This is a genomic window from Corallincola spongiicola, from assembly GCF_004284785.1.
In the GTDB taxonomy this organism is placed as follows: domain Bacteria; phylum Pseudomonadota; class Gammaproteobacteria; order Enterobacterales; family Neiellaceae; genus Corallincola; species Corallincola holothuriorum.
The window spans coordinates 115,344-173,014 of the sequence record NZ_SHLY01000008.1 but is presented as its reverse complement, the minus strand read 5'-3'; the positions used below and the strand labels follow the sequence as shown (position 1 = coordinate 173,014).

The window sequence follows — 57,671 nt, the reverse complement described above, 5'->3', positions numbered from 1 at the left end:
CGGTGCCGGAGGTCAACGACGAAGTTCGCAAAATTGTCGATGACATGTTCGAAACTATGCGAGACGAAAACGGCGTCGGCCTCGCAGCGACACAGGTTAACATCCATAAGCAGATCGTTGTAATGGATGTGTCCGAAAAAAGTGATACACCCCGCGTATTTATCAATCCGGTGATCATTGCCCGCGACGGTATCCAATGCAATGAGGAAGGCTGCCTATCAGTACCAGGCACCTATGCATCGGTCGAGCGCGCAGAAAAAGTCACCGTAGAAGCGTTAGATCGTAACGGCGAAAAATACCAGTTAGAGGCAGAAGGTTTGCTGGCTATCTGTATTCAGCATGAGTTAGATCACCTGCAAGGGAAGCTGTTTGTTGATTATCTGTCGCCCCTAAAGCGGCAGCGAATTAAGAAAAAGCTAGAAAAAGAAGCCAAGCTAGCTGCGCGTTCAGCGTCATAAACAGAGGTCATTGTGTCACGCCCATTAAATATCGTTTTTGCCGGTACCCCTGACTTTGCCGCTCGCCACTTAGCGCGGCTTATCAGCAGTGAGCATCGAGTGGTGGCAGCCTACACTCAGCCAGACCGCCCAGCCGGACGTGGCAAAAAGCTACAAGCTAGCGCCGTCAAGCAGTTAGCGGAAAGCCACCAGATTCCGCTATTTCAACCTAGCAACTTCAAGCAAGCAGAGGATGTTGAACAGCTTAAGGCGCTTAATGCCGATATCATGGTGGTCGTCGCTTACGGTTTACTTCTGCCCAGCTCAGTACTCGACACGCCGAAATTGGGGTGCATTAACGTGCATGGTTCCTTGTTGCCGAAATGGCGTGGCGCGGCGCCGATCCAACGCGCAATCTGGGCTGGAGATCAACAAACCGGTATTACCATTATGCAGATGGATATCGGCTTGGATACGGGTGATATGCTGCATAAAGTGGTTTGCGATATTACCCCCAAGACCACCAGTGCCAGCCTATATGAAACCCTCGCAGAACTAGGTCCAGACGCTTTATTGCAAACACTTGAACGGGTAGCTGATGGCGACATCACCCCAGAGGCGCAAGATGATGCAAGCGCCAGTTACGCAAAAAAGCTCAACAAAGCCGAAGCCAAAATCGACTGGCGACTCCCAGCCTCAGTCATCGATCAGCGCCGTCGCGCATTTACGCCCTGGCCAGGCAGCCAGTTTCATGTGGCTGACGCCATCGTCAAAGTGCATGATATGGAAGTGATCGACAGTGCAACGAATGCCGTTGCCGGCACTATCCTCAGCGCCGACGGTGAAGGGATCATAGTGGCCACCGGGCAGGGACAGATAAAGTTAACCCAGCTGCAGTTACCGGGCAAAAAAGCTCTACCGGCTGCAGATATCCTCAATGCTCGCAAGGCTTGGTTCGAGCCAGGCACCATATTGAGTTCCGATGACAACAGCTAATCCCAATATCCGTGCACTGGCTGCACAAGTCTTATTCCAAGTCGTTGATAAAGGGCAAAGCCTGACGCAGGCGCTGCCACCGCAACAAAGTCGATTACAAGATGGCCGCGACAAAGCTCTGCTACAACAGCTTTGCTACGGCGTTTTGCGGCAGCTACCAACGCTGGAGTTTTTTCTAAATCAACTGCTGGAGAAAAAGCTCACCGGCAAGCTGCGAACCGTTCATTTTCTGTTGATGGTTGGAGTTTACCAACTCATCGCCAGTCGCATTCCTGCGCACGCTGCCGTTGCCGAGACCGTCGCTGCGGCAGTCAAACTGAAGCAGCCTAGGCTAAAAGGATTAGTCAACGCTATTCTGCGTAATTTTCAGCGTCAGCAACAAGCGCTCGAAACTGCGTTAGCCAGCAATGAGACAGCCGATGCGATAAAACACGACCATCCTGGATGGTTACTGAATAGGCTGAAACGAGCTTATCCAGACCAATGGCAGCAGATCGCAAGAGCCAATAATCAAGCCGCGCCGATGTGGCTACGCCCCAATCAAGCTAAAGTGGCGCCACAGGCCTACCAGCAGCTGTTACTTGACGCTGAGATCCCCTGTCAACCAGCGCAACCCCATGGTGCCATCTGCCTAGATAGCGCTGTCGATGTACAAAAACTTCCAGGCTTTAGTGATGGCCTAGTTTCCGTGCAGGACGGTGCACCGCAGTTTGCCGCATCATTGATGGCTGGCCAAGCGGGAGAACAGATACTAGATGCCTGCGCTGCACCGGGCGGAAAAACCGCCCACATCGCTGAAATGGTGCCGGATCTCAAACAACTGGTTGCCGTAGATATTGAAGAAAGCCGTTTAAAACGAGTGCATGAAAACCTTGCCCGTCTCAGTCTAAATGCCACGGTTATTTGTGGTGATGCCGCTAACCCCGATGCATGGTGGAGTGGTGACCAATTTGACCGCATCCTACTTGATGCGCCCTGCTCTGCCACTGGCGTCATCCGCAGACACCCGGATATCAAATGGCTGCGCCGCAACGACGACATCGCCAAGTTAGCTACACTGCAAGCTGAGATCCTTAGCGCAATGTGGAAACTCCTCAAGCCCGGTGGCACGCTACTTTACGCCACCTGCTCCATCTTGCCAGAAGAGAACAGCGAACAGGTTAAACGCTTTTTGCACACCCAAGCAGACGCTGAACTGCTCAACATCAATGATCGAGACAACGTAGACACGCCCGGTTGGCAGATCCTGCCCGGCGAACAGCAGATGGATGGCTTCTATTACGCACTTCTGCGTAAGCAACTGAACTAAACAGCGAAAAAGTGCGGGATAAGGTCAAGCTTATCCTCGCATAAGCCTCTATAATCTCTGCAAAACATGACTAAATTTTACGTCAATGAAGATTATTATTCTGGGTGCAGGGCAAGTAGGGGCCACGCTGGCTGAAAATCTGGTCAGCGAGCGTAACGAGATCACTGTCGTTGATAGAGATGGCGAACGCCTGCGCGAACTCAAGGACAAGCTCGATCTGCAGGTCATTGCCGGTCATGCCCCTCACCCCGATATCATGCGCAATGCGGGCGCTGAAGATGCCGATATGTTAATTGCCGTCACGGATAGTGATGAGATTAATATGATCGCCTGTCAGGTTGCTTTCAGTCTGTTTAATACGCCAACCAAAATCGCCCGGATCCGTTCAGACCAGTACCTGCACCACAAAGCGCAGCTGTTTCACAGCCAGGATATTCCGGTCGACCACTTCATCGCCCCAGAGCAGCTCGTTACTCAATATATCAATCGCTTAGTTAACTATCCCGGCGCTCTACAGGTGATGGAGTTTGCTGAGGGACGCGCCTCATTGGTGGCGGTGAAAGCCTACTATGGTGGCTTATTGGTTGGTCGTGCACTGTCAGCTTTGCGCGAGCATATGCCGAATATTGAAACCCGTGTTGCCGCGATTTTCCGCCAAGGGCGCCCGATTAGACCCCAGGGCACCACAATTATCGAAGCGGATGATGAAGTGTTCTTTATCGCCGATAGCCGCCATATCCGCGCGGTGATGTCGGAGATGCAGAAGCTTGAACGCAGTTACAAGAAGATCATGATCGCCGGTGGGGGCAATATCGGTCTGGGTCTGGCCAGAGCGCTAGAAGAGCGCCATCAAGTCAAATTGATTGAACGCAGCCCCAATCGCGCAACTTATCTTGCCAACGAATTGAGTAAAACCACGGTATTTTGCGGTGACGCATCGGATCAAGAGCTGCTTGGCGAAGAACATATTGAACAAACCGATGTCTTCATCGCCGTCACGAATGATGATGAAGCCAACATCATGTCGGCGATGCTCGCCAAGCGAATGGGTGCAGCCAAAGTAATGGTATTGATCCAGCGCGGCGCATACGTAGACCTGGTACAGGGCGGCGAAATCGATATCGCCATCAGCCCGCAAACCGCAACCATCTCGGCATTGTTATCCCATGTGCGGAAAGCAGACATTGTTAACGTCTATTCATTGCGACACGGTGCTGCCGAAGCGATTGAAGCGATTGCTCACGGCGACAAAAACCAGTCGAAAGTAGTGGGTCGCGCCGTGCGCGACATTAAACTACCGCCGGGCACCACCATAGGCGCAGTCGTGCGAGGAGAAGAGGTGTTAATTGCCCATAAGAGCACGGTCATCGAGTCAAACGACCACGTGATTATGTTCCTGGTCGACAAGAAGTATGTCGGTGAAGTAGAGAAGCTGTTCCAACCCAGCCCGTTCTTTTTCTAGAGCCTGCGGTTAGCAAATGTCTACCATAAACTACCGGCTTATCTGTTTGCTGATAGGCCTGTTTCTCTCAAAACTGACCATGTTGATGGTGATCCCATTGGGGCTATCATTCATCGATCATGACGGGCTCACCTTCCATTATGTGCAATCCGCTGGCGTAACCGCAATTTCAGCCATCGCACTGTTAGCTCTGGGACGAGGCACCCGACGCTCACTCAGCCAGTTAACTATGCGGGTACGAGATATGTTTATGCTCACTACCTTGACTTGGTTGGTAATGACCGCGTTTGCAGCACTTCCGCTGATATTTGTACCCCACACCAGTTACACCGACGCTTTCTTTGAAACCATGTCCGGTGTTACCACCACCGGCAGCACCGTGATGTCAGGGCTGGATGCCTTACCCCGCAGCATCCTAATCTGGCGCTCACTGCTGCAATGGCTCGGCGGCATCGGCTTTATTGTCATGGGTGTAGGTATTTTACCGTTTCTCAATGTTGGCGGAATGCGCCTGTTCCAAACCGAATCATCCGATTGGTCAGATAAACCCGTACCGCAAACCCGCCGCTACACGCAACAACTGCTATGGCTTTATATCGGTTTAACCCTGCTGTGTAGTCTCTGCTACTGGTTGACTGGCATGAGCCTGTTTGAAGCCATTTGTCACGCCATGACCACGCTTTCCACCGGCGGTTTTTCTACCTCTGATTCCTCCATGGCTGAGTTTTCCAGCGCCAGCCACTGGGTAGGCAGCGTGTTTATGCTGTTGGGAGGACTGCCCTTTATTCTGTTTATCTTGATGATCCGACGTCGCAGCCTAAAGATTTGGCGGGATGAACAGGTCAGCGGCTACCTCGCACTGATTGCCGTCACCACACTGATCTTAAGCGTCTGGATGTGGCAAGTTGAACCGGTAGATTATATTGATGCCCTGCGCCTCACGCTGTTTAACATCGTTTCAGTGATCACCACGACAGGGTTTGCTTTAGGGGACTACACCCAATGGGGCAGTTTAGCGGTGGTAATGTTCTTCTTTCTAACCTTTGTCGGTGGTTGCTCCGGCTCCACCGCGGGCGGGCTGAAAATATTCCGCTTTCAAGTCGCCTTTAAGGTGATCTACCAACATATGAAACGCCTGGTACACCCTGCCGGCATATTTCCACGTAGATACAACGACAGAGAAATATCAGATGAGATCATCACTTCGATGATCGTACTGATGCACCTGTTTTTTCTCACTTGGGTGCTACTCTCTTTGGCGCTTGCCATGCTGGGGATTGAACCACTCACCGCTCTCACCGGTGCGCTCACCGCGCTCACCAATGTCGGGCCAGGGCTAGGGGATCAGATTGGTCCATCAGGGAACTTTGCTGACCTACCAGATACGGCAAAATGGCTATTGAGTATCGCGATGTTACTGGGGCGGCTTGAGATCACCACTGCGGCAGTTCTTTTACTGCCAACCTTCTGGCGCAAGTAAGTACTAACCAACCATCTCATCTAGTTGACCAGCAAAGCTATCCACTGCCTGCCAGTCGGTGAACTCAACATCCTGACCAGGATCGGTTGGTCCCTTGGTCATTTTCATAATCAAACGAATGATCGCTTTGTCATACCAGCGATACTTAGAGTAAACGCAAGCACCAGCAAATACCCCTTGCACAGTAGGGTGCCAAGGAGATTTAACGGCAAATTTGCGCATATAGGCGTTAGTCTCCGGAGTGTTCTTATCCGCTTTACGCGCAGTCAAATTCACTCCAAAGAAAGCCGATGGTACGCTGGCCAGCGCATGGTGATGACGTTGAATAAACTGATAAAACAGTTGGCTGAAATGACCATAACGGACCGAAGCACCAATCACGATACCATCATAACCGGCAATAGAAAAAGTGGCAGCCAACTCAGGAATGCTCACCAGCTCCACCTCATGCCCACGGGCCTGTAGTCGCTCCGCCAAACGGTTAGTGATCTTAAACGTTTGTCCTTCACGACTGTGAAACGCCATCAAATAACGCGCCATGAATAATCCTTAAATAGCCAAATTGAATTAGTTACGCCAGAACGCCGGAGTAAAGATCACCAACAGGGTAAAGATCTCAAGACGCCCAAACAACATGGCTATAATCAACACCCACTTGCTGCTATCAGGGATCTCACCATAATGAGATGCCACCTCGCCTAAACCTGGCCCCAGGTTATTCAGACAAGCTGCCACCGCAGAAAATGCGGTGAGGTCATCCATTCCAGTAGCGATCAAAAGCAGCATGCAGAAGATAAATACCAAGGTATAAGCAGAAAAGAAGCCCCAAATCGCTTCAATTACCCGCTCGGAGAGCGGGCGCGAGCCCAGTTTAATACTGATAATCGCTTTCGGGTGTACCAGTCGCTTTAGTTCTCGCATTCCCTGCAGGTGCAGGATCAGCACTCTAACCACCTTCATCCCTCCCCCCGTCGAACCTGCACAACCACCGATAAACGACGCAAATATCAGCAGGATAGGCAGAAAGATCGGCCAATCATGAAAGCCCGTGGTAGCAAAACCAGCAGTGGTGCCCATGGAAACCGCTTGGAATAACGCATGATCCAAAGCCGAATTAGGATTTTCATAAACCTTGCCATGCACCAAGACAAAAAAGCACACCGCCACAATCACTAACTGGAAAAACAGAAAGCCTTTAAACTCAGGATCAGAGAGGTAGTGATAGATAGATTTGGCACGCCACGCCGTGTAATGCAGCGCAAAGTTGGCACCAGAGATAAGCAGAAAAACCACACAAATCAGGTTGATCAGACTGGAATCAAAATGCCCGATGCTGGCGTCATAGGTGGAAAAGCCACCAATAGCGATAGTGGAAAAGCTGTGGCAGATAGCGTCAAACAGGTTCATACCCGCGGCCCAATAGGCTGCAGCACAGGCTAACGTCAAGGAGACATAGATATACCAGAGATGTTTTGCGGTATCGGCGATCCGAGGCGTCATTTTAGAGTCTTTCACCGGCCCAGGCGCTTCAGCACGATAAAGCTGCATACCGCCCACACCAAGGATAGGTAGGATGGCGACGGCCAGCACAATGATCCCCATACCACCTAGCCATTGCAGCTGCTGACGATAGAACAGCACAGCTTTAGGCAAGGTTTCAAGATTGGTCAGAATGGTCGCGCCAGTCGTCGTTAACCCAGAAAATGATTCAAAAAACGCATCGGTATGACTGATCGACGGCGTTTCCGTCAACATCAGTGGCACAGCCCCCACACTGCCTAGCACAGTCCAAAACAGCACCACAATAAGGAAGCCTTCCCGCGCTTTTAGCTCAGCACGAGAATATCGATTTGGAAACCACAGCATAAAACCAATAAACAGGTTAAACAGGAAGGCCAGGAAGAACGGTAAGCCGCCGCCATCTTTAAAAATTAAAGAGACGAGGATCGGTGGCACCATGGTGACACTGAAAAGGCTAATCAACAGCCCGACGATGCGGATAATGGCACGATATTGCATCTACGAGCGCTCAGCCTCCATTGCGTATTGTGGCGAATCAAGCATCTGTTACGGATCTGTTTTTCTTCGAATATGGCGCCAGTGTAGGGCGAAGCAGAGATTATGCAATCTACTGCTTCACAACACAGCGGATTTGTCCGCCAGAGATATTGGTCAATTGCATTTGCAGCCCAGCGCTATGACGCTCAGGCACCGACACAGTAAACAACACATCATCGGCAAAAACTGAATCCAACAACTCAGCCTCAAACTGCTGTAGCAGCTGCTCAACACGCCCCGTTAAATCGTAACTTAACCGCAGCAACAATTGCTGTTCCGGTTCAACCGCCAACCACTGCCCCTGCTGCATTGCCAATTGCGCGGTACCACCATACGCACGTACCAAGCCACCTGTTCCCAGCTTGATACCACCGGAGTAGCGCACCACGGCGATACAGATCTGACCAACGCCAGCCCCTTGCAGTACCGCTAATATGGGGCGCCCGGCGGTGCCGCTCGGCTCACCATCGTCACTGAAACCTAAACAATGACTATCATCCGGAGCCCCCGCAATAAACGCGGAACACACGTGCCTAGCTTGGGGATGCAGCGCTCGCACCGACTCAATGTAGGCCTTGGCCGCTTGTGGCGACGCCACCCTGGCTGCAAGCGCAATAAATCGACTGCGTTTAATCTCCTGCTCGGCTGAGGCTGGCGCGGTCAACACCCGATAAGTAGCCATTAACGGTTACGCCAAGCCCAGATCCCGGGTCATATTCTCGGTACGATCTTGCAACACAATCAGGTTGTCTTCGATGCGAATACCACCATAACGCTTGAACTGTTCCACCTTATCCCAGTTGACGGCTGTACTATGGGCACAATCACGCAGGCTGGCTAACAAACTGTCAATAAAGTAAAGACCGGGCTCAATCGTAAACACCTGACGTGGTTCGACTTTGCGGGTCAAACGCAGAAATGGATGTTGTTTCGGTGCCGGCTGATGAGTCCCGCGTTCATCAGCCATAAAGCCGCCAACATCATGAACCTGCAGACCAAGGAAGTGGCCAAGACCATGGGGGAAAAAGGTTCGCGTCACACCACTTTCAATCATCGCTTCCGGACTCATATCAACAAATTTGAACCGTTGCAGCACCTCAGCAATCAGCAAGTGCATTGCTTTGTGGAGATCGGGGTAAGCGACCCCGGGCTTGAGCTGCTCCATGATCTGATGATGACATACATCCAACGCTGCAATCAGATCAGCAAACTCGTCCTGTTGGAAACTGTAGGTACGGGTAATATCAGCGGCGTAACCATGGAAGTTGGCACCGGCGTCAATCAAAAAGCTATGGTGTTGCGCGGGTTTGCTGCGCTCCAACTGCATATAATGCAAAATTGAAGCGTGCTCATTTAAGGCCACAATATTGCCATAAGGCACATCATTTTCACCATGGCCAGTGGCCTGCAGATAAGCTAACTGGATCTCAAATTCAGAGCCTCCACCATAAAAAGCTGCTTTTGCCGCTTGATGCCCGGCAACAGCGATTTTATTCGCTTCACGCAGCGCCATCAGCTCATAATCGCTTTTATACGCGCGGTGGTAATGCAGGTAATTGATCACCCCTTCCGGGTTAATTTGCCCAAAGCCAAGCACCTGTGCCAGCTCCTGTTGCTCACCAATATAAGCAACTTTACTCAGATCCGATGGCAACCAGTCGGCCGCGGCATCCGCTTTCTCCAGCAGTTGGATGGCAAAGTTGTCAGTCCAGAAATCCTCTGGCGCATCAGGCACCTTATGCCAAAAATCTACCGGCCGATAAAACAACAACTTTGGTTTATCGTCGCCATTGATAATCAGCCAGCAATTGGGGTTATCTATCACTGGCACCCACGCTTTAAAGTGAGGGTTAACTTTAAATGGATAATCCATGTCATCAAGAAACTGGCGCTTGAGCTGACCAGAGTGGATAACGAGATACTCCAATCCTTCTCTCGCTAATAGGTCACGAGTACGGATCTGCAAATTGGCAATATGCTGGGTAAACAGGAGGCTATGTTGTTCGCTCATGGGCTTACATTCCAAATGATGACTGTCATAGCATACACAATTTCTACCTACTATCACGCTCGCCCCACGGCAAAAATAGCCAAGCACAGCGTAAAACCTGCGTCATATTAAGAAACCCAACAGGCTTGCAAAGCAAAAATTAAACAACCGTTTAAAATAACGGTTGAAATCCAGCCAGATCGCGTCCAAACTTAGCCTTTCTGGTATGACCAGTTATTATAATACGCCTACCTTGACGGGCTAGCCCGACGGGAGAAAAGAATGATATATCAAGGCAAAACCCTCTCTGTACGCTACTTGGAAACAGGTATCGCCGAACTACTGCTAGACGCAGAAGGCTCGGTTAATAAATTCGATCAAGCCACACTAGAAGACTTCAATCTGGCACTGGATGCACTTTACGCCAGCAGTGAATTGCAAGGTGTTCTACTCCGCTCTGCCAAAGAAACCTTTATTGTTGGCGCTGACATCACCGAGTTCCTTGCCACCTTTGCCCTGCCGGAGGAGGAACTACGACGCTGGATCAACCACGCCAACCAAATATTTAATCGCTTGGAAGATCTTCCTGTTCCCACCATTAGTGCCATCCGTGGCTTTGCTCTGGGGGGCGGCTGTGAAGCGATCTTGGCCACTGACCTTAGGGTTGCGGACAACAGCGCCAAAATTGGCTTACCAGAGGTGAAGCTCGGCATCATGCCCGGCTTTGGCGGTACCGTGCGTCTGCCACGCTTAATTGGTGCTGATAACGCGATGGAGCTGATCACCACCGGGAAAGACAATCGAGCAGATAAAGCACTCAGTTTAGGCTTGGTCGATGCGGTAGTGGCTCCAGACAAACTCGATGGCGCCGCATTAAACATGCTGAAAAGCGCCATCAATGGCGATATCGATTGGCAAGCACGGCGGCAGCAGAAGTGCTCACCACTGGGGTTAAACCAAATTGAAACCGCCATGTGCTTCACCACCGCAAAAGGGATGGTGGCACAACAAGCAGGTAAACATTATCCAGCCCCGATGATGGCGGTGAAAGCGATCGAAAAGGCAGCAAGCCAAGGCCGGGATGGTGCACTTAATGCCGAAGCAGATGGCTTCATCAAACTAGCGAAAAGTCCGCAAGCAGAAAGCTTGATAGGAATTTTCCTCAATGACCAGTTGGTGAAAGCTAAAGCCAAGCGAGCCGGCAAAACAGCACACAAATTTCAACGTGCCGCGGTGCTCGGTGCGGGTATCATGGGCGGTGGTATCGCCTACCAGTCAGCCTCCAAAGGCACCCCTATTGTGATGAAGGATATTCGTCACGAAGCGTTAGATCTTGGGCTCAATGAAGCAGCTAATCTGCTCGGGAAGCTGGTTTCTCGTGGCCGTATGAACGCAGCAAAAATGGCTGGCGTACTCAACAATATTACCCCCTCCCTTAGCTACGACGCTCTCGCAGATGTCGATGTGGTCGTGGAAGCAGTGGTCGAAAACCCTAAAGTGAAGGCCGCGGTGCTCGCTGAAGTGGAGCAACAGGTGAAAGACAACACCATCCTCACTTCGAACACTTCAACTATCTCTATCGATCTGTTGGCTGCGAGCCTAAAACAACCCAGTAAATTCTGCGGCATGCACTTTTTCAACCCAGTACACAGAATGCCACTGGTGGAAGTTATCCGCGGCAAAGAGACCAGTGACGAAACGGTTGCATCGGTGGTCGCTTGGGCTGCAAAACTAGGGAAATCCCCCATTGTGGTCAATGACTGCCCTGGCTTTTTTGTTAACCGCGTACTGTTCCCCTACTTTGGCGGCTTCGCTAAGTTGCTCAGTGATGGCGCAGATTTCACCCAGATAGACAAAGTCATGGAGAAACAGTTCGGTTGGCCGATGGGCCCCGCCTACCTGCTCGATGTCGTCGGTATCGATACCGCACATCATGCCCAGGCGGTGATGGCAGAAGGCTTCCCTGAGCGGATGGCAAAAACTCAGCGGGATGCCATCGACGTGATGTTTGAACAGCAGCGCTTTGGCCAGAAAAATGGCGTCGGCTTCTATCGCTATGAGAAAGATCGTAAAGGGAAGCTAGCCAAACAACCGGCGGCGGATACGCCCGCACTGTTGGCAGAGGTCTCAGCAAATCCGCAAACATTCAATGATGAAGAGATCATTGCCCGGGTCATGATCCCTATGTGTAATGAAGTGATCCGTTGCCTTGAGGAGGGCATTGTCGCCTCACCGGCAGAAGCGGATATGGCACTGGTTTATGGCTTAGGCTTCCCGCCCTTCCGCGGCGGTGTCTGTCGCTATCTGGATCAGATAGGGCTCGACAGCTTTATTGCGCAAGCAGATGAACTCGCCCACCTTGGTCCCTTGTACCAGGTGACAGATGGACTGCGGCAGATGGCTGCCAACGGCAAACGCTTCTTCGCAGGCTAAGGCAGAGAGGAATTACTCATGAAAAACGCTGTAATTGTTGATTGCATTCGTACCCCGATGGGCCGCTCAAAAGGGGGCGTATTTCGCAACGTACGTGCTGAAGATCTCTCTGCACACCTGATGCAGGGACTTCTGAGCCGCAATCCGAATCTTGATCCCAACGAGATTGAGGATGTTATCTGGGGTTGTGTACAACAGACCCTGGAACAGGGATTTAATATCGCCAAAAACGCCTCTCTGCTGGCCGGGCTGCCACGCAGTGCTGGGGCTGTCACCATCAACCGTTTATGTGGCTCGTCAATGCAAGCACTACATGACGCCACCCGCGCCATAATGACCAATGCCGGTGATGTATTTATCGTCGGCGGTGTTGAGCATATGGGGCATGTCCCCATGAGTCATGGCGTCGACTTTCATCCTGGTCTCAGCCGCTCGGTCGCTAAGGCCGCAGGCATGATGGGATTAACGGCTGAAATGCTGGGACGAATGCACGGCATTAGCCGAGAGCAACAAGATGCCTTTGGTGCCCGCTCCCACCAGCGTGCTCACGCTGCAACTATCGAAGGGCGCTTTGCCAATGAGATCTTAGCCACTGAAGGCCACGATGCTGATGGCACACTGATCCAAGTGAAGCATGACGAGGTGATCCGCCCGGAAACCACGGTGGAGTCTCTGGCGCAACTGCGGCCAGTATTTGACCCTGTCAACGGCACAGTGACCGCAGGCACCTCTTCTGCACTGTCAGATGGCGCATCGGCGATGTTGGTGATGTCAGAAGATCGCGCCAAAGCATTGGGTTTACCTATCCGAGCACGGGTCCGTTCGATGGCAATTGCTGGCTGTGATCCTTCAATCATGGGCTATGGCCCGGTACCGGCAACGCAAAAAGCACTCAAACGTGCTGGTTTGAGCATGGCCGATATCGACTTAGTGGAACTGAATGAAGCCTTCGCGGCACAGTCATTACCATGCGCCAAAGATCTTGGTTTGCTCGATATGGTCGATGACAAGGTGAACCTAAACGGTGGCGCAATCGCCCTAGGTCACCCACTCGGCTGCTCTGGCACCCGAATTTCAACAACGCTACTAAATATTATGGAAGAAAAAGACGCTCAATTAGGTCTCGCCACCATGTGCATCGGTTTAGGTCAGGGGATCGCTACGGTTTTCGAACGCGTTTAACCCTCCTTTTCTCTGCCAAAAATATAAGCGGGTTCAACCTTTATCAATCAGGGCTGGACTCGCTTCACAAAGCCATATTGTCAGGGCTAGGCAGCTATCACCCCCTATGCTATAAACCCTATAATCACAATTCAGTTACAATTCATTAGATAAGTTTAAGGGTTGGGAATGTCGCTACCCATTTTGATCTGTGACGATTCAGCATTGGCACGCAAACAGGTCAATAAAAGCCTACCGGAAGGTTGGGACGTTGAAGTCACTTTTGCTAAACATGGTTTAGAAGCTGTAGAGCACCTACGTCAGCATCACGTTGCATTGCTCTTTCTAGACTTAACGATGCCAGAACTTGACGGCATCGGCGTACTCGAAACCATCAAGAAAGAAAAGTTAGAAGTGTTTGTCATTGTCATCTCTGCCGATATTCAGCCGGAGATGAAAAAACGCGTCATGGACCTTGGTGCACTCGACTTCATTCATAAGCCTGTCAACCGTGTTAAGTTGACTGAGATCTTAAACAAGTTCGGACTTTTATGAGCAGCCAGACTATTACCGAAGACCAGAGGGATTGTCTTCAAGAGGTGATCAACGTCGCAATGGGACAGGCCAGTGATAAACTCGCCCGCTTCCTTGAGACTTTTGTTCATCTGGAGGTGCCAGATATCGAACTGGTATCGACCAGCGAAGTTACCGCTATGCTTGCCAGTAACTATGAACAAAATCCGGTCTCTCTTGTTAGCCAAGGCTTTTCCGGTGCAGAAGGACTGCGCGGCGAAGCTCTGCTGATTTACAGCAAAATTAATGCTGACGAAATCGCTGATCTACTTGGCTATACCGAAGATGAGGCAACTCACACAGAGCAACTGACCGATATCAGCTCCTTGCTGACTACCACCTTCCTTGAAGGATTAGCAGAGCAGATAGAAACCCAGCTTAGTTACAGCGCCCCTCGAGTGATGATGCTGCAGGAACAGGGTATCGCTCGCCAACTTGAGGAAAAAACCTTCAATTGGGAATATGCGCTCAAAGTAAACATCAGCTATCTGGTGACGGATCACTCATTTAACTGCGACATGTTATTGCTATTCCCAGGAACAGCAGTAGAAGTACTCAAGCAGGTGCTTGATCAGATCCTCGAAGATTTTTGATTAGTGGGCGAATGACTCAGAACTTACACAACACCATACTTAACCAAGTTAATACCGGCGTTCTTGTGATCAATTCAGATATGGAAATTGATTACTGGAACCGATTTTTGCAAGTTCACAGTGGCCGAGCAAAGGAAGATATTGTTGGTAGAAATCTGTTTGATGTATTCCCTGAGCTACCCAAACCCTCATTAAGAAGAAAGCTCCAAGGGGTTTTCCTTTTAGGCACTCCCACTTTCAGTTCATGGGAGCAGCGCCGCCACCTATTTGAGCTACCCCACAGCCGCCCCATCACCACAGATAGCGAATTTATGGCGCAGAACTGTAGTTTTCTGCCATTGAAAGATGAATCAGGCCAAGTGAATCAGGTCTGCATCATTATTGAAGACGCTACGGATGTTTGTTATTTCCAAAGCCAGCTGAACGACACCATGGCCAAGCTGGAAAAGTCCAGCCGCACCGATGGTCTTACTCAGATCGCTAACCGTCGCTACTGGGAAGAACGACTCACAATCGAGTTTGCCCGCTGCCATCGCCATGGTGGTGAGCTAAGTTTAATCATGTTTGATCTCGACAAGTTCAAATCAATCAATGATATCTACGGCCATCAAGCTGGTGATTTGGTGCTAGTAAGGACGGCCGCTGAACTAACCAGTATGTTGCGAACTGCAGATCTGGCTGGACGCTACGGTGGTGAAGAGTTTGGCATCGTATTACCAGACACCGATTTAACACAGGCAATGGTGGTCGCTGAACGCATCAGAGAGAAGATAGAAACCACGGTATTTGAGTTTAATGACAAAGTATTGCCCGTCACCATCAGCTTAGGGGTGACCCAGTACGACAGTAGTCAAAAGAACCACGAGAAGATGATTGCGCAGGCTGACGCCGCACTTTATAAAGCCAAGGAGAGTGGCAGAAATATCTCTATCGCCTTTGAGCTTGAATAGTCATAGGCCTCCGCTCTATCATGGCTTCGCTATCTGTCGGAGCCATGATGAATACACAACTAAACTTTCCCCCACACGACCAACAACTAGACACACAAGGCCTACGCTGCCCTGAGCCTGTCATGTTGGTAAGAAAGAAAATCCGCGCGATGGCAGCAGGTGAACAGCTGTTAATACTTGCCGATGATCCGGCGACAACCAGGGATATACCCAGTTTCTGTCAGTTTATGGACCATCAGCTGATCAATGCACAAACCCAACAAAAACCCTATTTCTATTTAATAAAGAAAGGGATAGCTGCACACTAGCAAGCAAAGTTAGTTGACCCGCTCACTTTTCGGCACCACTTTCACCGCTACGTCCTGATCTGGAATATCAGTACACCCGCCGCGACGCATAAACAGATAGTTTTGCTGACCTAGCAACACCATTTCATCGCCAAGGTATTCAGCAACAGATAACCGGCCAAGCTCATTATCTACCTGCAGGTTGCGCCCCTTAAACTGGAATTTAGTCGTCGCATTATCGTCGAACTGATCCAGATCCTGAATTTCCAGCTGCCCCGTCATACTCAACGACCAGCGATCAGGATCGGTATAATCACGAACACCACCAATAGAGTGCGACTTAGCGTAGTTACACCAAACGCCAGCCAGGGTTCGAAGTGAAAGCTTATTGACGACGCCAGAGCCGACTTTGTATTCCGCCGACTCGCGATTTTCCTGATGCTCATTACAAGGCATATCACGGTACTCATCACCGTAATCTCCCGTGCAACGATACACTTTGGCTTGAACGCAGAAGCTAACAGAAGCAACGGCTATAATGAGCGCATACCATTTAATTGCCATATCCCTGACCTAGAGCACACCGAACTCCTTGTGTGCGTGACATGTGAATGATTTATATCCATTATCACTAATATAGTTAATGCCTATAAATTGTCCAACAAAAACGCAATATAGACTTGCGTCAAACAACGCAGAGCGGCAAGGTAAGCGGATATATTTAAGTCGTACCTACAGATAAAAACAAACATGACTCAACTTAGAATTATCATTCTTTTCAGTGTACTTCTGTCACCCTTTGTCCAAGCAGAGGATACTTGGGATGTCCAGAACCCCACAGGGATCTTCGATAACGCGCTGATTGATGTGCGCGAAGGTACTTGGATGAACTTGGATATCAGCCCAGATGGTCGCTGGTTAGTCTTTGATCTACTTGGTGATCTATATAAGTTACCGATTGAAGGGGGAGACGCGATCCCTCTGACTCAGGGCATCGCTTGGGATATGCAGCCCAGATTCAGCCCTGATGGAAAGCTGTTGGCTTTTACCTCGGATAGGGACGGTGGCGACAACCTTTGGTTAATGGAGTGGCAGAGTGGCAAGCTACACCAGGTCAGCAAAGAAACATTTCGCTTAGTTAACAGCCCAGCCTGGAGTCCTGACGGCGAAACCTTGGTAGTGAGAAAACATTTCACTGCTCGCCGCTCTTTAGGCGCCGGTGAAGTCTGGCAATATCATTTACGTGGTGGTGACGGCTTGAAACTCACCAGCCGCCCGAATGATGAGAAAGATCTTGGTGAACCCGCTTTTTCCCCTGATGGCCGCTATATCTATTTTAGTCAGGACGCCACCCCAGGTAAGACTTTCCACTACTCAAAAGATTCTGTGAAAGGGATCTATACGATTAAACGTTACGATCGTGAAACAGGTGAAATCAACACCGTGATTAAGCGTCCTGGCGGCGCTATTCGCCCTACTCCCTCTCCTGATGGGAACTATCTAGCCTATGTTACTCGCGACGATTTCCAGAGCGTTTTAATGCTTTACGATATGCGCTCAGGTACTAGCCAGCCGCTATATAAGAAGCTCGATCGTGATATGCAGGAAACTTGGGCGATCCACGGTGTTTATCCGACCTTAGCTTGGCACCCTAAAGGTGACCGCCTCTATTTTTGGGCCGGCGGCAAGATCCACGAGCTCAGCGTAGCCGATGGCGCCAGTCGTGAAGTTGATTTCCACGTCAAGACAGAGCTCGCGGTTCAACGCGCCTTGCGCTTTAAACAACGCATCTCACCAGGCAATTTCGAAGTGAAGATGATGCGTTTTACTCAGGTTTCGCCATCCGGTCACAACCTGGTATTTGAAGCCTTAGGCAAGCTTTGGATAAAAGAGCTGCCCTACGGTAAACCGCAGCGAATTACCAAACAGGAGAACCACTTCGAACTTTATCCACAGTGGTCCCGTGATGGCACACAGCTTATTTACACCACCTGGCATGATCAACGCCAAGGCAGTGTAAGAATACTCGATGTCGACAAGCGCACCGAGGTGGTCATCACCAACGAACCGGGAAAGTATATTGAACCGACATTCTCTCCTGACGGTAAGCAGGCGGTGTTTCGTAAGGTTGCCGGTAACAGTTTGTTAGCCGATGCTTGGTCGTTAAAGCCTGGCATCTATCGGGTCGATCTGGCAGACAAAAACCAAGGGGCTCCCACCCTAGTGACAGAACAGGGACGCGAGCCACAATTTGGTGCTGACAACAGCCGAATATTTTTTACTGAAAGTGGTGAAACGCCGCAACTGGTGAGTGTCGACCTCAACGGCCATCAATATAAGGTGCACTATAGCAACAAGCGTGTCACCGAATACAAGCTCAGCCCCAACGGTAAACAACTCGCTTTTGCAGAAGGCTTTAAGATCTACGTAACGCCGTTTATTGAACGCGGTTCAGTCATAGAACTCAGCCCTAACGGCAATAACGTACCTGTCACCCAGTTGTCACAAAAAGCCGGTGAAAGCATCAGCTGGACAGCAAACAGTGACGTGATCTATTGGACCCTCGGCCCCGAGCTGTTCAGTCAGTCAGCGAAGAACCTGTTTGCATTGAATAGCCCCGCCGACGAACTGGACCTGCTTTCGCTGACACAAAATGGCCAGTACATAGGTTTTATGCATCGCAGCTATCGACCCAGGGGCAAAGTTGCTTTGGTTGGCGGTCAAATCATTACTATGGATAAAAATCGGGTCATTAAGGATGGCACCATAGTCATCGACGGCAAACGGATCCTCGAAGTTGGCGAACGGGATAAAGTTAAAGTCCCGGGCGATGCCATTATCATCGATCTTAATGGGCGAACCGTGATGCCGGGGCTGATTGATGCACATGCTCATGGTGCTCAAGCCAGCAGTGAGATCGTTCCGCAGCAGAACTGGAAAAACTATGCCGCCCTCACCTTTGGCGTAACGACTATTCACGATCCGTCAAACGATACCACCGAGATATTCGCTGCCAGCGAGTTACAGCGTGCTGGGTATATAGTCGCACCAAGGATATTCTCTACCGGTGCCATCCTCTATGGCGCAGAATATCCCGGACTAACAGCAAAAATTGAGACCATAGACGACGCTAGGTTCCACGTGGAACGCCTGAAACGCGCCGGTGCTTTCAGCATCAAAAGCTATAACCAGCCAAGACGCGATCAGCGGCAGAAAGTGATCCAAGCCGCGCGTGAAATGAATATGCTAGTGGTGCCCGAAGGCGGTTCACTACTGCAACACAACCTCACCATGCTTATTGATGGACACACCACCATCGAGCACTCAATTCCGACGGCAAGGGTCTACGACGATATCAAACAGCTGTGGTCGCAGATCCATACCGCATACACCCCAACCATGGGCGTGGCATTTGGCGGTATAGCCGGTGAAAACTATTGGTATGCCCACAACGAAATCTGGTTGCATAAACGGTTGAGCCGATATGTGCCTGGTGACGTGTTAACCCCCCGAGCCATGCGTCGCCCAATAGCACCAGAGCATCACTACAACCATTTCAATGTCGCTAAAGTGGCCAATGAGCTTCGGCAGCAAGGCGTGTTAACCAATATGGGCGCCCATGGTCAACGGGAGGGATTAGCTGCACATTGGGAGATCTGGATGTTTAGCCAAGGAGGCATGACACCAATGCAAGCATTGGCAACAGCCACTATTAATCCAGCCAAAACGCTCGGCCTAGATGATGAGTTGGGCTCATTAAAAGCAGGGAAGCTCGCAGACCTAATCGTGATCGACGGTGACCCTCTGAAAGATATACGCCTGTCGGAAAAGGTGGTGTATACCATGGTTGGCGGTCGCCTGTTTGATGCGGAGCGTATGACTGAACTGAATGGTCCAGCCAAGAACCGCTTACCATTCTATTTTGAAGCCTCAGCCAGCGAATAATAGCGGCTAGTTTTACAATCCATGCCCAGGCCTCCTATGAACAGATAGGAGGCGGGTTTTGGATTTTATAAGAATCAGAGGTCGTTAGTATCAGCTAAGCATTGACGCCAACCGAGCAGCGCCAATAAACAGAAACAGAGGAATATTGCTGAGGTATCAGGGATCATGGCGCGGGTAACAACGCGTATCCAATCTCCGGGTTCTTTGACATAAGAGTGGAAAGTCAGTTTGTTGCCATCGACTTTATACCAATCATTATTTTCCAGGCCACGTAACTTAAACCAATCAGGGTAACGCGTTCCTTCGGCGCCTAATATAGCACTGGCAAGCGCCTCTAATTTACCATTACGGTCGGACATCACACCGATAATTTTGCCATCAAAATACCAATCGACTGTTAGCTTGGCCGACACTCGACCCATGGTATTTAAAAAGATCATGTGACTATCAATATCACCACTGGCAAGCACACCTTGATCGACCGAGAGATTGTTGGCGAGTCCCACCCCTTGGCGCTCATCAAAGCCAAGCATTTCACACTCCCCCTGTTCAGAGAAGGCAGAACAGAACACAGAGTCATCATCAATTACTGCTGGCGCATCAATGATCCGGCCCCCCTCACCCACACCAATAATTGCTGCGGAAGCAGTGCCAGCAAGCAGCAACATCATTACTGTAGCAATCTGAACAAAGTGGCTAATTCTCATCATATCTAAACTTATTTTAAGGCGACCTCAATAAGCATAGACTAATTTAAAACAACGAGCGTTATGGCGTTTTTGGTGGCACAGCACACTGATGGTAGCAATGACAACCAACCAGATGATCGTTGATCATCCCCACGGCCTGCATAAACGCATAACAGATGGTACTGCCGACAAAATTAAAGCCTGCCTGCTTTAGCGCTTTCGACATCGCATCCGACTCCACAGATGTTGCTGGCACCTGCGACATCTCTGTCCAGTGATTGACGATCGGTTCACCACCAACAAATTGCCATAAAAAGTCACTGAAACTGCCATGGTTCTGCTGGTAGGCTAAATAGGCTTTGGCATTGCGAATGATTGAATTCACTTTCAATCGATTACGAACAATGCCTTTATCTTGTAGCAAGAGTTCAACCTTGGCCTCGTCATATTGCGCAATTAACGTCGGTTCGAACTGATCGTATGCCTGCCGATACGTATCTAGCTTGCGCAAAATAGTGATCCAAGCGAGCCCAGCTTGTTGGCCATCAAGACAAAGCTTTTCAAATAGCTCTCGGTCATCATAAACGGGGCGCCCCCAGACGTTATCATGGTAGTCAACATAGAGTGGGTCAGTTCCTGGCCACGGACAGCGCTGTTTCTTGTCATTCATCACGAAAGATCCCTGATATAAGGCGTTTAGAAGCCAAAATAGCCTACATTCTACGCCATGCAAACGGTATACTTGTCCAATTTTCTGCCAACTTGACCGCCAGCGTTTACGCTGCAGGACCATCATGCAAAAGTACGATGTAAAGACTTTCCAGGGCTTAATCCTGGCCTTACAGGATTACTGGGCACGCCAAGGCTGCGTTATTATCCAACCATTAGATATGGAAGTGGGCGCCGGCACCTTTCACCCAATGACCTTTTTACGTTCATTGGGCCCAGAGCCAAATAATGCGGCTTACGTTCAGCCAAGTCGCCGCCCTACCGATGGTCGCTACGGGGAAAACCCAAACCGTCTGCAACACTATTACCAGTTTCAGGTTGTACTGAAACCTTCACCACCGAACATTCAAGAGTTGTACTTAGAGATGCTCAACATGTTGGGGATCGATACGCTGGTACACGATATCCGTTTTGTCGAAGATAACTGGGAATCACCTACGTTAGGTGCCTGGGGTTTGGGTTGGGAAGTTTGGCTGAACGGCATGGAAGTGACGCAATTCACCTACTTCCAGCAGGTCGGTGGACTCGAGTGTAAGCCCGTCACCGGCGAAATCACTTTAGGTTTAGAGCGTCTCGCCATGTATATCCAAGGGGTCGATTCAGTTTACGACCTCGTTTGGGCGGATGGGCCGATGGGCAAGGTCACCTACGGTGATGTATTCCATCAAAACGAAGTAGAACAATCGACCTACAACTTTGAGCACGCCAACGTTGACGCGCTTTTTGCGCTGTTTGATGAAAGTGAGAAAGAGAGTGCTGCCATGATAGAGGCGGGCTTGCCACTACCGGCGTACGAAAAAGTGATGAAAGCTTCCCATGCATTCAACATGTTGGATGCACGTCATGCAATCTCTGTCACAGAGCGTCAACGCTATATTCTTCGAGTCCGCACGTTGGCTAAAGCCTGTGCTGAAACCTATTACAACGCGCGCGAAGCGCTGGGCTTCCCTATGTGCAATAAGCAGGAGGCGGAATGAGCACGCAAACCCTTTTAGTTGAAATCGGCACAGAAGAGCTGCCACCAAAAAGCCTGAGCAAACTGGCCAGTGCCTTCGCTGATAGTGTTCAAGCTGGTTTAGATAAAGCAGAGCTGAGTTATACCGCCGTTAACTGGCTTGCCTCCCCGCGCCGTTTAGCGGTTAAAGTTGAAGCATTGGCACCTGCCCAAGCAGATAAGGTGGTAGAGAAGCGCGGCCCAAGTCTAAAAGCTGCGTTTGATGCGGACGGCAACGCCACCAAGGCAGCCGAAGGGTGGGCGCGTGGTAACGGCATTACTGTCGCACAAGCGGAACGACTGGAAACAGACAAAGGCGCTTGGTTATTGCACAAGGCTGAAGTTAAAGGCAAAGAGGTTGATGCCCTCATCCCCGATATTGTCGTTGACGCCCTTGGCAAGTTACCAATTCCAAAACCGATGCGTTGGGGCAGCTCAGATGCCAGCTTTATTCGCCCTGTGCATACAATCACCCTGCTGTACGGTGACCAATTAATCGACGCTACCATTTTAGGTATTCAATCCAACCGCATTTTGCAGGGCCATCGCTTCCACGGCGCCGCCACCGTCACCCTCGAGCATGTAGATGACTACGAAGCGGTGTTGGAAGAACAAGGCTTTGTTATTGCCGATTTCCAACGTCGTAAAGCGATGATCAAGTCGCAGGTAGAAGCGGTCGCAGCGCAAGAAGGCGGTGTCGCAGACATAGATGACGCACTCCTAGATGAAGTAACCGGTCTGGTAGAGTGGCCTGTGACTTTAGTTGGTAGCTTTGAAGATAAATTCCTCGAAGTGCCTGCTGAAGCATTGATCTATACGATGAAGGATAATCAGAAGTACTTCCCGGTACTCACCACCGAAGGCGAACTGCTTAATCGTTTTATCTTTGTCAGCAATATAGCAAGTAAGCAACCAGAAGCGGTTATCGAAGGTAACGAGAAAGTGGTTCGTCCACGTTTGGCTGACGCCGAGTTTTTCTACAAGACCGACCTTAAAAAGTCACTGGAGAGCCGCCTCGACAGCTTGAGTACTGTGCTGTTCCAAAAACAACTGGGCACACTGAAAGAAAAGTCCGAGCGCATCGCCTCACTCAGTGGCGCAATCGCTCAGCAGATTAACGCCGACAGCAGCCTAGCCACCCGCGCGGGTCTACTATCAAAGACAGATCTGATGTCAGAGATGGTCATGGAGTTCCCTGACGTACAAGGCGTCATGGGTATGTACTATGCCCGCCACGACAAAGAAGACGAAGCGGTAGCCATTGCGCTTAACGAGCAGTATATGCCGCGCTATGCCGGTGATAGCTTACCCACAGGCGATATTGGCTGCGCTGTCGCTATTGCTGACAAGCTCGATACGCTGGTGGGTATTTTCGGTATAGGTCAATCTCCGAAAGGCGATAAAGATCCGTTTGCACTGCGTCGCGCTGCACTTGGTTTACTACGGATCATTGTTGATAAAGCACTGCCACTCGATATTATCGAATTGGCTGAGATAGCCAAGGCGCAGTTCGGCGACAAGCTAACCAATGACAATGTCGTCAATGATGTGTTTGAGTTTGTGCTCGGCCGCTTCCGAGCCTGGTACCAAGATCAGGGCTACTCTGTCGATATCATCCAAGCCGTGCTCGCGCGAAAACCGAGTCGCCCTGCCGACTTTGATGCCCGTATCAAAGCGGTTGCTGCATTTAGAAGTTTGCCACAAGCCGCAGCACTGGCTGCAGCGAATAAGCGTGTTGGCAATATTCTCGCGAAGCAGGAAGCCCCCGTTGCAGAAACAATTGATGTAACACTGCTTATTGAAGAGCAAGAGAAAGCACTCGCCAACTCAGTTGCTCACCAACAGCAGCAATTAGCACCACTGTTTGCCAATAATGACTATCAAACCGCATTACAACAACTCGCCAGTTTACAACCCGATGTTGATGCGTTTTTCGACAGTGTCATGGTGATGGCTGACGATTTGCCCGTTCGCGGGAACCGCTTGGCACTGCTAAACCAGTTACGCCAAATGTTTTTGCAGGTTGCGGATATTAGCTTGCTACAGTCTTAGCCGGTTAAATATCAAACAAATGGCGGGTAGCAATCGGTGCAACCCGCCATTTTTCCTTATTTTATCGGGGTTTTAGCAGGTCCAACTGAAAAAATTTGCAGTTCATCAAACTTCCGCAGCGCTGCATTTGTTATAAAAACCCAGCTCCTAACAAGATAGGAATTCTGACTTTCAGAAAACCTACAAAGGGACGTCTAGACACAATCGGATATATCCAAAAAGAAATAGATAGGGAATGGCTATGTTTAAGAAACTTTTACTCGTTACTCTGGCAGCTGCTGCATTGGCAACAGGCTGTTCAAGCGGCTCTAGCTCTAGCAGCGGTAAGCGCGATCTGAGCGAATTCATGTACCTGCGTGGCGTTTTCACTTGGTGGGATGCAGAGCCTGAGTTCCAGCTAAAGAAAACGGAAACAACTGACGTTTACTACGCATCAGCAGAATTAGTAGCTGACGGCCAGCCGTACGACTTCAAATTCGCTGATGCGGGTTGGAGTGCTGGTAGCAACTGTGGCTTTAAAGGTAAAGAAGACGAAGTAATGGAAATTGGCAAGCGCAGCAAAGTAAACTGCTCTTCTGCTTTCGAAAACTTCAAGTTCACACCACCTGAAACTGGTGTTTATAACTTCTTTATCGATGTAACTAAAGAAACTCCTGAAGCTTACATCGAAAAAGCTCAGTAAAATCGGGTATCATATACCTAGCAAACGCCAGCCTTGCCGCTGGCGTTTTTGTTTCAGGAAAATATAGCGGTTAGGAATTTAATATGTACGGTAAGCGTTCCCTTAGCTTGATCTCCGGTGCATTGCTACTCGTCAGCCTTAGCGGTTGCGGCAGTAATGATGTGGCAGAGGAGACTCCCGGTCCATTAACTACCCCCATCTACTTGTACTACCCTGGTACTGACGGTTGGCGGATGGATCAAAAATTGGTGCATACAGGCGACGGGGTTTATCGTGCAAAGCTAAATCTAGGTAAAGGCCAATTTCAATTTCGCATCGCCGACAACAGTTTTACCTGCGGCACAAACTTTGGAGCTATTGGAGGTGAGCGCCTCAAGCTCAACCAACCAACCGCACTCAATAACTGTAACTCCAAGCAAAATTTCCAACTAAAAGTGTTCCGCTCAGGCGAGTATGAAATCCTTTTAGATCCCAAGTCTGAAACAGTGCAAGTATCCCTAGTTGTAGCACCGCAGGAACAAGACACCGAAGTGGCCGTAGCGCCCGCTCAGTGCGACACATGGGATGGCGGTGACGTTACCGTTGCTGTTGGCGATACCTTCGCTGAAGGGCAGTTGGTGAGAGATTTCTATTCTGGTGCCACAGCAACCGTAAGTGGTGGCTCTATTACCCTAACCCCAGCAAGCGATAGTGAGGGCTTACTACTGCTAGAACCCGCGGAAAAAGAGGGTTTAGACGAATTCAGCTGGGATAATGCAACCGTTTATTTTGTGTTAACGGATCGCTTTGAGAACGGCGACCCCAGTAATGACAACAGTTATGGTCGAAAGAAAGATGGCAAAGATGAAATCGGTACCTTCCACGGTGGCGATCTCAAAGGTCTCACCAATAAGCTCGACTATCTGGACGAATTAGGCGTCAACGCCATCTGGCTGTCAGCCCCTTACGAACAGATCCATGGTTGGATCGGCGGCGGTATTCGCGGCGACTTTAAGCATTATGCCTATCATGGCTATTACGTTCTCGATTACACCAAAGTAGATGCCAACATGGGAACGGAAGATGAATTCCGAGCCTTTGTAGACGCAGCCCATGAACGGGGTATACGTGTCGTTATGGACATCGTAATGAACCATACCGGTTATGCGACCCTAGCAGATATGCAGGAATTTAAGTTTGGCGCATTTCAAGAGTTTGAACAGCCGATAGAAGAGATCATAGGCACAGAGCAGTGGACCGATTGGGAGCCAGGCCCTGGCGAAACCTATCACAGCTTTAATAACTTGATTGATTACGGTAACTCTGTTTGGGCTAAAAATTGGTGGGGTCGTGAGTGGATCCGCACCGATATTGCCGGTCATAAGAAACCAGGCCGAAATGACCGCACTATGATGCTAGCTTATCTGCCAGACTTTTTGACCGAGTCGAAAGAGCCAGCCCCCCTACCCCATTTCTTCGCGAATAAGCCTGATACCAAAGCTGTTGCTGTTGAAGATGCCACAGTACGCCAGCAACTGATCGGTTGGTTGACACAATGGGTACGCGATTATGGTATTGATGGCTTCCGTGTCGATACGGCAAAGCACGTCGAGATGGAAGCATGGGCAGAGTTAAAGGTTGAAGCAACTGCTGCACTCGCTGAATGGAAGCAGAATAATCCGGACAAAGCGTTGGACGACAAGCCATTTTGGATGACTGGCGAAGTTTGGGGCCACGGGGTGAACAAATCAAACTACTTCACCGAGGGTGGTTATGATTCGATAATCAACTTCCGTTATCAAAATGACGGTGCGCTTGTTGGAATGGAGTGTTTCAGTAAATCTGAGGAGGTTTATGAAACCTACGCGAAGAAGATTAATAGTGACGACTCCTTTAATGTGCTGACCTATCTGTCCAGTCATGACACTAAGTTGTTTTTTAATCGCAACGCCAACGACGATATCGCTAGTTACAAAGCGGTTGCTGCTCCCTTCCTGTTATTGCCAGGCGGTGTGCAGATATTCTATGGTGATGAAACTGCACGCCCATTTGGTGCAACAGGATCAGATAAGCACCAGGGCACACGTTCTGATATGAACTGGGCAGATATTGAAGAGGGTGGTGACGAACAACGTATCGACCTACTTCGTCATTGGCAAAAGATCGCTCAATTCCGCAAGAAGCACCAAGCGGTGGCTGCTGGCCAACATGAGAAGTTAGGTGAGTCACCTTATGCCTTTAGTCGTAGCTTAGGTGACGATAAAGTGATGATCGTTTTTGCTGGTAAACCTATGTAGATTCGGTCTTTCATAAGCAAAAAAGCCGCCTGTGTGCGGCTTTTTTTACGTCTATATATCGGAAGCGTTTCGAAGCCGACAAGTAAAACAACAGCTAAAAATAATTACGCAATAACCAGAGAAAAAATGGCAGCCCAAAGCACACGACTAGGATAACGAACATAGCAATAATACGTCTTTTTGAGCCTGCGAGATACTGCGCAGCAGCATACTCTTCTAGTGAACCGGATGCTGACAACAAGGAGATATGTTGAATATCTCGCGGTCCTTTCGGCTTTTTCTCATACATAGTATTCATCCTTAAGTCAGCACACGGCACAGCCTGTGCCAGGTAGGTAAATTAGAATACGTCTATCTCCCGACAAATGCTATTCGCCGCTGATCCGTGAATTACTGGGCAACATAATCACAAGCACATAGAGAACACGGACACTCGCCTCTTTGCCAAAAAAAACCCAGCATTTTATGCTGGGCTTTCTAATTACTGGTGACACTATCTAACTAGACATCTAGGTTAGCTACTTTCAGTGCATTGGTTTCAATAAAGTCACGCCGCGGTTCAACTTGGTCACCCATCAAGGTGGAGAACAGTTGGTCCGCCCCAATAGCGTCTTCAATGGTGACTTGCAGCATACGCCGCACTTCAGGATCCATGGTGGTTTCCCAAAGCTGGTCTGGATTCATCTCTCCCAAACCTTTATAACGCTGAATATATTGACCACGTTTAGATTCAGACAGCAACCAGCTAAGGGCTTGTTCGAAGTCCTCAACACTCTTCTTGCGTTCGCCACGAACAACATAACCGCCCTCTTCTACTAAGCCGTTAATCGACGTTGAAAGATCCGACAGCACTTTATAATCACTGCTATGGAAGAAGTCGTAACCCAGTTCATAGCGGTACTCGACGCCATGATGGCGAACATTAAATACAGGGTAGAATAACTGACGCTCTTCGTTGAACTTAGTTTCTACCGTATATTGTGTTGCGCCAGCATTGGTTTCGTTGAGAGTAGCAACAACGGTCTGTAACCATTCCTGTACTGTAGCCTCTTGCGCTAACTGCTCAACAGTTAAGGCTGGTACATAGATCATCTGATTCATCAGATTCTCACTGTAACGACGAGAAAGACGCTCCACCGTCGCCATACCATTTTGATAAAGACGGACTAGCTGTTCCAATGCCACACCATTAATTGGTGGTGAATCTGGATTTACGTACAAGGAAGCATTATCGATTGCCAATGTGGTGAGGTACTCGTTGAGAACTTCATCATCCTTAATATAACGCTCTTGCTTGCCCTTCTTTACTTTATACAGCGGCGGCTGCGCAATGTAGATATGGCCACGTTCGATCAGCTCTGGCATCTGACGATAGAAGAAGGTCAACAGCAGCGTACGAATATGGCTACCATCGACGTCGGCATCCGTCATGATAATAATGCTGTGATAGCGTAACTTATCAGGGTTGTACTCATCACGGCCGATGCCACACCCCATCGCAGTGATCAGTGTTGCCACCTCCTGAGATGACAGCATCTTATCGAAGCGTGCTTTCTCAACATTGAGGATCTTACCTTTAAGCGGCAAGATTGCTTGGTTCTTACGATTACGCCCTTGCTTAGCCGAGCCGCCCGCAGAATCACCCTCCACAATATAGAGTTCTGACAGTGCCGGATCTTTCTCCTGACAATCTGCAAGTTTGCCCGGTAGCCCAGCCAAGTCCAACGCACCTTTACGGCGTGTCATTTCACGAGCTTTTCTTGCCGCCTCACGAGCTCGGGCAGCATCAACGATCTTCATTACAATCGTCTTGGCTTCGTTTGGTTTTTCTAACAGGTACTCTTGCAGCTTCTCGCCCATAGCCTGCTCAACGGCAGTCTTCACTTCGGAAGACACCAGCTTATCTTTGGTCTGCGAGGAGAATTTAGGGTCAGGTACCTTAACAGAGATAACCGCAGTTAAACCTTCGCGGGCATCATCGCCCGTCGCAGAAGACTTCATTTTTTTAGTGAAGCCCTCTTTGTCCATAAAGGTATTCAATGTCCGAGTTAATGCAGCCCGAAAACCAGCGAGGTGAGTACCACCATCACGCTGTGGAATATTATTGGTAAAACAGTAGATGTTTTCCTGGAAACCGTCGTTCCACTGCATCGCGACTTCTACAGACGTGCCGTCTTCACGCTCAGCATCAAAGTGGAAAACATCTTGATGAATAGGTGTTTTGTTTTGATTCAGGTATTGAACAAAAGCTTGAATACCACCTTCATAACAGAAGTGATCATTCTTATCGTCACGTTCATCCTGTAGCCTGATTGAAACGCCAGAGTTTAGAAATGAAAGTTCGCGTAAGCGTTTAGCTAGGATATCGTAATGGAAGTTGATACCAGTAAAGATGGTGTCACTTGGCCAAAAACGAATAGTTGTACCCGTGGTATCAGTATCTCCAAGCGTTGCTAATGGCGCCTTGGGTTCACCCAGATGGTATTCCTGCTCATGAATTTTACCATTGCGACGAATGGTCAATTCCAACTTGTCCGACAGTGCGTTTACAACCGAAACGCCAACACCGTGCAGTCCGCCAGATACCTTATATGAATTATCATCAAACTTACCGCCTGCGTGTAGCACGGTCATGATGACCTGAGCGGCGGATACGCCCTCCTCCTCATGGATATCAGTCGGAATACCACGACCATTATCACTAACAGAGACGGAACCATCGGTATGGATAGTGACAACAATGTCACTACAATGCCCAGCCAACGCTTCATCAATTGAGTTGTCTACTACCTCGAACACCATATGATGCAACCCAGTGCCATCATCCGTGTCGCCGATATACATGCCCGGACGCTTGCGAACAGCATCGAGCCCTTTTAATACCTTAATACTTGAGGAGTTGTAGCTATTCTCAGACATAGTGTTCTCAGTCATTATTATTAGCGGTGTGGGCGTCGTTGACGAACTGCCACGACTTAACACAACCTTGTTCCACGTGGAACACTCGGTCATCAGATGCCAGCCCTGAGGTGATTGCTTCTCTATTTATAAGAGTAATCAGTGCTTGGCAGCCCAATAGCCGAAGTTGTTCCAATACTCTTTGGCGATTAGCGCCATCGAGCTCTGACTCAATATCATCGAGTAGAAAGATCGCGCGTACACCGCGATTCTCTCTTAGGTGTTTGGCCTGTGCTAACTTCAAACAACAGACCAACAATTTTAGTTGTCCTCTTGAACAAACAGCCTCTGCTGCCTGCCCATCAACCCGCAACGAAAAGCCTGACCGATGCGGGCCAGATTGGGTGTAACCGTACTTACAATCTCTATCGAAGTCACGTACCAATATATCGGCCAATGACTCTCTGTCGGTCCACCCAGGACGAAAGACGAATTTTACCTCAAATTGAGGAAAAAAGGCGTGTGCGAGGTCGGAAAAAAATGGCAAAAGTTCGGTTACGTACGCCTGGCGGTAAGTTGTCAACTCAAGCGCTTCCTTAACAAACGCTTGGTCCCAACTCGAAAACTCACTGCGCCTAGCCTTCGTTTTAAGTAAACGGTTACGCTGCGCCAACAACCGTTCACTGCGTCGCCAACATTCATGGAACCGTTGTTCCACGTGGAACACACCCCAATCGATAAACTTGCGCCGTTCTTTGTTGCCACCAGAGAGCAACATCAAAGACTCCGGACTCACGATTTGCACAGGCAGATGACTGGCAAGCGCAGACAAAGTTGAAACATTATCGCCATCCACCTTAGCTTGAAATACGCCCTTGCGGGCGCGACTCAATCCGAGGCGCACAACATTGCCATCAACGTCGCTATTTTCTAAATAGAGAAAGAACTGCTCGTGTTGGTTAGCAATGACTTTGGAAAGATCGGAGGTTCGAAAGGAGCGACCGGCATGGATAAGATAAACAGCTTCGAGCAAGCTCGTTTTACCTGCGCCATTTTCACCGAAGAAGAAATTAAAAGAAGGGCCTAATTCAAGGCCCACATTTTTTAAATTACGAAGATCGGAAATATTAATTCGCGTAATCGACATTAACTACAAACGCATAGGCATAACAACATACATGGCATGATCACTCGCAGCATCCTCAACCAAGGCGCTGCTATTCGCATCAGCCAACGTCATTTTTATCTGTTCGCCATTAACGACGTTTAGTACATCTAACAGATAACTGACATTGAATCCCATCTCCAACGATTGATCAGCGTACTGAACTTCTACCACCTCTTCCGCTTCCTCTTGCTCAGGATTATTCGCAGTAATCTTCAACTCTGCCGGATCAAGATTGAAACGAACCCCACGGAACTTTTCGTTAGAGAGAATAGCAGCCCGAGCTAACGCATCACGAACCACGGCGCGATCAGCAATCAAAATTTTGTCGCCGCCACGGGGTAATACTCTTTGGTAATCAGGAAACTTACCGTCGACCAACTTACAGGTGAACATAAACCCTTCAACACTGGCGCGCAGATGATTCTCACCAATCTGCAAAGTGATGATTTGTTCCTCAGTACCGATTAAGCGCTGCAGTTCGAGTACCCCTTTTCGAGGAACAATGCACTGCAAAGGCAAACCTTCGCTGATATTCACAGGCACAGTTGCTAAGGCTAAGCGGTGACCATCGGTGGCAACTGAGCGCAATACCTCGCCGTCAAGATCAAACAACATGCCGTTAAGGTAGTAACGGACATCCTGATTAGCCATGGAAAAACTGGTGCTATCGATCAGCTTCTTTAGCTCAAGCTGAGACAAACTCACTTCACAAATACTGTTCCACTCTTCAATATTCGGAAACTCGGCTGCGGGTAACGTAGCTAAATTAAATCGCGAACGACCAGAGCGGAGGACTAAACGGTCACCACTTTCAGCCAATTCGATATCAGCCCCTTCAGGTAGACTCTTACAGATATCCAAAAACTTTTTCGCTGGCACAGTCGTCGAGCCAACTTCACTGATCACTTGCGCAGGAAATCGAGCCACCAGCTCAACTTCTAAGTCAGTGCCGGTTAATGCAATGCCCTGCTCGTCCGCTTTAATTAAAATATTCGCCAACACTGGTAATGTTTGTCGACGCTCAACAGCACCGGTAACCAGCTGCAAAGGCCGAAGAAGTTGTTCGCGATTGACGGAGAGCTTCATCACTTCACCTTAATAGTTATGTTTGTAATCTAGATAATTTTGCTACGAAGACAGCGTACGTATCAGGTTGGAATAATCTTCCTTTATATCGTGACTCTCTTCCCTCAGCTGCACTATCTTACGACAAGCATGCAGTACAGTGGTATGGTCGCGACCGCCAAATGCGTCACCGATCTCAGGTAAACTGTGGTTGGTCAACTCCTTCGCCAGCGCCATCGCTATCTGACGAGGACGAGCAACAGATCGACTACGACGCTTAGACAGCAGATCGGCAACTTTAATTTTGTAATACTCTGCTACTGTCTTCTGAATATTGTCTATGGTGATCAGCTTTTCCTGCAGCGCTAACAAGTCACGTAATGCTTCGCGAACAAAGTCGATGGTAATAGGGCGACCAGTAAAATTAGCGTTAGCAATCACCCTGTTCAACGCCCCTTCCAACTCGCGAACATTTGAGCGCAACCGTTTAGCAATAAAGAAAGCCACTTCGTCGGGCAAGTGGATCGCATTCTCTTGCGCTTTGCGCATTAAGATAGCGACACGGGTTTCCAATTCAGGCGGATCAATAGCGACCGTTAATCCCCAGCCAAATCTTGATTTCAGACGATCTTCTACGCCATCAATCTCTTTTGGATATCGATCACTGGTCAAGATAATCTGATGATTACCTTCCAATAGCGCGTTGAAAGTATGAAAAAACTCTTCCTGGCTACGATCTTTATGGGCAAAAAACTGAATATCATCAATAAGCAAGGCATCAACGCTACGATAGTATCGCTTAAACTCTTCTATCGCATTGTTTTGTAACGCTTTAACCATATCTTGTACGAAACGTTCTGAATGCATGTAAACGATTTTCGCGTCCGGCTTTCGCTCAACGATGCCATTACCTACTGCATGTAACAGGTGAGTTTTACCTAAGCCGGTGCCACCGTATAAAAATAACGGGTTATATGATCCACCGGGATTGTCAGCAACCTGACGCGCAGCGGCGCGTGCCAGCTGATTCGATTTACCTTCAACGAAGTTATCAAAGGTATAATTTAGATTGATGTTACTACGCTGTCCGGCAGGTTTAAGCGCTTCCGCGGGCGCAACTGCAGGTGCAGCCGCACTGACATCGGCTTGCACCGGTGCCGCCGCAGGTTTACTTACCCGCTCAGCGCTTTGTGTATTAACGGCCGCTTTCGGCATAGACCCCACATCAAATACCAATTGGGGGGCACTGTCCTGAGCAAATAACTCGATGGTCTGGTTAATCCGCAGCAGATAGTTATCCCGCACCCAATCCAATACAAATCGGTTAGGTGCGAACAAAGTTAAACGGTCGGATGACTCTTGGGCTTGTAACGGCCGGATCCAGGTATTGAACTGCTGAACCGGCAAATCGTCCTTAAGCACCGACAAGCACTGTTCCCAAAGGCTGCTGGGCACGGAAAATACTCCTTATCCCGATAGCATTCGCCATCAGGGTGAAAACCAGAAATGTTATAATTAGCTAGTGACAGGGGAAGACCGACTACTTTTTATTTAGTAGCTCTTTTCGCGTCACCACTTTTTGGACCCTTATTATGGATCGAAATGGGTAGATCATCCTAGATCGATCTGATCTAATAATGCATGTGTTATAAGATCTATCTCTCTGTTTTTTATTGACAAAGAAAACTCTTTCAGATCCTGTCCACAGGTTATACATATACATTTATTATGCCATGGATCCGCCAAAGATCATTTTTGATCGCTTAAAAATATGGTTTGACTTTCACCACTACAAAGGTCTAAAATTCGCCCTCTTTTTTTGGGTGCTGGCAGCCAAAAAAGGCAACCAACACCTTTATGTAACTTAAATCGGCGGATCAGCTATGAAACGTACATTTCAACCGAGCGTTCTAAAACGTAAACGCTCTCACGGCTTCCGTGCTCGTATGGCAACCAAAAATGGTCGCGCTTTACTTGCTCGTCGTCGTGCCAAGGGTCGTGCTCGTCTGAGTGCTTAACCCGCCAGTGATGGCAAAGCACGCATTCGGTCGGGAGTTAAGACTCTTAACACCCGACCAATTTCAATTTGTATTCGCTAAGCCCGTTCGGGCAGGTTCCCCGCAACTTACTCTTCTCGCTCGTCATAACCAACTAGACCATCCGCGTCTAGGCTTAACTGTGGCAAAAAAACACGTTAAACGTGCTGTTGGCCGCAATAAGATAAAGCGCCAAATGCGAGAGTACTTCCGCCAACACCAAGCTGAACTGACCAATATCGATATTATTGTCGTAGCGAAGCGCGGTATTGGTGAATTAAGTAAGCAGGAACTCTACGAACTAATGAAGCGCTTATGCAAACTGTTAAACAAACGCTGCAAGCCGCACTAATCTTGTTGATCCGGGGCTACCAGATTATCATTAGCCCCCTGTTAGGTCCGAGGTGCCGTTTTTATCCAAGCTGCTCTGAATATGCGATTCAAGCAATCAAAGCGCATGGATTAATCAAGGGCGGTCGCTTGGCCTTACGCCGGATATCTCGCTGTCACCCTGGTAATCCAGGTGGTCACGACCCGGTGCCACCACCACCTAATAAGAAATAAGCTGAATTAGCCATGGAATCACAACGCAATTTACTGCTTATCGGGTTTCTACTGGTAAGCTTCCTACTGTATCAGCAGTGGGTATCTTACAGTCAGCCAGATACGGCACCTGTCGAAACCAGTTTAACCACGCCAAGTGCCACAGACGCACTACCTAGCGCACAAGCAACTGGTGGCGAAGAGGGTATTCCAGATATCGCCCCAGCCGCGCCACAGGCACCTGCCGCTGATGATACACTGGCACCTGTTTCGCGTTTAATCACGGTGACAACAGATAAACTCCGCATCACTATCGACACCTTGGGTGGCGATGTCGTGCACGCCGACCTGATGGAATTCCCATTAACGCTGGATTCAGACGACCCGTTTGTGTTGCTACACCAAAGCAATCAATTCCGTTACATCGCCCAAAGCGGTTTAACCGGTTTTGATACACGGGACAACCGCCCACTTTATGCCGCTGCACAGCAGAACTATACCCTCGCCGATGGCGAAGATATGTTGGCAGTGCCATTGAGCTACCAGCGCGATGACGGCGTCATGATCGCTAAAGTATTCAAGTTCAGCCGTGGCAAACACTCTATTGATGTAGATTTCCGCATCCATAACGGCACCAGCCAACCACTCAGTACCCAGGTATGGGCGCAATTGCGTCAAACGATGGCAGGTGAAGGCGGATCAATGTTGATGCCAACCTACCGCGGCGCAGCTTACTCGACAGCCGACTCACGATACGAAAAATTCAGCTTTGACGATATGAGCGAGAAAAAGCTCAATAAGCAAACCCAAGGCGGTTGGGTGGCCATGCTTCAGCACTACTTTGTTAGCGCTTGGGTGCCAGGCGCCGATGACAATAACGAGATCTATAGCAGCACCAGTAATGGTCAGGGCATCATAGGTTTCATCGCCCCCGCAACAACCATTGCAGCGGGTGCCGACCAAACCCTCAACACCACGCTGTTTGTCGGTCCTAAAGATCAGGATGCGCTGTCAGCATTATCACCAACCCTCAACCTAGTGGTTGATTACGGCTTCCTCTGGATGTTGGCGCAACCTCTGCATTGGTTGCTGGTATTGTTCCAAAGCTGGGTGGTTAACTGGGGTATCGCAATTATCCTAATCACGCTAACCGTCAAAGGCAGTATGTACCGCCTCACCAAAGCGCAGTTCAGCTCAATGGCGAAAATGCGCAAGTTGCAGCCAAAGATGGCTGCACTGAAAGAGCGTTATGGTGATGATCGCCAGAAGATGTCGCAAGCGATGATGGAGATGTATAAGAAAGAGAAGGTTAACCCCATGGGTGGTTGCCTACCTATTCTTATCCAGATGCCTATCTTTATTGCTCTCTATTGGGTACTTCTGGAAAGCTATGAGTTACGTCAGGCTCCCTTCTTCCTCTGGATCGACGATCTGTCAGTACAGGATCCATATTACGTATTGCCGTTGTTGATGGGCGCCTCCATGTGGTTGATGCAAAAGATGTCGCCAAATACCATTACGGATCCAACACAGCAGAAAGTGATGCAGTTTATGCCGGTCATATTCACTTTTATGTTCCTCTGGTTCCCGTCAGGGCTGGTACTGTATTGGTTGGTATCCAACCTGATATCCATTGCCCAGCAATGGTATATCTACCGCCAAATGGACAAAGCAGACGCCAAAGCCTAACTAACAAGTTGAGCTAACAGTGAAAAGGGGCAACCAAGGTTGCCCCTTGTTGCTTTATAATGACGGTAATTATCCTAATTATTATCGCCATTATGCCTAGTCATATAGATACAATTGTCGCCCAAGCCACCCCTCCAGGCCGTGGTGGCGTTTCTATCATTCGTGTTTCCGGTCCCGACGCAGAGCTGGTCGCTGAAACCGTTTTAGGAAAAGTGCCAGCGCCTCGTGTCGCCGAGTACCTCCCCTTTAAAGATCACAAAGCACAAATATTGGATCAGGGCATAGCCCTACTGTTCAAAGCCCCGAACTCCTTTACCGGTGAAAACGTACTCGAGCTGCAAGGCCATGGTGGGCCCGTGGTTGTCGATATGCTATTGAAAGCGATCTGTCGCATTCCCGGTATACGCATCGCCAATCCAGGGGAGTTTAGCGAACGTGCTTTTCTAAATGACAAATTGGATCTGACACAGGCAGAGGCGATCGCTGACTTAATAGAAGCAAACAGTGAAGCCGCGGCCAAAAGTGCCCTGCACTCACTGCAAGGTGTATTTTCCCAGCAGGTACACGCGTTAGTAGAACAACTCACCCACCTACGGATCTACGTTGAAGCAGCTATCGACTTTCCCGATGAAGAGGTCGACTTTCTCTCTGACGGCAAGATCAGCGGCGACCTCAGCGCCATCGAGCAGCAACTCGCGGAAGTACAATCACAAGCCAAACAAGGCAGCTTGATCCGTGAAGGAATGCGCGTAGTACTGGCGGGCAAACCAAATGCCGGCAAATCAAGCTTACTCAACGCATTAGCAGGCAAAGAAGCTGCTATCGTCACAGAGATAGCAGGCACCACCCGAGACGTATTGCGAGAGCATATCCATATCGACGGGATGCCACTACACATCATCGACACAGCAGGCCTTAGAGAGAGCCCTGACAAAGTCGAACAGATAGGTATTGCACGCGCCTGGGAAGAGATAAACCAAGCAGACAGAGTCCTGTTTCTGGTTGACGCCAGCGAAACCAAAGAGACTGATCCCCATAAGATCTGGCCAGAGTTAGTCGACAAACTACCAAACGATGTACCACTCACTCTGGTACGCAATAAATTGGATGTTGCAGATATCCAAGCTAAGCCGACCGCAGAAGGTCGCTATCCAATAATCCAAATATCCGCGAAAACGGGCAGCGGTATTGATGAACTAAAAGTCCATCTAAAAGCGATCATGGGCTATCAAGGACAAGGGGGCGAAGGTCAATTTACCGCCCGACGTCGGCACACAGAGGCTCTCAAACAAGCTGAACAGCACCTGCTTCAAGGTCGAGAGCAGTTAGATATCTATTGTGCCGGTGAGCTGTTAGCGGAAGAGTTACGGCTGGCACAGCAAGCATTAGCAGAGATCACCGGTGAATTTAGTTCAGATGATCTGCTTGGAAAGATCTTTTCTTCCTTTTGTATAGGTAAATAACCAAATAAAACAATAAGTAACAGTTATAGCTTGGGGAATATGTGTGATCGTAAACGATCACTTACCCCCAACTTAATCCTGCCTTGTTCACATCAAATACCTTGGGTTACTCACAGAATTAGCCACAAGCGACAGCGAGCGGTTACAATAGCCATCACTTTACTCTGAAGCAGGTTTTTCGATGAGCAATACAGTTCAACTCTTGGTGGGCTCCATGCTAGGAGCGACCGAATATGTCGCAGACCACGCCGCAGACCTGTTGCAACAAGCAGGCTACAGCACAGAAATAGTGATCGACTTTAATCAATGGCGACCAAGAGATGATGAAAGCCAGCGTTGGCTCATCTGCACATCGACCCATGGCGCTGGCGATCTTCCAGATAATATTCAGCCACTGGCCGAATATCTGTTGATGCATCGTCCTAATCTTGCCAGTGTAAAGTATGGCGTTATCGGTTTAGGTGACTCCAGCTATGACACTTTTTGCGAAGGTAGTAAGACCCTAGATACCGTTCTGGAGGATTTAGGCGCCTATAAAGTTGCCGAACGACTAGAGATTGATGTCCAAGAAACACCGATCCCCGAAGATGCAGCCGAGGCCTGGTTGCCACAATTTATTGAAAAGATCGCTTAACAACTATGGATCTTAACTGTGTATAAGTAACCTAGTTACCCACAATACATACTGAAAAGCCCAGATTATCTCTCCCCATGTATATACGATTGTGGATAAAACAGTGTTTCATCCACGATCAATACCCGTTAGATCCCAACGATCACACAGCTTTCAAACAAGCTAACTTATTGTAATTTAAATCATTAAAATCTTAATCCACAGGGATCTCCGTACTAATTAAAAGATCAGTAAAGATCGATCTAAAGATCTTTTTGATCTTATTTAAGCAAGTAAGATCCTTTGTTCACTTCACGCCAGCCCTGCCATCAAGTAGAATATGCGACCCTTAAAGATCCTAAGGATCGCGATCCTTGAGATCCTAATGCGTGAGGCAGAGATATGTTGTTCGATGAAAAGTTTGATGTGATCGTTGTTGGTGGTGGCCATGCTGGCACTGAAGCAGCAATGGCATCAGCGCGAACAGGTGCGAACACACTTTTACTCACCCACAACATAGATACTTTAGGACAGATGTCCTGTAATCCCGCTATTGGTGGCATAGGTAAAGGCCATTTAGTGAAAGAGATTGATGCTCTGGGTGGTCTGATGGCCACAGCCATCGATCATGGCGGGATCCAATTCAGGACGCTCAATGCCAGTAAAGGGCCAGCGGTAAGAGCGACACGAGCACAGGCTGATCGTCAGTTGTATCGTTCCTTCGTGCGTCACGCATTAGAAAACCAGCCCAATCTGAAAATTTTCCAGCAGTCCTGCGATGATCTTTTAGTTGAGAACGATCGGGTTACCGGTGTGGTAACTAAAATGGGGCTGACGTTCAAAGCTGAGGCGGTGGTGCTGACGGTAGGTACCTTTCTTGGTGGTCAGATCCATATCGGCATGGAGAACTACAGTGGTGGACGCGCAGGTGATCCACCATCGATCGCATTAGCACAACGAATGCGTGAATTGCCGTTTCGGGTTGGTCGTTTAAAAACCGGCACCCCACCCCGTATTGACGCTCGTAGCATTGATTTTTCTGTGATGGAGCCACAACCCGGTGATGCGCCAACACCGACCTTTTCTTTCATGGGAAAAGCATCGCAGCATCCCCAGCAGATCGCCTGTTATATCACCCATACCAATACGCAAACCCATGAAATCATTAAAGGCGGGTTAGATCGATCACCCATGTATGCCGGAGTGATCGAGGGTGTGGGGCCAAGATATTGTCCATCAATTGAAGACAAGGTGATGCGCTTTGCGGATAAACAATCCCATCAGATATTCGTTGAGCCTGAAGGGCTAACTACCCATGAGGTTTATCCGAACGGTATCTCGACCAGTTTGCCATTTGATGTCCAGTTAAACTTAGTGCACTCGATTGTTGGCTTTGAAAACGCCCATATCACTCGACCTGGTTACGCCATCGAATATGACTTCTTTGATCCTCGGGATCTTAAAGCCACGCTGGAAACCAAGTTTATCCAAGGGCTATTTTTTGCTGGCCAAATCAACGGTACAACCGGTTATGAAGAAGCGGGCGCACAGGGATTAATTGCTGGTGTTAACGCTTCGCGCTTGGCTAATGAACTTGAGCAGTGGACGCCGCGTCGAGATCAGGCATATATGGGCGTATTGGTTGATGATCTTGCCACTTTGGGAACGCAAGAGCCTTATCGCATGTTTACCAGCCGTGCGGAATATCGTTTGTTGTTGCGCGAAGATAACGCTGATCTGCGTTTAACGCCGATCGGGCGAGAACTAGGCTTAGTGGATGATCTCCGTTGGCAGACGTTTAATGAAAAACTCGAAGCCATTGAGCAAGAAAAACAGCGTCTAAAAGAGACTTGGGTACAGGCTAATTCCGTTGCAGCTAGCCAGCTCAATCCAAAGCTGAAAACACCATTGGCGCGGGAAACTAACTTGGAAAGCTTGCTACGCCGACCAGAAGTGACTTATCAGATGCTTTCAGATCTCGAAGGTATCGGGGCTGGATTGGAGCATCAACAAGCGGCAGAACAAGTAGAGATCCAAACGAAGTACGCTGGTTATATTGAGCGGCAGAAAGATGAAATAGCCAAACTGCAACGTAATGAAAATACTCTGCTACCGTTAGATATTGATTACGCCAATGTCCCCGGGCTTTCTAACGAAGTGATCGCCAAATTGAACAACAGTAAGCCGGAAACGATCGGTAAAGCCTCCCGTATATCTGGGATCACACCGGCTGCTATCTCGATCTTACTGGTGCATTTGAAGAAGCTTGGTTTATTGAAAAAGAGTGCTTGATGGAACAGTTTAAAACCCAACTGATAACCCAAGCGAACAGCTTAGGTTTGTCGCTGACGGATGAGCAGAGTGACAAACTGTTAGGTTTTTTGGCGCTACTGAACAAGTGGAACAAAGCGTATAACCTCACCTCTGTGCGTGATCCGCAAGAGATGTTAGTACGTCATATTCTAGACAGTTTGGTAGTCTTACCCCATATGGACGGACTCAAGCGGGTCATCGATGTGGGGACGGGTCCGGGGTTACCAGGGATCCCATTGGCAATTATGATGCCCGAGACTCAATTTTTTCTGCTTGATAGTCTGGGTAAGCGTATTCGCTTTCAGAAGCAGGTTTGTCATGAGTTAGGACTCACTAATGTCACTTCTATACAAAGTAGAGTTGAAAAATTCCAGCCGGATCACCCATTTGATGCTGTGATCAGTCGCGCCTTTGCGTCGATAGGTGATATGCTCAGTTGGTGTAGCCATTTGGGCTGTTATTTTCTAGCCATGAAAGGCACTTATCCTGAACAGGAACTTGCACAACTGCCTGCCGACTTTACAGTCAAAGCAGTACATCCGTTACAAGTACCTGAGCTGGATGAAGCTCGTCACTTGGTAGAGATCATACGCAACCAATAACTCGATTGGGGTCTGTCGTGGGTAAAGTCATTTCAGTAGCAAACCAGAAAGGTGGTGTCGGTAAGACAACCACAGCTGTCAACCTGGCCGCGTCGCTGGCCGCCACCAAACGCAAAGTGCTGTTGATCGATCTCGATCCACAGGGTAATGCGACCATGGGGAGCGGTGTCGACAAATATGAAGTGCCGAAAAGCGCTTATGAGCTATTGATTGATGAAGAGCCGTTTAATGACGTGGTGGTCACGGAAACAACCGGTGGTTATGACCTGATCGCTGCGAATGCCGATGTCACGGCGGCCGAAATTAAGTTGATGGAAGTTTTCTCGCGGGAAACGCGCCTGCGTAATGCATTGCATCCAGTGCGAGATAGTTACGATTTCATTTTTATCGATTGCCCACCCTCGTTGAACTTATTGACGGTCAACGCGATGGCGGCATCTGACTCTGTACTGGTACCAATGCAGTGTGAGTACTTTGCTCTGGAAGGATTGACCGCATTGGTTGATACCGTGAGTAAAATATCAGCGGCAGTGAATCCTGGGCTACATGTCGAAGGTATACTTCGTACCATGTACGATCCTAGAAATCGCCTCTCCTGTGATGTATCAGAGCAGCTGAAACAGCACTTTGGTGACAAAGTTTACCGTACTGTTATTCCTCGAAATATCCGCTTAGCTGAAGCGCCTAGTTTTGGTACACCAAGTATGTACTACGATAAAAACTCGACTGGCGCTAAATCATACTTAGCACTTGCAGGTGAGATCCTGCGTCGTGCCGAGCTCAGTGGTGCCAATTCAGAATCAGCCTAACGTCTTAAGGAAATAGTTCAACTCATGTCGACACCTAAACGTAGAGGCTTGGGCCGCGGATTAGATGCCCTGCTAAGTACCAGCCAGGCAGCTCGAGATAGAGTGGATGCTCAGGCTGATGGCGAAGCGCAGTCTGCAGCGGCCATTCCGAAGGGAGAGATGCAAAAACTCCCGATTGAACAACTCGAGCCTGGCAAATATCAACCTCGTAAAGATATGTCTCCGGAAGCGCTGGAAGAGTTGGCGCATTCTATTGAAGCACAGGGCATTATCCAGCCGATTGTAGTGCGCAAAGTTGCCAGTGGTAAATATGAGATTATTGCCGGTGAACGGCGTTGGCGTGCTTCTCAATTAGCCGGGTTAGATATTGTTCCCTGCATGGTTAAAGATGTGCCCGATGAAGCCGCTGTGGCTATTGCGTTGATTGAAAATATTCAGCGTGAAGATCTTAATGCGATGGAAGAAGCTATCGCATTAAAACGCTTAATGACTGAATTTCAGCTTACTCATCAGGAAACCGCTGATGCCGTAGGTAAATCTCGCACTACTGTGACCAATTTATTACGCTTAAATAACCTGAATGATGACGTTAAGGTTATGCTAGAGCGTGGCGATATTGAGATGGGGCATGCCCGTGCTCTGTTGACGCTTGAAGGTGAGCAACAATCTGAAGCTGCTCGCATCGTGGTGGGTAAAGGTATGACCGTTAGGGAAGCTGAGCGCTTGGTGCGGAAGATTATGGATCCGCCTGAAGCGAAGCCAGAACCTACCATTGATCCAAATATCACCCAGTTACAAACTGATTTGGCAGAGCGCTTAGGAGCCAATGTAATGATCAATCATACTTCTAAAGGCAAAGGTAAGTTGGTTATTAGTTATACTAATTTGGATGAGCTTGATGGGATTCTTGAGCACATTAAGTAATGGCCTAGCACGGATATACAATGTCCATTTGCGCTCGGTCAATAAATGCCTTTATACTCCGCTAGCAAATTGGCTTGCCAATAATAAATTAAAGAAAAAAGCCTTGTGATCCCATTAATTTCGCAAACTAGGCGTGTAGCGATAAAACAGGTGCAGATTCTGCTGTTTTTGTCTGCTGCTACCGGTTTATCATGGACTATAGTTGCAGACTATATTGATGGTATCGCCGCATTTTGTGGTGGTCTTTCCGTGTCGGTAGGACAGTTAGTTTTTATCTGGTCGGCACTAAGATTTAATGGAGCCAGACAGGCTGGACTGATAAAGTCAGGTTTCAAGCAGGGGTTACATTTAAAATGGAGCGCGACACTTATCTTTGCTGCTTTAGCGTTAGCGAAGTTCAAGTTACCTCCGCTGCCCTTTTTAACAACTTTTTGTGTAATGGTATTGGTCAGTGCATCGATACCGGTTATGTTTTCAAAAAAATAAAATCAGGATGAGCTATGGCTGCCTCAGGTGAACCTTTAACTTCGACCGAGTACATCCAGCACCACCTCACCAACCTTCAGGTTTGCTCGACCGAGCATGGCCTGCAGTGGGGACACCACTGCAGTGAGGCTGGTTTCTGGGTGTTGAATGCAGACTCACTTTTTTGGTCGATATCTCTCGGTGTATTCTTTCTATGGTTATTCCGCCGAGTGGGTAAAAAAGCTACAACCGGGGTGCCCGGTAAACTTCAATGTTTTGTTGAGATGCTTGTCGAGTTTGTTGATGGCAGTGTTCGCGATACCTTTCATGGAAAAAATAAGTTAATTGCGCCATTGGCTTTAACTATTTTTGTTTGGGTATTTTTGATGAACCTGATGGATCTTATCCCGGTTGATTTGATTCCCTATGCGGCTCAAGTAAGCGGCGTTCCATATCAAAAAATAGTATCGACTACAGACCTTAATTTAACATTTGCCCTAGCTCTTGGCGTTTTTGCTTTGATGCTGTTCTATAGCGTTAAAGTGAAAGGCCCTATCGGTTTCCTGAAAGAACTAACCTTACATCCTTTTAATAGCAGCAATGTATTCATTCAGGCGCTATTTGTACCGGTTAACTTCCTTCTTGAAAGTATCACCCTACTGGCTAAGCCAGTATCACTCGGCTTGCGTCTGTTTGGTAACATGTATGCAGGCGAGTTGATTTTTATTTTGATAGCCATTTTATACAGCGCCGGCGCCGTTCTTGGTACGCTTGGTGGTGTGTTGCAAATCGGGTGGGCTATCTTCCACATATTGGTCATCACGTTGCAAGCGTTCATATTCATGGTGTTAACCATTGTGTATCTGAGCATGGCACACGAAGATCATTAACTCGTAACTAACTATTTGTTCGTTAAAACCATCAAAGCTAATAACTGGAGATTAAGATGGACGTACTTGGCTTGAAATACATCGCTGTTGCTCTGATGATGGGCCTTGCAGCCCTGGGTACCGGTATCGGTTTCTCTATTCTAGGCGGTAAGTTCCTAGAAAGCTCTGCCCGTCAGCCTGAGCTGGCGCCACAACTGCAAGTAAAGATGTTCATCGTTGCAGGTTTGCTTGATGCGATTCCAATGATCGCAGTTGGTATCGGCTTGTACCTATTGTTCGCTGCATAAGCTAACTATTTCATTAATGCGAACAGCAGTGAATAAGGAGGATGTGTTGTGAGTATCAACGCTACCTTGTTTGGACAAATGATCGCTTTTGCGGTGTTCGTGTGGTTCTGCATGAAATATGTGTGGCCACCGCTGATAAGTGCGATCGAAGAACGTCAGAAGAAAATTGCTGACGGCCTTGCTGACGCTGAACGTGCTTCAAAAAGCTTAGAATTGGCGCAAAATAATGCCGCGGATAAGTTAAAAGAAGCTAAGCAGCAAGCCACTGAAATTTTAGAGCAAGCTAACCGTCGCAAAAATCAGATTGTTGAAGAAGCACAAACTGAAGCGCGCGGTGAACGGGAAAAAATCCTCGTTCAAGGGCGAGCTGAAATTGAAGCTGAACGAAATCGAGCACAGGAAGAACTGCGTAAGCAGGTCGCGGTACTGGCTGTTGCTGGTGCTGAGCGAATTCTGGCTCGTTCGATCGATAAGGCTGCTAATGCCGATATCTTAGATCAGTTGGCTAAAGAGCTGTAATAAGGGAGTGGCGACATGTCTGATTTGACTACGATTGCGCGCCCTTATGCTAAGGCAGCTTTTGACTTTGCTATTGAGAACAATACGCTGTCGGATTGGAACGAAATGTTAGCGTTTGCCGCTGCTGTTTCATCTGAGCCGCAGGTTTCAACATTACTGGCTGCTGCCGGTAATGCTGAAAAAGCAGCGGAGGTGTTTAACACTCTGTGCGACGAGCAACTCAACGAGCATGGTCGTAACTTGATCAAGGTAATGGCCGAAAACAAACGTCTTCAAGCACTACCAGAAGTGTTCCGCCTGTATCAGATTTTGAAAGCGGAGCATGAACTAGAGATTGACGTATACTGCACCTCAAACACCGATCTAGATGCTGCTCAAAAGCAAGCAATTAGTCAGGCAATGGCAGTACGTTTGTCACGTAAAGTTAAGTTGATTTGTAATGTAGACAGCACACTGCTTGGCGGTGTTGTGATCAAAGCTGGCGATTTGGTGATTGATAACACTATTCGCGGCAAGCTGGATCGCATGGCTGATTCATTACTGTCATAAACGGGAAAGCAGAGCATGCAACTGAATTCCAATGAGATCAGTGAGCTGATCAAAAAACGGATTGAGAAATTCGATGTTGCCAGTGAAGCCCGCAACGAAGGTACGATCGTATCTGTTAGCGACGGCATCATCAGCATCAACGGCCTAGCCGATGTGATGCTTGGCGAAATGATTGAATTGCCAGGCAATCGCTTTGCTATGGCATTGAACCTTGAGCGCGATTCTGTTGGCGCGGTTGTTTTGGGTTCTTATGAAGGTTTGGCTGAAGGTCAGATCGTTAAGGGAACAGGCAATATTCTTTCGGTTCCTGTCGGCCGAGGGTTGTTAGGCCGCGTTTTGAATGCCTTGGGTGAACCTATTGATGGTAAAGGCCCTGTTGAGCATGATGGTTACTCACCCATTGAGGTGATTGCACCGGGGGTTATTGAGCGTCAATCAGTTGATCAGCCTGTTGAAACAGGTTATTCAGCGATCGATTCGATGATTCCAATTGGTCGTGGCCAGCGTGAATTGATTATTGGCGACCGTCAAACCGGTAAAACTGCCATAGCAATTGATGCCATCATCAACCAAAAGCGTTCAGGTATTAAGTGTGTTTACGTTGCAATTGGCCAGAAAAACTCGACCATTGCAAATGTCGTACGTAAGCTCGAAGAGAACGGCGCTATGGAGTACACCACGGTGGTTGCGGCATCGGCTTCTGAAGCTGCTGCATTGCAATACTTGTCAGCCTACTCAGGCTGTACCATGGGTGAGTATTTCCGTGACCGTGGCGAAGATGCACTGATTATCTATGATGACTTGTCAAAACAAGCCGTTGCTTATCGTCAGATCTCTTTGCTGCTAAAACGCCCTCCGGGTCGTGAAGCCTACCCTGGTGATGTTTTCTATCTTCATAGTCGTTTGCTTGAGCGTGCAGCTCGTGTGAATGCTGACTACGTTGAGAAGTTCACTAATGGTGAAGTGAAAGGCCAGACAGGCTCATTGACTGCACTGCCAATTATTGAGACGCAAGGCGGCGACGTTTCAGCGTTCGTTCCAACCAACGTGATCTCTATTACCGATGGTCAGATCTTCCTTGAAACCGATTTGTTTAACTCAGGTATTCGTCCTGCGGTTAACCCAGGTATCTCGGTATCTCGTGTCGGTGGTTCTGCGCAGACCAAAGTGATTAAGAAACTAGGTGGTTCCGTTCGTACGGCTCTGGCACAGTTTCGCGAAGTTCAGGCATTTGCTCAATTTGCATCGGATCTAGATGATGCGACATTGCAGCAGCTTGAGCACGGTCAGCGAGTGACAGAGTTAATGAAACAGAAACAATATGCGCCTTACTCTACTGCGCTGATGGCTGTTTCGTTGTATGCCGCTGAGAATGGTTATCTCAAGGATATATCACTCGACAAAATCGGCGACTTTGAAGCGGCGTTGCACTCTTACGCGACTAGCGAGCACAGCAAGTTGATAGACACCATCAACGAAACCGGCGCATACAGCGATGATGTTGCCAGTGGTTTGAAGACGGTTCTTGATGGCTTCGTGGCTGGTCAAAGCTGGTAATACAGGTTTTTCTGTATTTCACTTTATACGAGGAGTGAGAGATGGCCGGTGCTAAAGAGATTCGAGGTAAAATTGCGAGTGTAAAAAGCACTCAGAAGATCACGAGTGCGATGGAAAAGGTAGCTGCTTCGAAGATGCGTAAGACGCAAGCTCGAATGGAAGCTTCCCGCCCTTATGCTGAAAGCATGCGCAACGTGATTGGGCATATTGCCCTTGGCAGCTTGGAGTATCGCCATTCTTATATGAATGAGCGGGAGACCAAGCGAGTTGGCTATTTGATCATTTCCACTGATCGTGGTTTGTGTGGTGGTTTGAACTTTAATTTGTTCAAAGAAGTTTCACAAAACATGAAAGAGTGGCAAGACAAAAATGTTGAAGTGGATCTGGCCTTAGTGGGCAGCAAAGCGGCAGCGTTCTTTGGTCGCCATGGTTGTAAGGTACTCGCTCAGACCTCGGGGCTGGGGGATGAACCAACGGTAAAAGAGCTGATTGGTACAGTCCGTGTCATGCTTGATGCCTACAACGAAGGCAAGATCGATCGTCTGTACTTGGTGTACAACCATTACATGAACACCATGTCGCAGAAGCCCAACATTAGTCAATTGCTGCCTTTGCCTAAATCGGATGATGAAGAGCTGATGAAGCACAAGTGGGACTATATCTATGAGCCAGATGCCAAAGTTCTGCTCGACAGACTTTTGGTTCGTTACATAGAGTCTCAAGTGTATCAAGGTGCGATTGAAAACCTCGCCTGCGAACAAGCAGCTCGAATGGTTGCGATGAAAGCCGCAACCGATAATGCGGGTAGTCTGATTGACGATCTACAATTGGTGTATAACAAAGCCCGTCAGGCGGCGATTACCCAAGAGTTGAGTGAGATCGTCGGCGGTGCAGCTGCTGTTTAGGTAGAGAAACGCAAGATTTAGAGGACAGATAATGAGCATAGGAAATATCGTCCGGGTGATCGGCGCCGTGGTAGATGCGGAATTTGCACAGGATGCAGTACCGCAGGTATACGACGCACTGGTTGTCACCGAGGAAGGTCAGAACAAAGACCTAGTGCTGGAAGTTCAGCAGCAGCTAGGCGGCGGTATCGTGCGTACCATCGCCATGGGTGCCTCAGAAGGTTTGAAACGCGGCCTTAAAGTTGAGAATACCAATGAGCCGATTAAGGTTCCTGTGGGAACTCAAACGCTTGGCCGCATTATGAACGTATTGGGCCAGCCTATTGATGAAGCAGGCCCCATCGGCGAAGAAGAGCAGTACGCGATTCACCGCCCTGCGCCAAGTTACGAAGAACAGTCAAGCTCTAATGACCTATTAGAAACAGGCATCAAGGTAATCGACTTGATTGCACCGTTTGCTAAGGGCGGTAAAGTTGGGTTGTTTGGTGGTGCAGGTGTTGGTAAGACCGTCAATATGATGGAGCTGATCAATAACATCGCAAAAGCACACAGTGGTTTATCTGTGTTTGCAGGTGTTGGTGAGCGAACTCGTGAGGGTAACGATTTTTATCACGAAATGAACGATTCCAACGTACTTGATAAAGTTGCGATGGTTTACGGTCAGATGAATGAGCCTCCTGGAAACCGTTTGCGCGTTGCGCTAACAGGTTTGACTATGGCTGAAAAATTCCGTGATCAAGGTAAAGATGTACTGCTGTTTATCGATAATATTTATCGTTACACATTGGCCGGTACAGAAGTATCAGCGTTGCTGGGTCGGATGCCTTCTGCGGTAGGTTATCAACCGACTTTGGCTGAAGAGATGGGTGTGTTGCAGGAACGTATTACATCAACCAAAACAGGATCGATTACCTCGGTTCAGGCGGTTTATGTACCTGCGGATGATTTGACCGATCCCTCTCCTGCAACCACGTTTGCGCACTTGGATGCGACTATCGTATTGAGTCGTGATATTGCTGCCCAGGGTATCTACCCGGCCATTGATCCATTGGACTCTTCATCACGTCAGTTAGATCCGTTGATTGTTGGCCAAGAGCACTACGAAGTTGCTCGTGGCGTGCAGACAACTTTGCAGCGTTATAAAGAGCTCAAGGATATCATCGCGATTTTGGGTATGGACGAGTTGTCAGAAGATGACAAAATGACCGTTTCCCGCGCGCGTAAAATCCAGCGCTTCTTATCGCAGCCGTTCCACGTTGCTGAAGTGTTCAACGGTGTACCAGGTAAACTGTGTTCACTGAAAGACACGATTCGCTCATTTAAAGCGATTCTTGCGGGTGAGTATGATCACTTACCTGAGCAAGCGTTTTATATGGTCGGTACCATAGAAGAAGCTGTTGAGAAAGCGGCTGATCTGTAATCATCCTCGTATAACAGAGTTAGGAGGATTTTATGGCTATGACGACACAGTTAGACGTTGTAAGTGCTGAAGCTGAAATTTTTAGCGGCCGCGTTGAGTTCTTGCAAGTCACTGGTTGGGAAGGTGAGTTAGGGATCCTTCCTGGTCATGCTCCACTATTAACCCGGTTAAAGCCGGGTATGGTGAAGCTGCGCAAGCAACACGGTGAGGAAGAGGTGTTTTACCTCTCTGGCGGCGTTTTAGAAGTGCAGCCAGGAACGGTAACCGTATTGGCTGATACGGTTATCCGCGCCGACGAAATTGATGAAGTTTCCGCTAACGAAGCGAAGCGCCGCGCAGAGGAGCATATTGCTAATCCGGGTGCAGACTTCGACTATGCGCAAGCAGCAAGAGAATTGGCGAAGTCGATTGCTCAACTTAAAGTGGCTCAATACAGCCGCAATAAGATAGGCTAGAGTTCTTAGTTGATTCAATAAAGCGACCCATTTGGGTCGCTTTTTTTATGTCTGTTAGAGAGCAATTAGACGTTTTGAGTAAAACAAATTCTCCAGTAGAGCTATTTGTGGACGGTTAGCGTGTACAACCATCTCGGTTAATACTGGGATGCGAACTGGAAAAGGCGACCTTAGGGTCGCCTTTTTTGTATACTTAATTCAATTTATTACTGAACTCGTCACTCTATGAGGACCTTATGTCACTGACTGTCGTCATTCTCGCCGCTGGTAAAGGAACGCGGATGCGTTCCAAACTTCCTAAAGTGCTACACCCGGTTGCTCACAAGCCGATGGTTCAGCATGTGATTGATGCCGCTGCAGGTGTCGGTGCCGAAAAAACCTGTTTGGTCTACGGACACGGTGCTGAACAGATTACGACAGCGCTGAAGGACCCTGATTTGGTATGGGTTGAGCAAGCTGAACAACTAGGTACCGGCCATGCGGTTGCGCAAGCTATCCCTCACCTTGCTGACAAAGATAAAGTCTTGGTGCTCTACGGTGATGTGCCGCTGATCTTGAGTTCAACATTGCAGCAACTGTTATCTGTACAACCTGACGGTGGTATCGGTTTATTGACAGTTAATCTGGATGACCCCAGCGGTTATGGTCGTATCCTGCGAGATAACGACGGCGGCGATGTCTGTGGCATCGTTGAACAGAAAGATGCTAGCCCTGAACAGCTCGCCGTGCGGGAAGTGAATACAGGCATTCTGGTGGCCAATGGTGAGGATCTTACCCGCTGGCTGAACAATCTGTCGAATGACAATGCTCAGGGGGAATACTACCTCACTGATATTATTGCCATGGCCTATGGCGAAGGTCGTAAGATAGCAACGGCGAACCCAGCTACTGCTATCGAAGTGGAAGGGGCAAATAACCGCCTGCAACTCGCCACTTTGGAGCGGGCGTATCAACAGCGAGCGGCAGAGCGGTTGATGACAGAGGGTGTGACACTGCGCGATCCGGCCCGCTTTGATCTACGTGGTGAACTGACTGCTGGTGAAGATTGCGTTATTGATATCAACGTCATTATTGAAGGCAAGGTCAGTCTTGGTAAAGGTGTGCAGATCGGTGCTAACTGCAGCTTGATTGATTGCGAAATTGGTGATCATAGTGTTGTGAAAGCTAACTCTATTATTGAGTCATCTTCGGTGGGAGAAGCTTGTTCCATCGGACCTTTTGGTCGCTTGCGTCCAGGTTGTGAAATGGCTAATGACAGCCATATCGGTAATTTTGTCGAGATGAAAAAAGTGCGATTAGGTGAAGGTTCAAAGGCCAACCACCTAACTTATCTTGGCGACAGTGAGATTGGCAGCGGCGTGAATATAGGTGCGGGTACTATTACCTGTAATTACGATGGCGCGAACAAGTTTAAGACCATCATTGGCGATAACGCCTTTATTGGCTCCGACAGTCAACTTGTAGCACCGGTCACAGTTGGTAAAGATGCGACAGTCGGTGCAGGTAGTACCATCACCAAAGATGTACCTGATGCGGCGCTGGCGATATCACGCAGTAAACAAGCACATATACCAGCTTGGCAACGGCCGGTTAAAATCAAAAAATAGTAGTATCTATAGCGTATTAAAGGGCAGCTATCAGCTGCCCTTTTTTGTTCAGGGGGGAACAGTAGTAAAGTGTCCTGCAATTCAATATTTCCCCTGCCGGTGGTAGTTGGCGCACCCTGCATTACAATTGTAAAACTGTTTTAATTATGGGTGTTTGTTCGCCAAAACCCTTATGGATAGCGTGACTCAATCAAGTGAGCGGAGCGCTCTGTCACGCTAACGCAGACAATCTTTATCAAATAGTAAACAGATTAGTTGTGGTGTGCTCTTATTGGGTAATTTGCTTACGAAAAACAATGTTGCTTGCTTTGGCTCGCAACAAAAGAAAAAACCACACAAAAATTAAGATAATCATTTGCACCGTCTTCTTTATGTAAATATATTCGACACTACTTACATATATTAAAAAACGCTGAAATTTTAACCAGTTAGACCGCCCTTGTGGGCGGTCTATTTACTCGTTTTTTAGCCGTTTGAGGAGTTGTCGTAGTGGCCTATGATTTTGGCAGTCTTAAATTAGGGATAAAAAACCCGTTTAAACAGGAAGGGATTATCAGCACCCTCGCTGGTATCGCGATCGTTGGTATTGGCCTTGGACCGCTGTTAAGTGTGGCGGGTGTGATCCAAGAAGATCGCACCCGTGCTTGGTTGTATGCTGGGCTCGGTTTGTTCCTGTTAGTGGTAGGCTTGCGTCGCGCCGGTCGTGGCTTGTTTCAGCTATTTCGTTTCTTCGTAGGGCGCTCGGTGCCAACCTCTTTGGCGTATAACTGTAATCCCAGTGAGCAAGATAACGCCAAAGCAGAACACCGATTTACCGCTTATGATGCTAAACAGCTCGAATCGATGTTGATGGGGCGTAAAAACACCACATTCACTGAGCCGCAAGGTTGGTTATCGCGGCTTCTACATAGCTTGATCCCCAGTCTGATCACCACTCCCTATCCGTTGCGTAATTTGGCGCAGGAGTTGTTTGGTGTACTGAGTGTCACCTTTACCGCCATTATTGCTTTTGCTGTGGCGTCTTTTGTATGTGCCACTGGATTAGCTGGTCCCGTTGGCGATCTGATCATGCCGCTGATGTCGGTTTTGCTGCTGGTTTATATGACGTTTGTATGGCGTGCGACCGGTTCGCGTTTGCAAAGTAACCAGATGGGGCGTTTGCAGGCAAAGGGGGCTGGTGGTCTGGCGCGTCTGCTTGGCTTCTCTATTTTGTTGCCGATCATTATTGGTTACGGCTATCAGCAATTGAACCTTGATTCCGAGCAGGCCGTGCAAGTTAGCCAGCTGTTTGAATTAGTGACGTTCAATGCTTGGCCGAATCTAAGTTATTTGGGGTTGATGGTGATCGTGGTGTTAGCTGCCACTGTGGTGCTGTTTATTGAGCGATTGAAGCTGTCTAATCCGACCACCGAAGTCAGTGAATACCGTGATAACTTGCAGGAGTCTATCCACCCGAATGAGATTTTTATAAACACTGAATCCATTGTGTTAGCTAACCGTCGGTACAACGAGATCCCTAATCGTACGTACCGAGCATTTGATCCGGCGCTGAATGATCAAAGTGAAGGTAAAGGCTCCTTTGGTGGTGAACTACTAATTGAAACCCAGCCTGCTTATCGCGAGCTGGAGCATTCTCCCTTATTTAAGTTGTGCCGGAGTGCCGCCACTTTGGTAGGACAGATATTGTTGGTGGTGGGGGTGGCGACGTTTGCCTCTGTCATCATGAATGGTTATGACGTCTATCTGCTGGCCGATTCAATGTTCTTTAATCAGTTGGTGCCTGCACTGCAAGGTGTCCGGGATGAAACCTTAGCACTAGAAATTGCAGCGCCGATCCTGACGCCGGTAGCCGATCAGATATCTGGTTTGATCACCTTGCTGTTTATCAGTCTGGCATCCACCGCTGCTGGACACATTCTGTCCCGTGGTGCCAACCTGTTCTGGGCTGAGATGCATTGGGACAGCTTGTTGATGTGGATGAAAATGGAAGGCACATACACTGAATCAAAAGTGTCTACCGGTATGTCTATTCACGACTCTACACGTTCTGAAAATGTGGTCGTACGTAGTTCAATAACACCGTGGATCATTAGTTCAAGGGTGCGTACTACTTGCTTTGCCACCAGCGGCAACTACAACCTTGAACTGCCTCGTTATATTCTCGAAATGCAGAAAAATGATGGGGAGCTGGCGGGGATAGTCGATGAAATTAAGTCGTTCTTACGTGGCCGTGAGAGTATTGCATCGATTACTAATGAGAATGATCTGGCCAACGCCAAGAATATTTATGATGTGAATCAGGCGAGCCGCACTCCGCTCGGCGCGCCGCAACAAAATGGCCAACTTAACATCGAAGAACAGGCTGCGCATCAACAGCGTCAGGAAGCGATAGAGCAAACTGATTAGCCGACAAACGGCAGTGTGTTAATTAGTTAAAGGCCTCGAGAGAGGCCTTTTTAGTTGGTGACGAGCAGGAAATTAGTGCCGTCTGGGGATACTTATTTCGCAGCAGGTTTAAGTGCTGGTGGGTTCGGTAGTTGCTGCATCCATGCTGAGCTCTTCAGCCATTTTGCTTGCATCAGTGTCAACATGCCGCTCTTTTCAATGGTATTGAAAAAATTGGTTATCAGATTGGCGAACTGTGGATCATTTTTGTTGATGGCAATCCCTAGTGGTTCTAGATTGAACGGTGGCTCTAAGGTCATCAGGTTGTCTTCTGGGAACATCAGTTGCGCCATCACACAAACTGGCATATCCGCTACCATGCCATCCGCCTCACCGTTGCGCAGCTTCTCCACCCCTTCGAGGTAATGATCTACTTCTATCAGCGTCGATTTTTTTAGTTTATTGCCAACGAAGTCAGCACTGGTAGAGCCTTTCAGTGCTACTACGCGATATTTCGCTTCGTTAATGTCATGGGGCTTGGCTAATTTTTCCAGCGTCGCTTTGGTGGTCAGAAGTGACTTACCGGATAGCAGGTAAGGGCCAACAAAATTGAAATTCTTGCTTCTTTCGAGAGTCACCGCCATACCTGAGATCACCATATCTACTTCGCCTTTTTCCAGGGCGGGTAGCAGTTCTGCAAATGGCTTGCGCACGATGGTTAATTTTACGCCCATCCCTTGGGCCAGGGTGCGAGCCAGATCTACATCCAGCCCTATGGCGACACCGTCTTTACTGATCACGTTAAATGGTGGTTGCTCTGCGGTCATACCGACGCGGATGATCTGATCCGCAATAATGCGGTCAATTGCTGATGCTGCTACGGATGTGGTGGTTTGTGCAGGGGCGCTTGTGTCGGCGGTGGTGCTGGCGCAGCTGACAATGAATGCCAGAACAATACCGATAGGTAAGATACGTTTAACGAGTTTACTCATCATGGTGTGGCTTCCTTTGCAAAGATTAGTACTGATGGTTTTAGTTGTAGCTTTGTTATCAACCTCTAAGTGTAGGAGATGATTGGAAAAACAGTGTCAGAATAAGAGTTTTATCTGTGTTACCGCCGTTGCAGTCGTCTTAGCCTAATAACGCGAGGCTCGCGGCGGCTGGGGTTTCTTTCGTGTTAGGTTTGGTATCTGTGCCAGATCGGCGATAATGGCTCTATCACTCCATTGTTGTGTCCAGATAGCCGTTTACTATGCGCCTAGATAAATACCTAAGTACTTATGCTGATTTAACCCGGTCACAGGCGAAACGCGCCCTCCATGCTGGCGAGGTGACCTGTAACGGTGAGCCTATTCGTAACCCCGGTTTTAAAGTGTCTGCGGATGATCATATCTCATTGGATGGCATGCCTCTTGATCCTGCGGGCGAGCGTTATCTTATGTTGCATAAAGCCGAGCAGACCGTGTGCTCCCATGTCGATGATGGTCATATGTCGATTTTTTCCCTGATGGAGATCACCCGTCCGGATAAGCTGCATGTGGCTGGGCGTCTGGACGCTGATACCACAGGTTTGGTTCTGATCACCGATGATGGCCAGTGGTCCCATGCCATCACCTCCCCTAAACGAGCGTGTCAAAAACGTTATCGAGTGTGGCTGGCTGAAGCGCTGACCGAGCAAGCTTGTCTGCAGCTGCAACAAGGGGTGATGCTGCATGGTGAAGAGCATCCAACCAGGCCCGCTGTGGTTGAGAAAGTGGCAGAAAGTGAATGTTTGCTGACCATCAGCGAAGGTAAATACCATCAGGTGAAACGCATGATGGCGGCCGTGGGTAACAAAGTGGTGGCGCTGCATCGCGAGCAGATTGGGGCGATTGAATTGGATGAGGAGTTGGAACCGGGTGAGTGGCGTTATCTGACTCCTGAAGAGGTTGCCTCGGTCGAGAAACGTTCGTGAATAAGACGAGCCTAATTATCTTTTTGACAGAACGTCCCTATTTCGGCTCGATGGAGATACGCTGATGGCACGACAGGTTAAATACAAGTTCAAGAAGCAGAGTAAGGTGATCCCGTTTGCTTTTGATAAGTTTAACGACCCCCATGAAGCGGTAGCCGCTGCGGAAGGGATCGATATCAGCGCTTTTCTGGCAATGGAGCAGCAGGTTGCAGCAACCACCAAGGAGAAATCAGCGATCAAAGATTTCCGGATAAAGAGCTTTGCCAAGTGGGGCATCACTGATGTTGGTTTTGTGCGTGATGAGGAAAGCTAACAGTTCACAATCGAATTAAGAACAGATGGTAAACAGTAACCAATATTTTGGTTACTGTTTAAGCCTTTCAGATCTAAGCATCGCGCTTTGTTCACGCCGGATTGAACTAATCTTAGAGGTAACTCAGCTAATCAGAGAGTGAGTTATGCCCATAGGCTCTGTATATGCCGCCGCGAGTTATCCGGTGTCGAATGTGACTGCCTCAACAACATCGGCCACACTCAACACAAATCAACCGCAGCCACCTCAGAATGACTTGCAACAACGGCAACAGATCCAACAGGCATCGGACATAGCAGCCGACCAACGCGTATCGGGAGATCCCGAAACATCCTCTGCGCTGATACAGTCGCAGGACACACAGGCGTCCGGCCTTGCTACAACCGACAACTCAAACTCTGGTGAAGCGGAGTCGATTGATGAAGCAGACTCTTATGACGTTTCCGACAGTCGACGAGCGGCAGGCGCCGCCCTGAATGAAGCGAATGTGGCGGCTCAGCCACGGATTGATCTCTTTGTCTGACTTTGTTATTTCAACCATTTAACGCCAAAGAAAGGTCACCTCGGTGGCCTTTCCTCTTTCTATGGGGGGCTTTAGCGGGTTGTGACGCTAGAGTGTGGTTTTGTCCGTCAAATGAGCTAACGTCGGTGCCGGGCGGTCGATGTCACCAATATCTAACACTGGCGCTGCATCGATATCTTCGGCATCCATCATGGTGGCTAAGCGCTGTAATGATGACAGGATCATGCTTTGCTCCCAGCTTTCCAGCTGTTTGAACTGACGAACAAAGCTCTCTTGCAGTGGTGCCGGTGCTGAAGCTATTTTTTCGTGCCCCTTTTCACTCAGGCTGACCATCACTTTGCGCCGATCATCCTCTGAGCGCTTTCGTGTTATCAGCTGTTTGGCCTCAAGTCGGTCCAGAATGCTGGTGATAGTGGCTTGACTTAAGTTTATCTCTTTGGCGATCTCGCGACTGATCATCGCCTGTTTGTTTTTCAGTGCTTGCAGCACCAATAACTGTGGCGATGTTAAACCTGAGGTCTTATTTAGGTATCTGGAGTGCAGATCGGTCGCACGCATTAGCCGTCGTAAAGAGGTCAGTACTTGTTCGTAGTTTTCCATGGTGTGACAGATACCCCAGTCAT

Annotated in this window: 53 protein-coding genes and 1 pseudogene (1 of these 54 only partly in view); 40 read left to right on the top strand and 14 right to left on the bottom strand. The window is 48.7% G+C overall.

The window, feature by feature from the left end; translation table 11 throughout:
- The 5 genes and pseudogenes from def to EXY25_RS17530 all read left to right on the top strand — a co-directional run.
- Positions 1-458, top strand: the 3' portion of a protein-coding gene (gene def / locus EXY25_RS17550; protein ID WP_130567859.1) for a peptide deformylase. The gene continues 58 nt to the left of window position 1, outside the view; the window shows 458 of its 516 coding nt (coding positions 59-516); the start codon falls outside the window, past its left edge; it ends in the stop codon at positions 456-458.
- Positions 459-470: 12 nt separating this feature from the next.
- The gene (fmt, locus tag EXY25_RS17545) at positions 471-1,433 is read left to right on the top strand and encodes a methionyl-tRNA formyltransferase (RefSeq protein ID WP_130567858.1); all 963 of its coding nucleotides are present in this window, start codon (positions 471-473) and stop codon (positions 1,431-1,433) included.
- Entirely contained in the window at positions 1,420-2,742 is a 1,323-nt protein-coding gene (gene rsmB, locus EXY25_RS17540; RefSeq protein ID WP_130567857.1) for a 16S rRNA (cytosine(967)-C(5))-methyltransferase RsmB, read from the top strand. The genes fmt and rsmB overlap by 14 nt, the downstream gene beginning before the upstream one ends.
- An 82-nt stretch (positions 2,743-2,824) precedes the next feature.
- Positions 2,825-4,204, top strand: a pseudogene (gene trkA / locus EXY25_RS17535) (Trk system potassium transporter TrkA); the annotation flags it as partial.
- Between the two features lie 16 nt (positions 4,205-4,220).
- Positions 4,221-5,684 carry a TrkH family potassium uptake protein gene (locus EXY25_RS17530; RefSeq protein ID WP_130567856.1) on the top strand — a complete coding sequence of 488 codons (1,464 nt, stop codon included), beginning with the start codon at positions 4,221-4,223 and terminating at the stop codon, positions 5,682-5,684.
- Between the two features lie 3 nt (positions 5,685-5,687).
- Here EXY25_RS17530 and hemG read toward each other — a convergent pair whose 3' ends face one another.
- The 4 genes from hemG to pepQ form a co-directional block, all read right to left on the bottom strand.
- Positions 5,688-6,224, bottom strand: a complete 537-nt coding sequence (gene hemG, locus EXY25_RS17525; protein ID WP_130567855.1) for a menaquinone-dependent protoporphyrinogen IX dehydrogenase — start codon at positions 6,222-6,224, stop codon at positions 5,688-5,690.
- Positions 6,225-6,251: 27 nt separating this feature from the next.
- Complete coding sequence (locus EXY25_RS17520) at positions 6,252-7,703, bottom strand: TrkH family potassium uptake protein (protein WP_114339246.1); 1,452 nt, start codon at positions 7,701-7,703, stop codon at positions 6,252-6,254.
- Between the two features lie 109 nt (positions 7,704-7,812).
- Positions 7,813-8,424 carry a YigZ family protein gene (locus tag EXY25_RS17515; protein ID WP_130567854.1) on the bottom strand — a complete coding sequence of 204 codons (612 nt, stop codon included), beginning with the start codon at positions 8,422-8,424 and terminating at the stop codon, positions 7,813-7,815.
- A gap of 6 nt (positions 8,425-8,430) precedes the next feature.
- On the bottom strand, positions 8,431-9,753 hold the full coding sequence (gene pepQ, locus EXY25_RS17510) for a Xaa-Pro dipeptidase (protein ID WP_114339248.1): 1,323 nt from the start codon (positions 9,751-9,753) through the stop codon (positions 8,431-8,433).
- A 261-nt stretch (positions 9,754-10,014) separates the two neighbouring features.
- Between pepQ and fadB the strand changes: the two genes are divergently transcribed.
- From fadB to tusA, 6 genes are all read left to right on the top strand, one after another.
- On the top strand, positions 10,015-12,165 hold the full coding sequence (gene fadB, locus EXY25_RS17505; RefSeq protein WP_130567853.1) for a fatty acid oxidation complex subunit alpha FadB: 2,151 nt from the start codon (positions 10,015-10,017) through the stop codon (positions 12,163-12,165).
- Positions 12,166-12,183: 18 nt separating this feature from the next.
- Positions 12,184-13,347, top strand: a complete 1,164-nt coding sequence (fadA, locus tag EXY25_RS17500) for an acetyl-CoA C-acyltransferase FadA (protein ID WP_114339250.1) — start codon at positions 12,184-12,186, stop codon at positions 13,345-13,347.
- 168 nt (positions 13,348-13,515) lie between these two features.
- A complete protein-coding gene (locus EXY25_RS17495) occupies positions 13,516-13,881 on the top strand; it encodes a response regulator (RefSeq protein WP_114339251.1) in 366 nt (121 codons plus the stop codon).
- On the top strand, positions 13,878-14,492 hold the full coding sequence (locus EXY25_RS17490) for a chemotaxis protein (protein ID WP_114339252.1): 615 nt from the start codon (positions 13,878-13,880) through the stop codon (positions 14,490-14,492). Before EXY25_RS17495 ends, EXY25_RS17490 begins: the two co-directional genes overlap by 4 nt.
- A gap of 11 nt (positions 14,493-14,503) precedes the next feature.
- On the top strand, positions 14,504-15,442 hold the full coding sequence (locus EXY25_RS17485; RefSeq protein WP_114339253.1) for a sensor domain-containing diguanylate cyclase: 939 nt from the start codon (positions 14,504-14,506) through the stop codon (positions 15,440-15,442).
- A gap of 47 nt (positions 15,443-15,489) precedes the next feature.
- Positions 15,490-15,750, top strand: coding sequence for a sulfurtransferase TusA (gene tusA, locus EXY25_RS17480; protein WP_114339254.1), 261 nt, complete (start codon positions 15,490-15,492; stop codon positions 15,748-15,750).
- 9 nt (positions 15,751-15,759) lie between these two features.
- Here the strand turns inward: tusA and EXY25_RS17475 are convergent, their stop codons facing one another.
- The gene (locus tag EXY25_RS17475; protein WP_114339255.1) at positions 15,760-16,293 is read right to left on the bottom strand and encodes a hypothetical protein; all 534 of its coding nucleotides are present in this window, start codon (positions 16,291-16,293) and stop codon (positions 15,760-15,762) included.
- Between the two features lie 186 nt (positions 16,294-16,479).
- Between EXY25_RS17475 and EXY25_RS17470 the strand changes: the two genes are divergently transcribed.
- Positions 16,480-19,674 carry an amidohydrolase family protein gene (locus EXY25_RS17470; protein ID WP_130567852.1) on the top strand — a complete coding sequence of 1,065 codons (3,195 nt, stop codon included), beginning with the start codon at positions 16,480-16,482 and terminating at the stop codon, positions 19,672-19,674.
- Between the two features lie 74 nt (positions 19,675-19,748).
- Here the strand turns inward: EXY25_RS17470 and EXY25_RS17465 are convergent, their stop codons facing one another.
- Positions 19,749-20,384 (bottom strand): hypothetical protein, encoded by a 636-nt coding sequence (locus EXY25_RS17465; protein ID WP_130567851.1) that lies wholly within the window; start codon positions 20,382-20,384, stop codon positions 19,749-19,751.
- A 58-nt stretch (positions 20,385-20,442) separates the two neighbouring features.
- Positions 20,443-21,033: a DNA-3-methyladenine glycosylase I gene (locus EXY25_RS17460; protein ID WP_114339391.1), complete on the bottom strand. Its 591-nt coding sequence runs from the start codon at positions 21,031-21,033 to the stop codon at positions 20,443-20,445.
- A gap of 124 nt (positions 21,034-21,157) precedes the next feature.
- Here EXY25_RS17460 and glyQ point away from each other — a divergent pair, with 124 nt between their 5' ends.
- The 4 genes from glyQ (at position 21,158) to EXY25_RS17440 (ending at position 27,096) form a co-directional block, all read left to right on the top strand.
- Positions 21,158-22,069, top strand: a complete 912-nt coding sequence (gene glyQ, locus EXY25_RS17455; protein WP_114339258.1) for a glycine--tRNA ligase subunit alpha — start codon at positions 21,158-21,160, stop codon at positions 22,067-22,069.
- Entirely contained in the window at positions 22,066-24,138 is a 2,073-nt protein-coding gene (gene glyS, locus EXY25_RS17450; RefSeq protein ID WP_130567850.1) for a glycine--tRNA ligase subunit beta, read from the top strand. Before glyQ ends, glyS begins: the two co-directional genes overlap by 4 nt.
- 241 nt (positions 24,139-24,379) lie before the next feature.
- Positions 24,380-24,820, top strand: coding sequence for an early set domain-containing protein (locus EXY25_RS17445; protein ID WP_130567849.1), 441 nt, complete (start codon positions 24,380-24,382; stop codon positions 24,818-24,820).
- A gap of 83 nt (positions 24,821-24,903) precedes the next feature.
- A complete protein-coding gene (locus tag EXY25_RS17440; protein WP_246019583.1) occupies positions 24,904-27,096 on the top strand; it encodes an alpha-amylase in 2,193 nt (730 codons plus the stop codon).
- A gap of 94 nt (positions 27,097-27,190) precedes the next feature.
- Here EXY25_RS17440 and EXY25_RS17435 read toward each other — a convergent pair whose 3' ends face one another.
- From EXY25_RS17435 to dnaA, 5 genes are all read right to left on the bottom strand, one after another.
- Entirely contained in the window at positions 27,191-27,385 is a 195-nt protein-coding gene (locus tag EXY25_RS17435) for a hypothetical protein (RefSeq protein WP_114339261.1), read from the bottom strand.
- Positions 27,386-27,597: 212 nt separating this feature from the next.
- On the bottom strand, positions 27,598-30,015 hold the full coding sequence (gene gyrB, locus EXY25_RS17430; RefSeq protein WP_114339262.1) for a DNA topoisomerase (ATP-hydrolyzing) subunit B: 2,418 nt from the start codon (positions 30,013-30,015) through the stop codon (positions 27,598-27,600).
- A gap of 7 nt (positions 30,016-30,022) precedes the next feature.
- Positions 30,023-31,141, bottom strand: coding sequence for a DNA replication/repair protein RecF (recF, locus tag EXY25_RS17425; RefSeq protein WP_130567848.1), 1,119 nt, complete (start codon positions 31,139-31,141; stop codon positions 30,023-30,025).
- A 3-nt stretch (positions 31,142-31,144) separates the two neighbouring features.
- Entirely contained in the window at positions 31,145-32,248 is a 1,104-nt protein-coding gene (gene dnaN / locus EXY25_RS17420) for a DNA polymerase III subunit beta (RefSeq protein ID WP_114339264.1), read from the bottom strand.
- A 42-nt stretch (positions 32,249-32,290) separates the two neighbouring features.
- On the bottom strand, positions 32,291-33,682 hold the full coding sequence (gene dnaA / locus EXY25_RS17415; RefSeq protein ID WP_114339265.1) for a chromosomal replication initiator protein DnaA: 1,392 nt from the start codon (positions 33,680-33,682) through the stop codon (positions 32,291-32,293).
- A gap of 428 nt (positions 33,683-34,110) precedes the next feature.
- Here dnaA and rpmH point away from each other — a divergent pair, with 428 nt between their 5' ends.
- The 21 genes from rpmH (at position 34,111) to EXY25_RS17310 (ending at position 54,279) form a co-directional block, all read left to right on the top strand.
- Complete coding sequence (gene rpmH / locus EXY25_RS17410) at positions 34,111-34,245, top strand: 50S ribosomal protein L34 (RefSeq protein WP_114339266.1); 135 nt, start codon at positions 34,111-34,113, stop codon at positions 34,243-34,245.
- Between the two features lie 10 nt (positions 34,246-34,255).
- Positions 34,256-34,615, top strand: a complete 360-nt coding sequence (gene rnpA, locus EXY25_RS17405; protein WP_114339267.1) for a ribonuclease P protein component — start codon at positions 34,256-34,258, stop codon at positions 34,613-34,615.
- Positions 34,579-34,827, top strand: coding sequence for a membrane protein insertion efficiency factor YidD (yidD, locus tag EXY25_RS17400; RefSeq protein WP_114339268.1), 249 nt, complete (start codon positions 34,579-34,581; stop codon positions 34,825-34,827). Before rnpA ends, yidD begins: the two co-directional genes overlap by 37 nt.
- 12 nt (positions 34,828-34,839) lie before the next feature.
- Positions 34,840-36,495, top strand: coding sequence for a membrane protein insertase YidC (gene yidC / locus EXY25_RS17395; protein WP_114339269.1), 1,656 nt, complete (start codon positions 34,840-34,842; stop codon positions 36,493-36,495).
- A gap of 92 nt (positions 36,496-36,587) precedes the next feature.
- The gene (gene mnmE / locus EXY25_RS17390) at positions 36,588-37,958 is read left to right on the top strand and encodes a tRNA uridine-5-carboxymethylaminomethyl(34) synthesis GTPase MnmE (protein ID WP_130567872.1); all 1,371 of its coding nucleotides are present in this window, start codon (positions 36,588-36,590) and stop codon (positions 37,956-37,958) included.
- A gap of 181 nt (positions 37,959-38,139) precedes the next feature.
- Positions 38,140-38,592 (top strand): FMN-binding protein MioC, encoded by a 453-nt coding sequence (gene mioC / locus EXY25_RS17385; protein ID WP_114339270.1) that lies wholly within the window; start codon positions 38,140-38,142, stop codon positions 38,590-38,592.
- A 381-nt stretch (positions 38,593-38,973) separates the two neighbouring features.
- Positions 38,974-40,863: a tRNA uridine-5-carboxymethylaminomethyl(34) synthesis enzyme MnmG gene (gene mnmG, locus EXY25_RS17380; RefSeq protein WP_130567847.1), complete on the top strand. Its 1,890-nt coding sequence runs from the start codon at positions 38,974-38,976 to the stop codon at positions 40,861-40,863.
- Entirely contained in the window at positions 40,863-41,486 is a 624-nt protein-coding gene (gene rsmG, locus EXY25_RS17375; RefSeq protein WP_114339272.1) for a 16S rRNA (guanine(527)-N(7))-methyltransferase RsmG, read from the top strand. The genes mnmG and rsmG overlap by 1 nt, the downstream gene beginning before the upstream one ends.
- A gap of 17 nt (positions 41,487-41,503) precedes the next feature.
- Positions 41,504-42,295, top strand: a complete 792-nt coding sequence (locus tag EXY25_RS17370) for a ParA family protein (protein ID WP_114339273.1) — start codon at positions 41,504-41,506, stop codon at positions 42,293-42,295.
- Positions 42,296-42,319: 24 nt separating this feature from the next.
- The gene (locus EXY25_RS17365; protein WP_130567846.1) at positions 42,320-43,219 is read left to right on the top strand and encodes a ParB/RepB/Spo0J family partition protein; all 900 of its coding nucleotides are present in this window, start codon (positions 42,320-42,322) and stop codon (positions 43,217-43,219) included.
- A 105-nt stretch (positions 43,220-43,324) separates the two neighbouring features.
- On the top strand, positions 43,325-43,705 hold the full coding sequence (locus EXY25_RS17360) for an ATP synthase subunit I (protein ID WP_165419407.1): 381 nt from the start codon (positions 43,325-43,327) through the stop codon (positions 43,703-43,705).
- A gap of 14 nt (positions 43,706-43,719) precedes the next feature.
- The gene (atpB, locus tag EXY25_RS17355) at positions 43,720-44,574 is read left to right on the top strand and encodes a F0F1 ATP synthase subunit A (protein ID WP_114339276.1); all 855 of its coding nucleotides are present in this window, start codon (positions 43,720-43,722) and stop codon (positions 44,572-44,574) included.
- A 56-nt stretch (positions 44,575-44,630) separates the two neighbouring features.
- The gene (atpE, locus tag EXY25_RS17350; RefSeq protein WP_114339277.1) at positions 44,631-44,861 is read left to right on the top strand and encodes a F0F1 ATP synthase subunit C; all 231 of its coding nucleotides are present in this window, start codon (positions 44,631-44,633) and stop codon (positions 44,859-44,861) included.
- Between the two features lie 48 nt (positions 44,862-44,909).
- A complete protein-coding gene (gene atpF / locus EXY25_RS17345) occupies positions 44,910-45,380 on the top strand; it encodes a F0F1 ATP synthase subunit B (RefSeq protein WP_114339278.1) in 471 nt (156 codons plus the stop codon).
- 15 nt (positions 45,381-45,395) lie between these two features.
- The gene (gene atpH, locus EXY25_RS17340; RefSeq protein WP_114339279.1) at positions 45,396-45,929 is read left to right on the top strand and encodes a F0F1 ATP synthase subunit delta; all 534 of its coding nucleotides are present in this window, start codon (positions 45,396-45,398) and stop codon (positions 45,927-45,929) included.
- Between the two features lie 15 nt (positions 45,930-45,944).
- Positions 45,945-47,486 carry a F0F1 ATP synthase subunit alpha gene (atpA, locus tag EXY25_RS17335; protein WP_114339280.1) on the top strand — a complete coding sequence of 514 codons (1,542 nt, stop codon included), beginning with the start codon at positions 45,945-45,947 and terminating at the stop codon, positions 47,484-47,486.
- 41 nt (positions 47,487-47,527) lie between these two features.
- The gene (gene atpG / locus EXY25_RS17330) at positions 47,528-48,391 is read left to right on the top strand and encodes a F0F1 ATP synthase subunit gamma (RefSeq protein ID WP_114339281.1); all 864 of its coding nucleotides are present in this window, start codon (positions 47,528-47,530) and stop codon (positions 48,389-48,391) included.
- Between the two features lie 31 nt (positions 48,392-48,422).
- On the top strand, positions 48,423-49,811 hold the full coding sequence (atpD, locus tag EXY25_RS17325) for a F0F1 ATP synthase subunit beta (RefSeq protein ID WP_130567844.1): 1,389 nt from the start codon (positions 48,423-48,425) through the stop codon (positions 49,809-49,811).
- A 32-nt stretch (positions 49,812-49,843) separates the two neighbouring features.
- Entirely contained in the window at positions 49,844-50,266 is a 423-nt protein-coding gene (locus tag EXY25_RS17320; protein WP_114339283.1) for a F0F1 ATP synthase subunit epsilon, read from the top strand.
- Positions 50,267-50,502: 236 nt separating this feature from the next.
- On the top strand, positions 50,503-51,873 hold the full coding sequence (gene glmU / locus EXY25_RS17315; protein ID WP_130567843.1) for a bifunctional UDP-N-acetylglucosamine diphosphorylase/glucosamine-1-phosphate N-acetyltransferase GlmU: 1,371 nt from the start codon (positions 50,503-50,505) through the stop codon (positions 51,871-51,873).
- Between the two features lie 489 nt (positions 51,874-52,362).
- The gene (locus EXY25_RS17310; RefSeq protein WP_130567842.1) at positions 52,363-54,279 is read left to right on the top strand and encodes a hypothetical protein; all 1,917 of its coding nucleotides are present in this window, start codon (positions 52,363-52,365) and stop codon (positions 54,277-54,279) included.
- A 92-nt stretch (positions 54,280-54,371) separates the two neighbouring features.
- On the opposite strand, the gene EXY25_RS17305 is transcribed toward EXY25_RS17310, so the two are convergent.
- Positions 54,372-55,253 (bottom strand): transporter substrate-binding domain-containing protein, encoded by an 882-nt coding sequence (locus EXY25_RS17305; RefSeq protein ID WP_130567841.1) that lies wholly within the window; start codon positions 55,251-55,253, stop codon positions 54,372-54,374.
- Between the two features lie 257 nt (positions 55,254-55,510).
- Between EXY25_RS17305 and EXY25_RS17300 the strand changes: the two genes are divergently transcribed.
- The 3 genes from EXY25_RS17300 (at position 55,511) to EXY25_RS17290 (ending at position 57,048) form a co-directional block, all read left to right on the top strand.
- Positions 55,511-56,212, top strand: coding sequence for a pseudouridine synthase (locus tag EXY25_RS17300; protein ID WP_114339287.1), 702 nt, complete (start codon positions 55,511-55,513; stop codon positions 56,210-56,212).
- A gap of 64 nt (positions 56,213-56,276) precedes the next feature.
- Positions 56,277-56,525 carry a DUF2960 family protein gene (locus tag EXY25_RS17295; protein ID WP_114339288.1) on the top strand — a complete coding sequence of 83 codons (249 nt, stop codon included), beginning with the start codon at positions 56,277-56,279 and terminating at the stop codon, positions 56,523-56,525.
- A gap of 145 nt (positions 56,526-56,670) precedes the next feature.
- Positions 56,671-57,048: a hypothetical protein gene (locus EXY25_RS17290; protein WP_130567840.1), complete on the top strand. Its 378-nt coding sequence runs from the start codon at positions 56,671-56,673 to the stop codon at positions 57,046-57,048.
- 87 nt (positions 57,049-57,135) lie between these two features.
- Here EXY25_RS17290 and EXY25_RS17285 read toward each other — a convergent pair whose 3' ends face one another.
- The gene (locus EXY25_RS17285) at positions 57,136-57,648 is read right to left on the bottom strand and encodes a MarR family winged helix-turn-helix transcriptional regulator (RefSeq protein WP_114339290.1); all 513 of its coding nucleotides are present in this window, start codon (positions 57,646-57,648) and stop codon (positions 57,136-57,138) included.
- Positions 57,649-57,671: the final 23 nt, after the last annotated feature.

Bases quoted from the DNA above. Each gene is read 5' to 3' on its own strand.
- EXY25_RS17435 (WP_114339261.1), bottom strand. From the start codon at position 27,385: ATGTATGAGAAAAAGCCGAAAGGACCGCGAGATATTCAACATATCTCC.
- EXY25_RS17470 (WP_130567852.1), top strand. From the start codon at position 16,480: ATGACTCAACTTAGAATTATCATTCTTTTCAGTGTACTTCTGTCACCC.
- EXY25_RS17285 (WP_114339290.1), bottom strand. From the start codon at position 57,648: ATGGAAAACTACGAACAAGTACTGACCTCTTTACGACGGCTAATGCGT.
- rsmG (WP_114339272.1), top strand. From the start codon at position 40,863: ATGGAACAGTTTAAAACCCAACTGATAACCCAAGCGAACAGCTTAGGT.
- EXY25_RS17305 (WP_130567841.1), bottom strand. From the start codon at position 55,253: ATGATGAGTAAACTCGTTAAACGTATCTTACCTATCGGTATTGTTCTG.
- EXY25_RS17465 (WP_130567851.1), bottom strand. From the start codon at position 20,384: ATGATGAGAATTAGCCACTTTGTTCAGATTGCTACAGTAATGATGTTG.
- atpD (WP_130567844.1), top strand. From the start codon at position 48,423: ATGAGCATAGGAAATATCGTCCGGGTGATCGGCGCCGTGGTAGATGCG.
- dnaN (WP_114339264.1), bottom strand. From the start codon at position 32,248: ATGAAGCTCTCCGTCAATCGCGAACAACTTCTTCGGCCTTTGCAGCTG.
- mnmG (WP_130567847.1), top strand. From the start codon at position 38,974: ATGTTGTTCGATGAAAAGTTTGATGTGATCGTTGTTGGTGGTGGCCAT.
- EXY25_RS17495 (WP_114339251.1), top strand. From the start codon at position 13,516: ATGTCGCTACCCATTTTGATCTGTGACGATTCAGCATTGGCACGCAAA.
- EXY25_RS17445 (WP_130567849.1), top strand. From the start codon at position 24,380: ATGTTTAAGAAACTTTTACTCGTTACTCTGGCAGCTGCTGCATTGGCA.
- atpB (WP_114339276.1), top strand. From the start codon at position 43,720: ATGGCTGCCTCAGGTGAACCTTTAACTTCGACCGAGTACATCCAGCAC.
- fadB (WP_130567853.1), top strand. From the start codon at position 10,015: ATGATATATCAAGGCAAAACCCTCTCTGTACGCTACTTGGAAACAGGT.
- pepQ (WP_114339248.1), bottom strand. From the start codon at position 9,753: ATGAGCGAACAACATAGCCTCCTGTTTACCCAGCATATTGCCAATTTG.
- atpA (WP_114339280.1), top strand. From the start codon at position 45,945: ATGCAACTGAATTCCAATGAGATCAGTGAGCTGATCAAAAAACGGATT.
- yidC (WP_114339269.1), top strand. From the start codon at position 34,840: ATGGAATCACAACGCAATTTACTGCTTATCGGGTTTCTACTGGTAAGC.
- mioC (WP_114339270.1), top strand. From the start codon at position 38,140: ATGAGCAATACAGTTCAACTCTTGGTGGGCTCCATGCTAGGAGCGACC.
- fadA (WP_114339250.1), top strand. From the start codon at position 12,184: ATGAAAAACGCTGTAATTGTTGATTGCATTCGTACCCCGATGGGCCGC.
- EXY25_RS17440 (WP_246019583.1), top strand. From the start codon at position 24,904: ATGTACGGTAAGCGTTCCCTTAGCTTGATCTCCGGTGCATTGCTACTC.
- atpH (WP_114339279.1), top strand. From the start codon at position 45,396: ATGTCTGATTTGACTACGATTGCGCGCCCTTATGCTAAGGCAGCTTTT.
- atpG (WP_114339281.1), top strand. From the start codon at position 47,528: ATGGCCGGTGCTAAAGAGATTCGAGGTAAAATTGCGAGTGTAAAAAGC.
- EXY25_RS17515 (WP_130567854.1), bottom strand. From the start codon at position 8,424: ATGGCTACTTATCGGGTGTTGACCGCGCCAGCCTCAGCCGAGCAGGAG.
- gyrB (WP_114339262.1), bottom strand. From the start codon at position 30,015: ATGTCTGAGAATAGCTACAACTCCTCAAGTATTAAGGTATTAAAAGGG.
- hemG (WP_130567855.1), bottom strand. From the start codon at position 6,224: ATGGCGCGTTATTTGATGGCGTTTCACAGTCGTGAAGGACAAACGTTT.
- EXY25_RS17485 (WP_114339253.1), top strand. From the start codon at position 14,504: ATGACTCAGAACTTACACAACACCATACTTAACCAAGTTAATACCGGC.
- rpmH (WP_114339266.1), top strand. From the start codon at position 34,111: ATGAAACGTACATTTCAACCGAGCGTTCTAAAACGTAAACGCTCTCAC.
- glyS (WP_130567850.1), top strand. From the start codon at position 22,066: ATGAGCACGCAAACCCTTTTAGTTGAAATCGGCACAGAAGAGCTGCCA.
- yidD (WP_114339268.1), top strand. From the start codon at position 34,579: ATGCAAACTGTTAAACAAACGCTGCAAGCCGCACTAATCTTGTTGATC.
- recF (WP_130567848.1), bottom strand. From the start codon at position 31,141: ATGTCGATTACGCGAATTAATATTTCCGATCTTCGTAATTTAAAAAAT.
- glmU (WP_130567843.1), top strand. From the start codon at position 50,503: ATGTCACTGACTGTCGTCATTCTCGCCGCTGGTAAAGGAACGCGGATG.
- rsmB (WP_130567857.1), top strand. From the start codon at position 1,420: ATGACAACAGCTAATCCCAATATCCGTGCACTGGCTGCACAAGTCTTA.
- EXY25_RS17475 (WP_114339255.1), bottom strand. From the start codon at position 16,293: ATGGCAATTAAATGGTATGCGCTCATTATAGCCGTTGCTTCTGTTAGC.
- EXY25_RS17530 (WP_130567856.1), top strand. From the start codon at position 4,221: ATGTCTACCATAAACTACCGGCTTATCTGTTTGCTGATAGGCCTGTTT.
- EXY25_RS17300 (WP_114339287.1), top strand. From the start codon at position 55,511: ATGCGCCTAGATAAATACCTAAGTACTTATGCTGATTTAACCCGGTCA.
- glyQ (WP_114339258.1), top strand. From the start codon at position 21,158: ATGCAAAAGTACGATGTAAAGACTTTCCAGGGCTTAATCCTGGCCTTA.
- EXY25_RS17365 (WP_130567846.1), top strand. From the start codon at position 42,320: ATGTCGACACCTAAACGTAGAGGCTTGGGCCGCGGATTAGATGCCCTG.
- EXY25_RS17295 (WP_114339288.1), top strand. From the start codon at position 56,277: ATGGCACGACAGGTTAAATACAAGTTCAAGAAGCAGAGTAAGGTGATC.
- mnmE (WP_130567872.1), top strand. From the start codon at position 36,588: ATGCCTAGTCATATAGATACAATTGTCGCCCAAGCCACCCCTCCAGGC.
- EXY25_RS17460 (WP_114339391.1), bottom strand. From the start codon at position 21,033: ATGAATGACAAGAAACAGCGCTGTCCGTGGCCAGGAACTGACCCACTC.
- EXY25_RS17490 (WP_114339252.1), top strand. From the start codon at position 13,878: ATGAGCAGCCAGACTATTACCGAAGACCAGAGGGATTGTCTTCAAGAG.
- tusA (WP_114339254.1), top strand. From the start codon at position 15,490: ATGAATACACAACTAAACTTTCCCCCACACGACCAACAACTAGACACA.
- rnpA (WP_114339267.1), top strand. From the start codon at position 34,256: ATGGCAAAGCACGCATTCGGTCGGGAGTTAAGACTCTTAACACCCGAC.
- EXY25_RS17290 (WP_130567840.1), top strand. From the start codon at position 56,671: ATGCCCATAGGCTCTGTATATGCCGCCGCGAGTTATCCGGTGTCGAAT.
- atpE (WP_114339277.1), top strand. From the start codon at position 44,631: ATGGACGTACTTGGCTTGAAATACATCGCTGTTGCTCTGATGATGGGC.
- EXY25_RS17520 (WP_114339246.1), bottom strand. From the start codon at position 7,703: ATGCAATATCGTGCCATTATCCGCATCGTCGGGCTGTTGATTAGCCTT.
- EXY25_RS17320 (WP_114339283.1), top strand. From the start codon at position 49,844: ATGGCTATGACGACACAGTTAGACGTTGTAAGTGCTGAAGCTGAAATT.